Annotated in this window: 54 protein-coding genes and 1 pseudogene (2 of these 55 only partly in view); 31 read left to right on the plus strand and 24 right to left on the minus strand. The window is 60.1% G+C overall.

The window, feature by feature from the left end; all coding sequences use genetic code 11:
* The 3 genes in view from mpl to L8H52_RS10045 are tightly spaced (each overlapping or abutting the next) and all read left to right on the plus strand, a layout consistent with a single transcriptional unit that may run on beyond the window.
* Positions 1-856: the 3' portion of a UDP-N-acetylmuramate:L-alanyl-gamma-D-glutamyl-meso-diaminopimelate ligase gene (gene mpl / locus L8H52_RS10035; protein WP_007909560.1), read on the plus strand. The gene continues 494 nt to the left of window position 1, outside the view; the window shows 856 of its 1350 coding nt (coding positions 495-1350); the start codon falls outside the window, past its left edge; it ends in the stop codon at positions 854-856.
* Positions 853-1500, plus strand: a complete 648-nt coding sequence (gene ubiX, locus L8H52_RS10040; protein ID WP_007909567.1) for a flavin prenyltransferase UbiX — start codon at positions 853-855, stop codon at positions 1498-1500. The genes mpl and ubiX overlap by 4 nt, the downstream gene beginning before the upstream one ends.
* Entirely contained in the window at positions 1493-1777 is a 285-nt protein-coding gene (locus tag L8H52_RS10045; protein ID WP_242206920.1) for a YceK/YidQ family lipoprotein, read from the plus strand. Before ubiX ends, L8H52_RS10045 begins: the two co-directional genes overlap by 8 nt.
* Before the next feature lie 106 nt (positions 1778-1883).
* On the opposite strand, the gene L8H52_RS10050 is transcribed toward L8H52_RS10045, so the two are convergent.
* The 3 genes from L8H52_RS10050 to L8H52_RS10060 all read right to left on the minus strand — a co-directional run bounded on the left by L8H52_RS10050 (position 1884) and on the right by L8H52_RS10060 (position 4838).
* The gene (locus L8H52_RS10050) at positions 1884-2525 is read right to left on the minus strand and encodes an oxidoreductase (RefSeq protein ID WP_242206921.1); all 642 of its coding nucleotides are present in this window, start codon (positions 2523-2525) and stop codon (positions 1884-1886) included.
* A 27-nt stretch (positions 2526-2552) separates the two neighbouring features.
* Positions 2553-4280 (minus strand): C13 family peptidase, encoded by a 1728-nt coding sequence (locus L8H52_RS10055; protein WP_242206922.1) that lies wholly within the window; start codon positions 4278-4280, stop codon positions 2553-2555.
* A 102-nt stretch (positions 4281-4382) separates the two neighbouring features.
* Positions 4383-4838, minus strand: coding sequence for a MaoC family dehydratase (locus L8H52_RS10060; RefSeq protein ID WP_034153755.1), 456 nt, complete (start codon positions 4836-4838; stop codon positions 4383-4385).
* 194 nt (positions 4839-5032) lie between these two features.
* Between L8H52_RS10060 and L8H52_RS10065 the strand changes: the two genes are divergently transcribed.
* The 5 genes from L8H52_RS10065 to L8H52_RS10085 all read left to right on the plus strand — a co-directional run bounded on the left by L8H52_RS10065 (position 5033) and on the right by L8H52_RS10085 (position 7703).
* Positions 5033-5395 carry a CidA/LrgA family protein gene (locus tag L8H52_RS10065; protein WP_194934912.1) on the plus strand — a complete coding sequence of 121 codons (363 nt, stop codon included), beginning with the start codon at positions 5033-5035 and terminating at the stop codon, positions 5393-5395.
* Positions 5395-6111, plus strand: a complete 717-nt coding sequence (locus tag L8H52_RS10070; RefSeq protein ID WP_053124192.1) for an LrgB family protein — start codon at positions 5395-5397, stop codon at positions 6109-6111. Before L8H52_RS10065 ends, L8H52_RS10070 begins: the two co-directional genes overlap by 1 nt.
* A gap of 10 nt (positions 6112-6121) precedes the next feature.
* Positions 6122-6712 (plus strand): LON peptidase substrate-binding domain-containing protein, encoded by a 591-nt coding sequence (locus L8H52_RS10075; protein WP_242206923.1) that lies wholly within the window; start codon positions 6122-6124, stop codon positions 6710-6712.
* A 114-nt stretch (positions 6713-6826) separates the two neighbouring features.
* The gene (locus L8H52_RS10080) at positions 6827-7057 is read left to right on the plus strand and encodes a hypothetical protein (protein ID WP_242206924.1); all 231 of its coding nucleotides are present in this window, start codon (positions 6827-6829) and stop codon (positions 7055-7057) included.
* A 70-nt stretch (positions 7058-7127) separates the two neighbouring features.
* Positions 7128-7703 carry a hypothetical protein gene (locus L8H52_RS10085; protein WP_242206925.1) on the plus strand — a complete coding sequence of 192 codons (576 nt, stop codon included), beginning with the start codon at positions 7128-7130 and terminating at the stop codon, positions 7701-7703.
* A 56-nt stretch (positions 7704-7759) separates the two neighbouring features.
* Here L8H52_RS10085 and L8H52_RS10090 read toward each other — a convergent pair whose 3' ends face one another.
* Positions 7760-9598, minus strand: coding sequence for a hypothetical protein (locus tag L8H52_RS10090; RefSeq protein WP_242206926.1), 1839 nt, complete (start codon positions 9596-9598; stop codon positions 7760-7762).
* A gap of 2 nt (positions 9599-9600) precedes the next feature.
* On the opposite strand from L8H52_RS10090, the gene L8H52_RS10095 reads away from it, so the two are divergent.
* Positions 9601-9744, plus strand: a complete 144-nt coding sequence (locus L8H52_RS10095; protein WP_242206927.1) for a hypothetical protein — start codon at positions 9601-9603, stop codon at positions 9742-9744.
* An 87-nt stretch (positions 9745-9831) separates the two neighbouring features.
* On the opposite strand, the gene L8H52_RS10100 is transcribed toward L8H52_RS10095, so the two are convergent.
* From L8H52_RS10100 to L8H52_RS10115, 4 genes are all read right to left on the minus strand, one after another.
* Positions 9832-13314 carry a calcium-binding protein gene (locus L8H52_RS10100; RefSeq protein ID WP_242206928.1) on the minus strand — a complete coding sequence of 1161 codons (3483 nt, stop codon included), beginning with the start codon at positions 13312-13314 and terminating at the stop codon, positions 9832-9834.
* 88 nt (positions 13315-13402) lie between these two features.
* On the minus strand, positions 13403-15187 hold the full coding sequence (locus L8H52_RS10105) for a hypothetical protein (RefSeq protein WP_242206929.1): 1785 nt from the start codon (positions 15185-15187) through the stop codon (positions 13403-13405).
* Positions 15188-15738: 551 nt separating this feature from the next.
* Complete coding sequence (locus L8H52_RS10110) at positions 15739-17055, minus strand: bifunctional DedA family/phosphatase PAP2 family protein (protein WP_242206930.1); 1317 nt, start codon at positions 17053-17055, stop codon at positions 15739-15741.
* A 72-nt stretch (positions 17056-17127) separates the two neighbouring features.
* Positions 17128-17823 carry a DNA-3-methyladenine glycosylase gene (locus L8H52_RS10115; RefSeq protein WP_242206931.1) on the minus strand — a complete coding sequence of 232 codons (696 nt, stop codon included), beginning with the start codon at positions 17821-17823 and terminating at the stop codon, positions 17128-17130.
* Positions 17824-18000: 177 nt separating this feature from the next.
* Here L8H52_RS10115 and L8H52_RS10120 point away from each other — a divergent pair, with 177 nt between their 5' ends.
* The 13 genes from L8H52_RS10120 to L8H52_RS10180 all read left to right on the plus strand — a co-directional run bounded on the left by L8H52_RS10120 (position 18001) and on the right by L8H52_RS10180 (position 30586).
* Positions 18001-19272 carry a glutamate-5-semialdehyde dehydrogenase gene (locus L8H52_RS10120; protein WP_242206932.1) on the plus strand — a complete coding sequence of 424 codons (1272 nt, stop codon included), beginning with the start codon at positions 18001-18003 and terminating at the stop codon, positions 19270-19272.
* A 1-nt stretch (position 19273) separates the two neighbouring features.
* The gene (gene nadD / locus L8H52_RS10125; protein WP_185036712.1) at positions 19274-19963 is read left to right on the plus strand and encodes a nicotinate-nucleotide adenylyltransferase; all 690 of its coding nucleotides are present in this window, start codon (positions 19274-19276) and stop codon (positions 19961-19963) included.
* A gap of 72 nt (positions 19964-20035) precedes the next feature.
* Positions 20036-20530 carry a ribosome silencing factor gene (rsfS, locus tag L8H52_RS10130; protein WP_042561254.1) on the plus strand — a complete coding sequence of 165 codons (495 nt, stop codon included), beginning with the start codon at positions 20036-20038 and terminating at the stop codon, positions 20528-20530.
* Between the two features lie 9 nt (positions 20531-20539).
* Positions 20540-21007, plus strand: coding sequence for a 23S rRNA (pseudouridine(1915)-N(3))-methyltransferase RlmH (rlmH, locus tag L8H52_RS10135; protein WP_003185785.1), 468 nt, complete (start codon positions 20540-20542; stop codon positions 21005-21007).
* Positions 21008-21017: 10 nt separating this feature from the next.
* Entirely contained in the window at positions 21018-22913 is a 1896-nt protein-coding gene (gene mrdA, locus L8H52_RS10140) for a penicillin-binding protein 2 (RefSeq protein ID WP_242206933.1), read from the plus strand.
* Between the two features lie 31 nt (positions 22914-22944).
* On the plus strand, positions 22945-24048 hold the full coding sequence (gene rodA / locus L8H52_RS10145) for a rod shape-determining protein RodA (protein ID WP_242207058.1): 1104 nt from the start codon (positions 22945-22947) through the stop codon (positions 24046-24048).
* Between the two features lie 17 nt (positions 24049-24065).
* Positions 24066-25076, plus strand: coding sequence for a lytic murein transglycosylase B (mltB, locus tag L8H52_RS10150; RefSeq protein ID WP_093434581.1), 1011 nt, complete (start codon positions 24066-24068; stop codon positions 25074-25076).
* On the plus strand, positions 25076-26086 hold the full coding sequence (locus L8H52_RS10155) for a septal ring lytic transglycosylase RlpA family protein (RefSeq protein WP_242206934.1): 1011 nt from the start codon (positions 25076-25078) through the stop codon (positions 26084-26086). Before mltB ends, L8H52_RS10155 begins: the two co-directional genes overlap by 1 nt.
* 187 nt (positions 26087-26273) lie before the next feature.
* Positions 26274-27431 carry a D-alanyl-D-alanine carboxypeptidase family protein gene (locus L8H52_RS10160; protein ID WP_016986121.1) on the plus strand — a complete coding sequence of 386 codons (1158 nt, stop codon included), beginning with the start codon at positions 26274-26276 and terminating at the stop codon, positions 27429-27431.
* 85 nt (positions 27432-27516) lie between these two features.
* On the plus strand, positions 27517-27792 hold the full coding sequence (locus tag L8H52_RS10165; RefSeq protein ID WP_242206935.1) for a DUF493 domain-containing protein: 276 nt from the start codon (positions 27517-27519) through the stop codon (positions 27790-27792).
* A complete protein-coding gene (lipB, locus tag L8H52_RS10170) occupies positions 27792-28439 on the plus strand; it encodes a lipoyl(octanoyl) transferase LipB (RefSeq protein WP_008087909.1) in 648 nt (215 codons plus the stop codon). The genes L8H52_RS10165 and lipB overlap by 1 nt, the downstream gene beginning before the upstream one ends.
* A 25-nt stretch (positions 28440-28464) precedes the next feature.
* The gene (lipA, locus tag L8H52_RS10175; protein WP_161986515.1) at positions 28465-29463 is read left to right on the plus strand and encodes a lipoyl synthase; all 999 of its coding nucleotides are present in this window, start codon (positions 28465-28467) and stop codon (positions 29461-29463) included.
* 172 nt (positions 29464-29635) lie between these two features.
* Positions 29636-30586, plus strand: a complete 951-nt coding sequence (locus L8H52_RS10180) for an LD-carboxypeptidase (RefSeq protein ID WP_242206936.1) — start codon at positions 29636-29638, stop codon at positions 30584-30586.
* Between the two features lie 126 nt (positions 30587-30712).
* On the opposite strand, the gene L8H52_RS10185 is transcribed toward L8H52_RS10180, so the two are convergent.
* From L8H52_RS10185 to leuS, 5 genes are all read right to left on the minus strand, one after another.
* Complete coding sequence (locus tag L8H52_RS10185) at positions 30713-32035, minus strand: lytic murein transglycosylase (RefSeq protein WP_242206937.1); 1323 nt, start codon at positions 32033-32035, stop codon at positions 30713-30715.
* 61 nt (positions 32036-32096) lie between these two features.
* Positions 32097-32261 (minus strand): alternative ribosome rescue factor ArfA, encoded by a 165-nt coding sequence (gene arfA, locus L8H52_RS10190; protein WP_016986126.1) that lies wholly within the window; start codon positions 32259-32261, stop codon positions 32097-32099.
* 183 nt (positions 32262-32444) lie between these two features.
* Positions 32445-33482, minus strand: coding sequence for a DNA polymerase III subunit delta (gene holA, locus L8H52_RS10195; RefSeq protein WP_242206938.1), 1038 nt, complete (start codon positions 33480-33482; stop codon positions 32445-32447).
* Between the two features lie 39 nt (positions 33483-33521).
* Entirely contained in the window at positions 33522-34127 is a 606-nt protein-coding gene (lptE, locus tag L8H52_RS10200) for an LPS assembly lipoprotein LptE (protein WP_242206939.1), read from the minus strand.
* A gap of 87 nt (positions 34128-34214) precedes the next feature.
* On the minus strand, positions 34215-36821 hold the full coding sequence (gene leuS, locus L8H52_RS10205) for a leucine--tRNA ligase (RefSeq protein ID WP_242206940.1): 2607 nt from the start codon (positions 36819-36821) through the stop codon (positions 34215-34217).
* A 255-nt stretch (positions 36822-37076) separates the two neighbouring features.
* Between leuS and L8H52_RS10210 the strand changes: the two genes are divergently transcribed.
* Positions 37077-37400 (plus strand): hypothetical protein, encoded by a 324-nt coding sequence (locus L8H52_RS10210; protein ID WP_038361885.1) that lies wholly within the window; start codon positions 37077-37079, stop codon positions 37398-37400.
* 104 nt (positions 37401-37504) lie between these two features.
* Positions 37505-38272: a YdcF family protein gene (locus L8H52_RS10215; protein ID WP_242206941.1), complete on the plus strand. Its 768-nt coding sequence runs from the start codon at positions 37505-37507 to the stop codon at positions 38270-38272.
* A 122-nt stretch (positions 38273-38394) separates the two neighbouring features.
* On the opposite strand, the gene lnt is transcribed toward L8H52_RS10215, so the two are convergent.
* From lnt to miaB, 5 genes are all read right to left on the minus strand, one after another.
* A complete protein-coding gene (gene lnt, locus L8H52_RS10220; protein ID WP_242206942.1) occupies positions 38395-39918 on the minus strand; it encodes an apolipoprotein N-acyltransferase in 1524 nt (507 codons plus the stop codon).
* Between the two features lie 17 nt (positions 39919-39935).
* A complete protein-coding gene (locus tag L8H52_RS10225) occupies positions 39936-40775 on the minus strand; it encodes an HlyC/CorC family transporter (RefSeq protein WP_007909641.1) in 840 nt (279 codons plus the stop codon).
* A gap of 5 nt (positions 40776-40780) precedes the next feature.
* A complete protein-coding gene (gene ybeY / locus L8H52_RS10230; RefSeq protein ID WP_242206943.1) occupies positions 40781-41275 on the minus strand; it encodes an rRNA maturation RNase YbeY in 495 nt (164 codons plus the stop codon).
* Positions 41268-42266 (minus strand): PhoH family protein, encoded by a 999-nt coding sequence (locus tag L8H52_RS10235; RefSeq protein ID WP_242206944.1) that lies wholly within the window; start codon positions 42264-42266, stop codon positions 41268-41270. The genes ybeY and L8H52_RS10235 overlap by 8 nt, the downstream gene beginning before the upstream one ends.
* Positions 42267-42482: 216 nt before the next feature.
* Positions 42483-43811, minus strand: a complete 1329-nt coding sequence (gene miaB, locus L8H52_RS10240) for a tRNA (N6-isopentenyl adenosine(37)-C2)-methylthiotransferase MiaB (protein ID WP_242206945.1) — start codon at positions 43809-43811, stop codon at positions 42483-42485.
* Between the two features lie 133 nt (positions 43812-43944).
* Between miaB and L8H52_RS10245 the strand changes: the two genes are divergently transcribed.
* On the plus strand, positions 43945-44274 hold the full coding sequence (locus L8H52_RS10245; RefSeq protein ID WP_077045543.1) for a DUF1820 family protein: 330 nt from the start codon (positions 43945-43947) through the stop codon (positions 44272-44274).
* A 111-nt stretch (positions 44275-44385) separates the two neighbouring features.
* Here L8H52_RS10245 and L8H52_RS10250 read toward each other — a convergent pair whose 3' ends face one another.
* From L8H52_RS10250 to L8H52_RS10265, 4 genes are all read right to left on the minus strand, one after another.
* On the minus strand, positions 44386-44940 hold the full coding sequence (locus L8H52_RS10250; protein WP_003228518.1) for a tetratricopeptide repeat protein: 555 nt from the start codon (positions 44938-44940) through the stop codon (positions 44386-44388).
* A 225-nt stretch (positions 44941-45165) separates the two neighbouring features.
* Positions 45166-46449, minus strand: a complete 1284-nt coding sequence (hemL, locus tag L8H52_RS10255; RefSeq protein WP_242206946.1) for a glutamate-1-semialdehyde 2,1-aminomutase — start codon at positions 46447-46449, stop codon at positions 45166-45168.
* Between the two features lie 17 nt (positions 46450-46466).
* Positions 46467-47090: a thiamine phosphate synthase gene (gene thiE / locus L8H52_RS10260; protein WP_242206947.1), complete on the minus strand. Its 624-nt coding sequence runs from the start codon at positions 47088-47090 to the stop codon at positions 46467-46469.
* 18 nt (positions 47091-47108) lie between these two features.
* On the minus strand, positions 47109-47906 hold the full coding sequence (locus L8H52_RS10265; RefSeq protein WP_242206948.1) for a hydroxymethylpyrimidine/phosphomethylpyrimidine kinase: 798 nt from the start codon (positions 47904-47906) through the stop codon (positions 47109-47111).
* 303 nt (positions 47907-48209) lie between these two features.
* Between L8H52_RS10265 and L8H52_RS10270 the strand changes: the two genes are divergently transcribed.
* The 5 genes and pseudogenes from L8H52_RS10270 to L8H52_RS10290 all read left to right on the plus strand — a co-directional run bounded on the left by L8H52_RS10270 (position 48210) and on the right by L8H52_RS10290 (position 54702).
* Positions 48210-50564, plus strand: coding sequence for a hybrid sensor histidine kinase/response regulator (locus tag L8H52_RS10270; RefSeq protein WP_242206949.1), 2355 nt, complete (start codon positions 48210-48212; stop codon positions 50562-50564).
* Between the two features lie 97 nt (positions 50565-50661).
* A complete protein-coding gene (locus L8H52_RS10275) occupies positions 50662-52311 on the plus strand; it encodes an acyl-CoA dehydrogenase family protein (RefSeq protein ID WP_242206950.1) in 1650 nt (549 codons plus the stop codon).
* Between the two features lie 18 nt (positions 52312-52329).
* Positions 52330-52422 (plus strand): annotated as a pseudogene (locus L8H52_RS10280) (metal ABC transporter ATP-binding protein); the annotation flags it as partial.
* A gap of 71 nt (positions 52423-52493) precedes the next feature.
* Positions 52494-53993 carry an AMP nucleosidase gene (gene amn, locus L8H52_RS10285; RefSeq protein ID WP_242206951.1) on the plus strand — a complete coding sequence of 500 codons (1500 nt, stop codon included), beginning with the start codon at positions 52494-52496 and terminating at the stop codon, positions 53991-53993.
* Positions 53994-54066: 73 nt separating this feature from the next.
* Positions 54067-54702 carry a pseudouridine synthase gene (locus L8H52_RS10290; RefSeq protein ID WP_242206952.1) on the plus strand — a complete coding sequence of 212 codons (636 nt, stop codon included), beginning with the start codon at positions 54067-54069 and terminating at the stop codon, positions 54700-54702.
* Here the strand turns inward: L8H52_RS10290 and L8H52_RS10295 are convergent.
* Positions 54697-54906, minus strand: a complete 210-nt coding sequence (locus L8H52_RS10295) for a DUF2788 domain-containing protein (protein ID WP_007909655.1) — start codon at positions 54904-54906, stop codon at positions 54697-54699. The two genes, L8H52_RS10290 and L8H52_RS10295, sit on opposite strands and share 6 nt — an antisense overlap.
* 297 nt (positions 54907-55203) lie before the next feature.
* Complete coding sequence (locus tag L8H52_RS10300; protein ID WP_008081091.1) at positions 55204-55683, minus strand: Lrp/AsnC family transcriptional regulator; 480 nt, start codon at positions 55681-55683, stop codon at positions 55204-55206.
* A gap of 451 nt (positions 55684-56134) precedes the next feature.
* Between L8H52_RS10300 and L8H52_RS10305 the strand changes: the two genes are divergently transcribed.
* On the plus strand, positions 56135-56833 hold the 5' portion of the coding sequence (locus L8H52_RS10305) for a DUF6515 family protein (RefSeq protein ID WP_242206953.1). Its footprint extends 375 nt past the window's final position; the window shows 699 of its 1074 coding nt (coding positions 1-699); the start codon lies at positions 56135-56137; its stop codon lies off the right edge, out of view.

Here is a 56833-nt window from a genome sequence, read left to right on the forward strand (position 1 = left end):
GTTTTTCGACAAGCGCTCCAAGTTTGTCCATTACCGCCCACGCACCGCGATCCTCAATAACCTTGAGTTCGATCACGCGGACATCTTCCCGGATCTGCCAGCGATCGAGCGGCAATTCCACCATTTGGTGCGCACCATCCCGAGTGAAGGCCTGGTTATCCATCCGACCACCGAGCCAGCCTTGCAACGTGTGATCGAAATGGGTTGCTGGACCCCGGTGCAAACCACCGGTGCTGGCGGCCAGTGGCAGGTCAAACTGTTGAGCGAAGATGGTTCGGCATTCGAAGTGATGTTCGAAGGCGTGTCGCAGGGCACCGTCGAATGGGAGCTGACCGGTCAGCACAACGTCGCTAATGCTCTGGCGGCACTGGCTGCAGCGCGTCACGTTGGCGTCGTGCCATCGATGGGCATCGCCGGGTTGAGCGCGTTCAAGAACGTCAAACGCCGCATGGAAAAAGTTGCCGAAGTACGCGGCATCACCATTTATGACGACTTCGCCCACCATCCAACAGCAATCGCCACCACCCTCGATGGATTGCGTAAACGCATCGGCGACGCACCGCTGATCGCGATCATCGAGCCACGCTCCAACTCGATGAAGCTCGGCGCGCACCGTGACGGTTTGCCGGACAGCGTGGTCGATGCCGATCAGGTTATCTGGTACGCCCCGGCCAACCTCGGCTGGGATCTGGCCGGCACCGCTGCGTTGTGCACCGTGCCGTCGATTGTCAGCGATTCGCTGGAAGGCATCATCGAACGCGTGAAAAGCCAGGCCCAGCCCGGCACTCACGTAGTGATCATGAGCAACGGCGGCTTCGGCGGCCTGCACGGCAAACTCGCCGAGGCGCTGCAATGAACACTCGTTTTGAGAGCAATGGCCCGGAACGCATCACGCTGGCTATGACCGGCGCGTCCGGCGCGCAGTACGGTTTGCGCCTGCTCGATTGTCTGGTGCGGGAGGATCGCGAAGTGCACTTCCTGATCTCCAAGGCTGCGCAATTGGTCATGGCCACCGAGACGGATGTCACGCTGCCGCCGAAGCCGCAGATGATGCAGGCGTTTCTCACCGAGTACACCGGGGCCGCCGCCGGGCAGATCCGCGTATACGGCAAGGAAGACTGGATGTCGCCGGTGGCTTCGGGCTCCGGCGCACCGGCGGCGATGGTCGTGGTGCCGTGCTCTACCGGAACGCTGTCGGCCATTGCCACCGGCGCCTGCAACAACCTGATCGAACGCGCCGCCGATGTCACGTTGAAGGAGCGTCGCCAATTGATTCTGGTGCCGCGCGAAGCGCCGTATTCGAGCATTCATCTGGAGCACATGCTCAAGCTGTCGAACATGGGCGTGACCATTCTGCCGGCCTCGCCGGGTTTCTATCATCAGCCGCAGACCATCGATGATTTGATCGATTTCGTCGTGGCGCGGATTCTCAATCTGCTGGGCATTCCCCAGGACATGCTGCCGCGTTGGGGTGAGCATCATCTGAGCAGTGATGAGTAAGCTGCTGGTGCTCGGGCTGGTGTTGTTGCTCGCAGGGTGCGCCACGGCACGCACTTTGGATGCAGCGAAACCGGGCGCACCGGTGGTGTACTCCGGGACGCGGCTGGATTTGTATGCGATGAATGGTGGATGTTGCGCGATGGATCGGTTCGGGGCTGAGGCGCCGAGCTATCCGGGCGTTGACCTGCCGGCGAGTGCGTTGCTCGATACGCTGTTGTTGCCGTTGTCTTTGCTCTCTGTGATTGGCGTGAGTTTTCAGGCGACTGGCGGATTATAGGGGAGCGCTGCGCACTCCATCGCGAGCAGGCTCGCTCCCACAGGGGGACGCGGTGCAAATGTGGGAGCGAGCCTGCTCGCGAAAGCTTCCTTCCAGACGCAATAGATTATTTGCCCAGCTTGCGCAAATCATCCGATTCGATCACCCGCACGCCATCCTGCTCTTCCAGGGCCAACCGCCACATCGCCCGCGCCAATTGGCAGGCCTCGATGCCACGGTACTTGCCCGGAATCAGCTTCGACAACGGCCCGGCCAATTGCTCGGCCAGTCGCGGTTCAGTCCGTTCACCCAACAACAGCGAAGGCCGGCAAATGGTCAGTTGCGGCCAATCCTGCGCACGCAGTGCCTGCTCCATTTCACCTTTGACCCGGTTATAGAAAACCGACGACTTCGGATCTGCGCCAATCGCACTGATCACAATCAGATGCCGCGCGCCCATCTCCCGCGCGCGTTTGGCAAACGCTACGACCATGTCCAGATCCACCGCGCGAAACGCCGCTTCCGAGCCGGCCTGCTTGATCGTGGTGCCGAGGCAGCAATAGGCGATATCGACGCGGCCACTGAGCTGCGGCAGAAACGTCTGCGGATCACCGACCGGGTTTTCCAGGTGCGGATGCTCCGCCAGTGGCCGACGCGACGGGGCGAGCACGCGAGAAATCGTTGGCTCGTTGAGCAAACGGTCGAGTAGATGTTCACCGGTCAAACCGGTGGCTCCGGCAAGCAATACGTGCTGAGGCGTCAAGTACATAGTGTCTCTCCCTTGATACTGTTCAGCTTAGTTGCTCTTTGTCGCTCCGTCGTTCAACGCAGCACTTTGCAATGCTTTTCTGGCTTGCTGTTTGCGCAGCAGTTGCCAGTGTGACAGCACGGTTTTCGGCGCCCAGATCTGCGGCTCCGACGCCTCGAAATTGTCCGCCAGTTCACGCTCGGCGACGGTGGCCTTGGCCAGTTTGAAGGCTTGCTCCAGGTCATCGGTCTGGTTCAAAGCCTGGGCGAACAGTGCATCGCCGAAGTAGGTGAAGTTGGCTTCTTCCGAGCAGCCGAAGGACACCCGGTCGGCGCGCGAGGCGGTCATGATCAGCGTGCGTTCGTCTTTCAGCGCCGGGATGAAACCGCCGGAGTAGCACGATGAAATCACGATGATCTTGTCGCGATTCTTCAGCGGCGCGAGCACGGCGGCGAGTTCGTCGGCGGGCAGGTCGGCCAGTTCCATGCGCGGCTGGTCGAGCACCAGTTCGTGCTCGGCAGTGCCGTGGCTGGTCAGGTAGATGAACAGCAAGTCTTCCGGGCCGCTGCGCTCGGCCAGTGTTTGTGCGGCGCGGCGCAAATTCTCGCGGGTGGCCATCGGCCGGTCGCCGAGGTGGTCGCGATGGTTGACCAGACGGATCTGGCCATAAGCACCGAAGCGCGTGCTGAGCATGTTGGCGACGTAGTCGGATTCGCGCAGGAACACGCTCTGCTTGCCATCACCGCCGAGGGTCAGGGTGTACAGCTCGACCGCCGGAGTCGACGCGGGGATGGCGGCCAAGGCGTCTTCAAGCAGGCGGCCCTGAGCGAGCAAACCGAGTTCGAGGGTGTCGGGCAGCAATTTGCCATCGGCGTCGCGCACGCGCTGGCCGTTGATCCAGGTGCCGCTCATGACGCTGCCATCGGTCAGCACCAGGGTGCCGCGTCCGGAGTAGCTGTCGTTGTCGAAGCCGCCGATGTAGAAGCTGCCGTCAGACAAATTCAACCGACCCTGACCGCTGAAGCGCCAGTCACTGAATACGCCGATGTAATGGCTGCCGTCGGCGCCGATCAGTTCGCCCTTGCCGGTCAGCGCGCCTTCCTTGAACTGGCCGAGCCAGACGTCACCATCGGCGTTTTCGTAGCGACCCTTGCCGTGCAACTGATTGTTCTTGAATCCGCCGACGTAGATGTCACCGTCAGCACTATTGAAGGTGCCGTTGCCTTCCAGCTGACCGTTAACGAAATGGCCGCTGAACGAATTGCCGCTGGCGTCGCCGCGCTGGCCTTCGCCGTTGGGTTTGCCGTGGGCGAACTGGCCTTGATAGGAGCTGCCGTCGTCCATTTCCAGACGACCGAGCCCGGAATATTGATCGGCCTTGAACTCGCCACGATAGGTCATGGCGTTTTCTTTCAGGGTGCCTTCGCCTTCGCGGCGACCCTGCTTGAAGCTGCCGGTGTAACTGCTGGCGTTGGTGGTCAGGCTGCCCTGTCCATCGAACAGTCCTAGCTGGAACTGGCCGCGATAGACCTCGCCATTGCTGCCGTGCCATTCGCCCTGACCATGCCACTGACCTTTGTCGAACTGCCCGGCATACCAACTGCCGTTGGGGTAGTCGACACGGCCCTGACCTTGCAGCAAGCCATCGACCAGTTCACCGCGATAGCGCCCGCCGTCAGGCAGGCGCGCATCTGGCGGCAGCAGCGATTCGCCGTCGCCGCACGCGGTGAGCATCAGGGTCAAGGCAAGGGGTGCAAGACGAGCAAGTGAGCGCATAGCGGGATCCGGGCAATTAGGCGACCGAGTATGCCGCAGCTATGCGTGGCATATATAGAGACGTGACGCGAAACAGCGTGCGCTGCTTCGCATCCGGAACGTTTACACGAAGCAGAGCGACAGTGGCTCGGCGATATAGGCCGGTTTGTCCGAGCCTTCTATCTCCAGCGTTGCGGTGGCTTTGAGCAGCCACTGGCCAGGCTTTTTCTCGGTCACTTCGCCCAGATCGACCTTGAGCCGGACTTTCGAGTTGACCTTGACTGGCTGGATGAAACGCACGCTGTCCAGGCCGTAGTTGACCACCATCTTCACGCCTTGCGGCAGCACGAGGATGTCTTCCATCAATTTCGGGATCAGCGAGAGCGACAGGAAACCGTGGGCAATGGTGCTGCCGAAGGGCGTTTGCGCGGCTTTGACCGGGTCGACGTGAATGAACTGATAATCACCGGTGGCTTCGGCGAACAGGTTGATGCGTTCCTGATCGATGGTGAGCCATTCGGAACGTCCGAGTTCCTTGCCGACATAATCTTTGAGCTCTGCAACTGGAACATAGGGCATTGAGACTCTCCTTGGGTTCATCGGTTTTATAGTTTTTCAGGTGGGGGGATTTGACCTCCCTGCGAACCACTGTAGATCATCATGGCGATTTGCTCCGGTCAACCGACCATGCTTTTGGCGAATGCCGATCCATAGCGCAGGCGTGCTTATAATGCGGGCGACTTGCACGGTGGAAAGTAAGACGGAGATGTCGGATGTTGCTACGTGGCCTGACCCTGCTGGTGCTGTTTCAACTGCTTGGCACAGCGCTCAATCATTTACTGTTGCCGGTGCTGCCGGGGCCGATCATCGGTCTGTTGCTGTTGCTCGTCTTCCTGATCGTTCGCGGTGAAGTCGGCGAGCCGCTGAACCTCGCGGCGGGCAGTCTGCTGCGCTACCTGCCGTTGCTGCTGGTGCCGCCAGCGGTGGGCGTAATGGTTTATGCGAGCGACATTGCCGCGGATTTCTGGGCGATCGTCGGCGCGCTGGTGCTGTCGTTGATCCTGTCGATGGCCTTCGCCGGGGTGCTGATGCAGCGCCTGGTCAAGCGTCACGCGCCTGCGTCGGAGGAGTCCTGATGCTTTTCGACTGGCAGGGCGCCTGGGCTTCGGTGATTCATCATCCGCTGTTCGGTATCGGCATCACCCTCGGTGCCTATCAACTGGTACTGGCGGCGTTCGAGAAAACCCGCTGGATCTTTCTGCAACCGGTGCTGGTCTCCATGCTGTTGGTGATCGGTGTGCTGGTCGGCTGCGGGCTGACTTACGCCGAGTACCGCAAGAGCACCGAGATCCTCAGCATTCTGCTCGGCCCGGCCACCGTCGCGCTGGCGGTGCCGCTGTATCTCAATCTGCGGCGTATTCGGCAATTGTTCTGGCCGATTTTTACTACGCTGGTGATAGGCGGGGTGGTGGCAACGGGCATGGGTGTGTTGCTGGGCTGGTGGTTCGGTGCCGAACATATGATCCTGATGACCATGGCGCCGAAGTCGGTGACCTCGCCGATTGCCATGCTGGTGGCTGAGCAGATCGGTGGTGTCGCGGCGCTGGCGGCAGTGTTCGTGCTGATCACCGGGGTGATCGGCGCGATCTTCGGCCCGGCGCTGCTCACCCGCCTCGGCGTGCACAGCCCCGAGGCGCGTGGCATGGCGCTGGGCATGACCGCACACGCGGTCGGCACCTCGGTGGCGTTGCAGGAAAGTGATGAGTGCGGCGCTTTTGCGGCGCTGGCGATGAGTCTGATGGGCGTGGCCACGGCAGTGTTCCTGCCGTTGGCGGTGTCGATGGTGGTGTAAGGAAATGTCTATGAGTCTGCCGCTTTTTCCGCTGAACACAGTGCTGTTTCCCGGCTGCAACCTCGATTTGCAGATCTTCGAGGCGCGCTATCTCGACATGATCGGCCGCTGCATGAAACAGGGCGGCGGTTTCGGCGTGGTGTGCATTCTCGATGGCCATGAAGTCGGCGTCGCGCCAGAAGGATTTGCTCTGGTCGGCTGCGAAGCACGCATCACTGATTTTCAGCAGCAGGACAACGGCTTGTTGGGGATTCGCGTGCAGGGTGGCCGTCGCTTCAGTGTGCTGCGCACCGAGGTGCAGCGCGATCAGTTGATTCTGGCTGATGTCGAGTGGCTGGATGATGAACCTGAGCAACCGCTGCAGGATGAGGACGCCGATCTGGTGGCGCTGCTCAAGGCCTTGGCCGAGCATCCGATGGTCGAAGCGCTGAACATGGGCACCGATGCGCTCGGTCAGCAATCGTTGGCCAATCAATTGGCCTATCTGTTGCCGTTCGCCGAGGAAGACAAGATCGATCTGTTGCAACTCGACGATCCCCAGCAGCGACTGGATGCGATTCAGGCGCTGCTCGATGAGTTGCAGGGCGAGTTGTTTGCGTAGTTGCACTTCGAATCAACTGTTCGTATTTGCCAGTATTGTCTCGCTTATGGCTTTGCCTTAATTTCAAGTTGCCCGCAGGACGCGGGCGACTTTTATAAAAACAAGGACGAAGTCATGACTGTATATGAAGATGAATGGGCGTTTTGGGACGATATTGCCGGCAAATACATTATGAAACATGCCGGAACTGATCATAACGTTAACAATGTTGTTGAAGCCGCATCGAATTATGCGGATCGCATGGTGATTGCCCGACGTAAGCGAAAATCCGAAAAAGTCCCGGTAGGCGATATTCCGCGGATGTCCGCGACAGCCAAAGCCGTAATGGCTGAAGCCGCCGTTTGATTCTTTCCTTTTTTCAGTATTTGCCTGCCGTTGGTGTTACCGAGGGCAGGACGTCTACAGGTGGCGCCCCATGTCCATAGCAAAAATAAACAGCAAAGCATTCACCGCGCATCTTTATCTCGATGGCCGGCCGGTGGTGCTTAATCAACAACGCCTGCAACAGGCGCTTCACGACCTGCGGATTACCAAGGGTGAGCAACTGGATGCCGAAGTCGGACTGGCCGATTCGCGCGTCGCAAGTTTCATCACGCTGGCGAACCATGAGGACGACAAACCGCTGCTGCTGAAATTCGTCCCGCAGGGCGAACATTATGCAATCAGCCTTGTGCATCCGGGCGTGTTCGACGGTGCGCGGTTATTCATCGAAGACAAGACGCATAATCTGTTGGCCAGTACCAGTGCTCCGCTGCAGGACTTTTCAATCAATACGTTCGCCGTGCCGAAAGCTTCGCTTGGCCACTTCGAAGCCGGTCCGGCTTATCTTGAATTGAGCCGCGAAACAGATGACAAAAAATCCTCAAGCAAGCCGTTATACCGGAGCGTGAGCAGTGGCATGAGCACATTTCTGGACGTAGACCCCAACCCGACGGGGCACAACGCGTTCAATAGCATCCCGGCGATCTTCGTGATCAAGGTGGTCGGGTAGCTGCAAGTTACCGTTTAAAAACGCGCCATTCATGACTGGATGAATGGCGCTGTATCTCAGGCCCGATCATGCTCGGGGACCGGCCAGACGACGTCGTCGGCAAAGGTCTTGTCGCCTTTTGGCAAATCCAGAATCACACCGCCCGAGCTGGCGATTTCATCGATCAGGCGATCGTAGGCGTTAGCGCCAAAGTAGCCGGCCGCTCGGCTGTCGGTGCCCGCCCAGGTGGCCTGTTCGATTGTTGCGACACGACCGCCGGCCTGCTCCAGCACGTCCTTGACCCGCGCAGCTTTGCTCAGGTCAGAACGCACCAGCCAGAGCCGTTCGGCACTGATGCCGCGTGTCGGTGTGGAAATGTGCCCCTCCAGGGCGTCGAAGATAAATTTGCCTTGGCCGGGGTTGAATGCCTTGTTTTCCGCCCCGGGCACGACTTCCAGCCCACGCGTATCGATGGCGTAGATAAAAGTGCTGGTTTGCTTGCGACGGGTGGATGCATAGCCCGTCGAGTCATCGAACACGAACGAAGTGTCAGAGTCGGCCTCGTCGCCGGTGCGTTTGCCGTCCGACACGGAACTCTCTGCGGAGTCCGAAGACTCACCGGCGGGCCCCTTGGAGCGCTGCGGATTCACTCCAGGAAAGCGGTTGGCCTGAGTGTTGTAATGCAACTCGTGATAGAAACCGCCCCCGGCCGCCGCGTAGGCACTGGCGTCGTGCAACCCGAATGTTGCACTCAAGGCCCGCTTGTTCGTGGTCCCGGTGGGATTGCCTTTGCGATACATCATCCGGCCATCCCTGGCCAGCTCGAACGGTAAACGGGTTTCACCTCTGAACAGCGCCGGAATGTCGGTGCGGTAGAGCATGTTGTGGCGCGTGCGCAGGTAACCGAGATGGGCAGCGTAGTCGGCTAGAAAACCATCGCTGTATCGCGTCGCTGGCCATTGATGATTGAACTCCAGGCCTTGGCTGCGCAGGTCGTGCAGGTAGTTTTCGAGTTCTTCGGCGATCAGTTTGAAGCGCTGTTCATCGCTGGCGTCGAGCGTCAGGCGCTTGTGCTGCTGCGCCCATTCCGGCATCCGGCCGTCACTGGCTTCACCGCGTAAACGGCTCAACTGCGCCTTGCTCAGGTTATAGCTGCGCAGCAGCTGCGCGCGCTGAGCGGAATCCAGTTGTGGATGCGACCATTTCAACGAGTCGGCGACAAAGGTGTAGTCCTCGACGTTCTGCGCCCGTGGCGCCCAGTCCGGCGCTGTTCCAGAGCGTTGCGCGGCTGTGCGAAACGCGGGAATCTGCGCGTCTTCGACGATATACAGCTGCCGGATATCCTGATCCGACCACTGCGCAAGCGGCGCATCCGCGTTTGCCCGCGCAGGATCGATTGCAATCCAGCGCTGCTCGCCATCCTTGAAGGCATAGCCGAGAACAGCTCCGTCGCTGTTCGATCCAGCGGCGTGAAACGAGTAGTAGCCCTGCGCATTTGGCGTTGAGGAAAACGCATGATCGTCGGCGTTAAGGAACGTCAGGTGTCGATCCAGAGCCCAGAGATTGTCTTGCGTGGTGCGATAAATCGGTGGGCCAGGCGCCGTACGCCGGAACGAGATCACCCGGTACGCCTTGACTTCGGCATCATAGCGAACGCAAACGTGTTGCCGGCCTTCGACGTCAGGAAGCTGAACATCGACCCAATCCCTGCCGAGGTAGTGCCTGACCCCGGATGCATTCGGCGCTGGCAGATCGCCGAAATACGGATGGGCAAAATCCTCCAGCGACGTCATCGAAAAAGAGTCGCGTTCTGTAGACGTCGTCGGCAGAACACTGACTTCGATGGACGCTGTCTGCTGGCGCGAAGCGTCCGGCTCATCCAGGCGCAGTCGTTTGGAGGCAGAAGGCGAATCCACGGATGATTGACCCGCAACGCTTTCCGGTCTGGCGAGTATCGGGCTATCTGCCGGCTGCCGTGTTGCAGATTGTGGTGGACTGGGGGTCGGCGATTTGGGGCGAGGCCCCGGTTTTTGGCGCATGCGATGAACTCCTTGAAGCATGACTCAGCCTGTCCATTGGCTGAGTGAAACGAGCGCCGGTGCAGCAGTCAGAACCACATCGGCGCGCATTGGATGTTGGGTAGACGCGATCAGGTGTTCTGGTTTGTCGTGATCAGCAGATCCTCAGCCTTGATTTGGCTCTGCGGATCGCTGTCGACGCTCCATTGCTTTTTCGCCGAGCGGTAAACCACCTTGCCGGTTGTTCCCTTGGCGCTGATGTGGGTGACATGAACGTTGGCGGCCAGCTCGTTGCGCTGTCGATGCGCTTCGATGTCTGCCAGGAGTGCTTCGACACTGGCATAACTGCGGGCGTCGATGACGTACAACTGGAAGACTTCGAACAGCAGCGACACTTCATAGATATTGCCCGCAGACGTCACGACGCTGACTGACTCCACGGGTGAATCTGCGTTGATAGTGGGCAACTCGATCATCGCGCTGCCGATGCGCAAGCGGTTGGCGTTCAGTTGAATATCGTCGCGCCTGACCGTTTCCTTCAGGGCACTGGTGAAAATGTTCCAGATGGAAGCGTCGGCGGTGTTGGCTGCGGCACCCGGCGTCGACAGACGCACGATCGAGTTGCTGGCAAGGTAGATGTCGTAGCTCGAACTTTGCCCGTCGAGCACGTAGATGCCTGTATGTGGCCCTGGCGGAATTACCACTTTGCTGGGCTGCGCTGGCAGCAAGAGCTTTTCGCTAGGCACAGGGCGGGTAAACAGATAATTCCCTTTACGCCGCTTCAGGCAACTGCGCGTGCTTTTGCTGCGGGGACCGGGATTGCGCACATCGTCTTCGTAATCCAGATCCGGCACTTGCAAGCGGTACGACACTTCATCCTGCAGGATCAACACGACGTCCTGTGCAAGCAGCGGTGTCGTCACTTTCAGGCTGTTTCTGCCGCTGTAACCGGTGGCCGCGGCGATGGGCTGAATCACCCCTTTGAACGTCACGGTTTTTTCCGGCAAATGCAGAGACAGGTCGATGTCGCTGTAGATCAGATGAGTATTGCCAGAAACGCCCCTGCGCGCTTCGACCTGATAACTGACGACCACGTCGTTGATTTCAGCGTTTTTGAAGTCCAGGTGAACCGTCCGCGAGGTCTGCGCCACATGACGCTTGGCGACGAACTCGACGTTGCCCGCCATGCGCGACAAATAATGCCGTTTGCGCCCCAGATCATTGATCTCCACCGTACCGCCATTGACGATTTCCGCAGCGGGGGCCGGTTTGCCGACGACGCTCACGGCGACATCGACAGACTCGATCGAGGCCTCGCCCGGTTTCGCCGGCAGCAGCACCAGCAATTCGTATTCGTCCTGAGTCTTGAACACCAGTTTGTCGTTTTTCAACTGGCGTTGGCCATCGACCCGTTGGTAGACATTTTCGACCGTGAGGACGTGCTCGGGGTCGCTGCCATCCTTGCCGCGCAGGGAGTGGACCACCAGTGCGGTGTCGTTGATTTCCCAGCGCTGGATGATATCTCGCGGCCAGCCAAATTCGATCAGGCTGGCGTGTTCGCCGTCTTCGACAATCGTCGTGCGTGCGCAGGTATCGGCAATGTAATAGCGATCCATCCCGCTACCGCCATCGACCCGGCAATCGATACCGCCGATGGCTATGGTGTCGTCACCGCCGCCAGCGTTGACCCGGTCGTAACCATTCGCGGCGATACGGTTGGCTTCATCGCTGCCAGTCACGCGGCTGGTGCCTTTGCGCAACGTCGACACGTTTTCGATCGATGTCAGTTGGGTGACGTGGAGGGCATCGACATCGGGATCAAGGCCGCGCAGGCTGACCTTGCCGCTTTGCAGGTTGATGTCATGGCCGATATTGCGCGTGTCGCTGCGTGGACGACTGCCCTCGAACGCCAGGGTGTCGGAACCGGCACCGCCATCCAGCACGCTCAGATGCGCCGGTTTGCTTGCCCGGTCGAGTTCCGCCTCGGTGACCTCTTGATAGAACGCGTCGCTTTTGGCGCCGCCCGTCAGCGCTTTGTGATCCGCTCGATAGGTGAAAATATTCGGCTGGTTTTCCACCCCGACCACCCGGTCATTGCCATCGCCGAGGCGCCAGAACACTCCTTTGCCATCGCCGGCACTGCCGGAGACCTTGCCCTCGAGGTCTGCCGGCAGACCTTTGCCGGCATCGATCACGTCGTCGCCTTCCACGACCGCTGCATAACTATCGACTTTGAATGGCTGTTCACCCGCGCTTTCATCCCATTGGTAGCGCCAGATTTCCACGGGTTTGAGTTCTACCCGGAACGCACCGTTGACGACGTGTTCGAGAGAGTGCTTGTACGCGCCGTCGAGCATCTGGCGGGCGGACAGCTCCAGTTGTTCCTTGTGGTCGCGATAACCCTTGGACAGCTTGAAGCGATCCATCACGTCCTTGTCCATCTCCTGACGGGTGAAGGCGAACCAGCCGGAGCGCAGACGCTCGTGGAACGTCAGTTCGATGTAGTCGTCGATGTCATCGACCACGCGCGCGGCCTGGTAAATCAACGAGGTGGCGATCAGCAGCCCGGCGGCGGCCAGGCCAAGAGGACCGGCAACGCTGCCGAAACCGGCCAGAGCCGCCACGCCCAGCGCCAGACTGATGGCCGCGCCGGCGACACTCAGGCCGCCGCTGACGTAGTGGTCCTGGGCTTCTTTGCCGCTGGTGGCTGCTGCGGCATTGAATGATGTCACCGCATCATTGATGTCGAACGGCAAGGTGATGATGCTGGCAAACATGCCGGCGCCACGGCTGAGGTATTTGCCGAAAGACGTCCGCGGAAAGTACCGGAAGACCTTGCCACTCTGGTTGAGCATGGCCTGGCCGCCTTTGCTGAAACCCTGTTCCAGAATCAACGAGCCCAGCTCGGCGGCGATCGAGCCACCCTGGATCCAGGCTTCGCGGGTCTCGCCGTTCCTGATGGCATCGAGCATGGCCCGGTAGCCGCTGTAAAGACCGAAGGCCTGCATGCCGACACCGGCGCCGCTCATCAAATAGCTTTTGCCTCGGTTGACCCAGCCTGGTGAGTTTTCAAATGTGTCGACTTTCTGGATGTCCAGCTTCTGCGCGGCGTGACACAAACGATTGAGGCGTTCCATCAGACTGCCCGCCTCAAGGCCGGCGGTGCCGACGAAGAGTTTTCCGGCACTGAACGAGCGCTGGCTGGAGATTTCAAAGAACAGCAGGCCGGGGCCGTCGATGTCGGCGGTATCAATGGCCTTCAATCGTGCGTGGGCCTTTTTCGCATCGAAGTTGAGACCGTCCAGAAATGCCTGATCGACCTTTTGCATGCCGGCATTCGCCGGGCTGATGGGCTGACCATGGACTGTCGCGCCGAAGGCCTGCAGTTCGACGCGAGTGGTCGTGACTTCGCCAATGCGTAACGGGCCAAAATGATTGTCGAGGGATTCAAGGGTGCGCATAAAGGGGGCATCCGGATCCGTCTGGGTGGCGATGCTTTTACGCGCGACAGGACTCGGCTGGCGTCCATGGGGATTGGCCGAGGCTTCGATCTGCTGCATTCCCAAGGCCCGGGCCTCAAGGGCTGCGATGCTGGGTACTATGAGTGTTGACACGTATTAGTCCTTTAATGAATTGCGCTATGAACCGGCATCCGAGCCGGAGAGTTTCTGTAAGACAAGTTGCGCTGATAGCTGCCGGCACTTACGGCCAGGTGATGTCGTAGGCGAATTCGTTACTGTTGCCCGAGAGTCTGATGATCGGTTTACCTGCCGTCTCGACGCGGTCGATCAAGCGGTCATATTCGAAGGCGTTCCTGTGCCCGGCATGGGTAGCTGCCTCGATGCGCTCGGCGCTGTCGCCGGCCTGAGCCTTGATGTCGTCGATTTTGGCGGCTTTGGTTCGCGAGGAATTGAGCAGCCAGATGCGCTCTGCCGCCAATCCACTGCCTGTAACTGAAATCAGCCCTTCGAAGTCGTCGGAGGGAAACCATGTCGGGGGTGTATCGCGGGCCGCGGAGTTGAACAGCATGTTCTCTTCATGCGGGACCACCTCCAGGCGGCGGGTGTCGAGCACATACAAAAACATTTCCTTTTGATTGATGCGGGTGCTGCGGTAATGCTGATCGTGATCCCAGGCGATTGGACTGGCAGGTTCCGACCATTCGGACGATGTCGTGCTTTGCGTATCACTGCTGTCACTGTCCGAAGAAGAGGATTCATCGGCCCCGCGCCCTGGGTATTTGTGGGTCTGGCTGTTGTAGCGCAAGTACTCAGGGTCAGGGCTTCTTGCATACATCTCACCTTCGTTGAGGCTGAACGTAGCGCTTATCGGTTTGTGTGTAGTCGCCCCCGGCTCGTGGTGGTAGCGCGGTAGCAGGGTGCCATCATTGGCCAGCTCGAACGGCGTGCGCTCATCGCCGCGGAACAGGGCCGGGATGTCAGTGCGGTACAGGCAATTATTCTTGTTGCGCAGGTAGCCGAGCTTCGTCAGCAACGCTTCTCGTAGTTCCGGGGTCAGGCTGCTTTCGGGGGCATACCAGGCGTGTCGCGCATCGCGCTTGAGGTTGAGTTCGCTGACGGCGTCGCGACTCAATTGTTCGAGGCGTTGAGGATTGTCGGCGTCCTCGGTCAAGCGCTTGTGCGCCTCGGCCCATTCCGGCATTGCCAGGGTGTTCTTGAGTTCCTGGCGCAAGCGCGTCAGTTGACTGGGTAACAGGTTGTAGGCCTGCAGGAAGGTTTCGCTTTGCTGGCTACTCATGGTCGGTTGCAGCCAGCGCAGGGCGTCGTTCAGCAAGTCACTGTGCGGGTTGTCGGTCTCTCGGGCGGCGACCCAGTCTGGCGGCTTGCCGCTGGCAGCGGCTTCACTGCGGAACCTGACGATATCCTGACCATCGATGCCGTACAGCGTCCAGATTTCGCGGTCAGTCCAGTGTTTCAGTTGTGCAGGTTCTGCGCCAAACCCTGACGCCGGCGGCACAACCCGCACGGCGTTGCCGAATTTGTCCATGAAAGCAAACTGGACGTCGGTCGGCTTCGAACTCAGGAACGGCATGAACTCGTAATAGCCTTGAGCATCCGGCGAACGCCAAGTGGGTCGATAGCGGCCTTGATCAATGTACGTGGGCGAGTTCGTCGGGCGCGGTTGCTTGGTGGCAAGAGGTTCGACGCTGGGCATTGCGCTGCGCTTCTGCGCAGATGTTTCGGGTGTCAGTCGTTCAGCACTGACGGGCGGGATCTCGCTGATCTGCTCGCTCAGACGCCAGGTCGCGCGACCTTGGTTTTTAAAAAGCCTGGGGCCAGAGGGGTAGCGCTCGGTCAGTAGTTTGCTGCGCCAGATGCCGGAATCGTCGGTGCCGACGTGGGTCGTCTGGAGCCCGCCGTCAGATTCGACGTCGACGAATCGACGGCCGACAATCCAGCGAAAGCCGTCTTCGTCTGCCGGCTGCATGCCGTGCAGAAAATCCTGTTTCAACCAGTAGGGATTCACCGCGCCATCGTGGCGGGATGGCCCAGAGTTTTGTGTGGGCAGGGCACTGATCGTAATGGCGGGTGAGAGGACCGGGTCAGTCGCTTCCGGTACCTCTACGTTGCGCGGCGGGCCGCCGGGGTCGGCCAAACCGGGCAGTCGCCATGCCGCAGGGACCCCTGGAGATGGCGCAGGTGTCTGCGGGTCGGGTTGTCGATGGGTCGATGTTGGTTTGCGCGGTATCTTCGGACTCATGAATGACTCGAATCAATAGATAACCAAAACACGCGCCGTTGTTAAAGTTGCGTTGGTTCAAGTGTTTTGATGATCGAAAGTTATTGAATGGGCTGAGTCAATCTAATGGTTTTTCCACGCGGTGGAGCGCTTTATATCGGTGCTGGGCGGGCAATTATGTAACCCGATTTTATGCCGGGTTTATATGTAAGAAAGTTGATAGTTGGTTGTCCGAATACTTTCTCATGGCAAGCAAGTTTGAATAGGGCAAGGGCGCGGCTCTCGTCGGAATTTTCCGAAAAGAGCCGCGCAAGGAAATAACGCTTGTGAAGTTTCAATCAATAAGCGTAACGCAACAGCGTATGCGGAAGATGCCGCAGTACGAAGAAAGCGAACATTGCCAGCATCGCCGGCAGGATCAGCCACCAGACTTTGAAGGGCATGGCATTGAGCGATGTCGAACGCTGGCTCAGCCACAGGCTCGCCGCACACACGCAACTGGCGAGCATGGCGCCAGCGAGGACGTCGGTTGGCCAGTGCGCGCCGAGATAAACCCGCGACAGGGCGATGGCCAGTGCGGGTATGCAGCCGATCAGCAGCCAGGTCAGGCGCATACGTGGCGGTTGCCCGCGACCGGCCAGCACAGCGAGGCTCAGAAACAGCGCGAACGACCCCGAGGCATGACCACTTGGCATGCTGTAGGTGGTCAGCGGGTCGGTCAGGACTTCCGGGCGTACGCGGGCGAAGAAGTATTTGGTTGCGGTGTTGGCCAGTGCGGTGACCAACAGCGTAGCCCCGGTAAAAACCGCGTGACGCCATTGCCGGCAGATCAGCAGCAGGACCACGAGCAATGCGCTGAACATAAGCATGTTGCGGAACTCGCCGATCAGCGTCAGCGTGACCGCAATTTCATCCAGCATTGGCTGGCGATGTTCCTGCACCAGTGTCATCACGCCCTGATCGAGTGCGGTCAGGTACGGATAGCCGACGAACAGGCCAATCAGAATCAGCAGGCTCATGCTGCTGATCCAGATTGTTGCGCGGCGGTGGCGGCGCAGGCTGCTGTTCACGCTCAGACCAACCATTGCGGCGATGCTGCCGGCGACAATGCCGGCTTGCAGCCAGAACCCTTCAGGCAAGGGCAGGCGGAAGGCCGCGCCGGTGGCCCAGCCCGGCAGCAGATAGGCCAGACTCCAGCCAGCGGCGGCCAGCAGGCTGACCGCGGCGAAACGCGGGAAGGGCATGTCGCACATGCCGGCGACCATGGGCAGCATCGGCCGTAGCGGTCCGATGAAGCGGCCGACCAACAGGCTGGCAATGCCGTAGCGCTGGAAATACGACTCGGCGCCGGCCATCCATTCCGGATGATGGCGCAGCCCTGGCAGACGCCGAATGTTCTGATGGAAATGCCGGCCGAGCAAATACGACACAGCATCGCCGAGAATCCCGCCGAGAAAACCCAGCAGCAGGGTTTCGCTCAGTGACAGTGCGCCGCTGCCGGCCAGAACGGCGACGGCAAACAGCAGCACGGTGCCCGGCACGATCAGACCGGCAATCGCCAGACATTCCACAAAGGCAACAATGAATACCGCCGCAGCCAGCCACTGTGGGTTGGCCGCCAGCCACCCGGTCACGCTATCGAGCCATGGGCCCATACAGAAAAACTCCAAACCATTGATGATCCCTATGTAGGAGCAGCCTTCGGCAGCTCCTAAACAGGTTTGTGTTTACAGCAAGAAATAATCCCGGCCTTCGACCTGACCGCGTCGTAGCGGGTTCCGCGTGCACCATTGCGCGTAGGCAGAGTCGACAAAGCGGTACATCAGGTGTTCATCGCGGCCATGGGGAATGCCCAGGCGTGTGGTTTGGATAATGTGCGCCGGCGCCGGCCCGGTGTCCTCTACCAACAGGACTTCATGATCGAAACGTTTGGCGTCCCATACCGGCACCTTTAGCCCCAGCGCTTTGCACAGCAGGGTTTGCCCGGCGCAGAGCTTTTGCGAAGGACGCGCACGTCCCTGAGCATCGGGATTGTTCAACAGCATCTGCGCCAGACTCGCTGGCCCGCTGACTTCATCGACCCACGGATAAGCGGATTTGATCAATACCGCATTGCCCGGCCCTTGCGCGCTGAAATTCAACGAGTCACCGCCACGGGCGTAATACATATAGATGTGGCCGCCATCCAGAAACAAAGCCTTACGCTTTTCTGTGTAACCCAACGAAGCGTGGCTGCCCTTTTCGGCGCAGTAATAGGCTTCGGTTTCGATGATTCGCGCGCTGAGCCACAAGTCGCCGACGCGATGGCGGATGACTTTGCCGAGCAGATCCTGCGCCAGCACTTGCGCATCTCGGTCGAAAAAGGCGTCCGGCAGCCCCAGCGGCAGGCGTTCGGCGCGGTGGCGAACGGTCAGGTTGGACATGGCAGGTAACGTTTATCCAGGCTCAGGAGGTCGTGATGATAACAACGCCCGGCTTAATTGGGCCTGAACGCCGGCGAATCAGCGTTCATTTCGACCATCCGCCCGTCACCGCTGTTAGTCCCGGTACGCGACAGCTATAATCTGCCGCTTTCCTCTTTGCCAAGACCCCAGCAGACCATGACTGAGTCCGTTCTTGACTACATGACCCGATTGGGTCGCGCCGCCCGCGAAGCCTCCCGGGTCATCGGCCGTGCCAGCACCGCGCAGAAAAACCACGCCTTGCAGGCTGCAGCCAATGCCCTGGACGCTGCGCGTGCCGAGCTTGCCGCAGCCAATGAACAGGATCTGGCCGCCGGTCGCGCCAATGGTCTGGAACCCGCTTTGCTGGAACGTCTGGAACTGACCCCGGCGCGCATCGACGGCATGATCGTCGGTTTGCGTCAGGTTGCTGCACTGCCGGATCCGGTCGGTGCAATCCGTGACATGAGCTTCCGTCCATCGGGGATTCAGGTCGGCAAGATGCGTGTGCCGCTGGGCGTGATCGGGATCATCTACGAATCCCGCCCGAACGTGACCATCGATGCCGCCAGTCTGTGCCTGAAGTCCGGCAACGCGACCATCCTGCGCGGCGGTTCCGAAGCGATTCATTCCAATCGGGCGATTGCCGCGTGCATCCAGCGTGGTCTGGCCGAGGCTGAGTTGCCCGCCGCTGTGGTGCAAGTGGTCGAAACCACCGACCGCGCCGCCGTTGGCGCGATGATCACCATGCCCGAGTACGTCGACGTGATCGTGCCGCGCGGTGGCCGTGGCCTGATCGAACGCATCAGTCGCGATGCCCGCGTGCCGGTGATCAAGCATCTGGACGGCATCTGCCACGTTTACGTCAGTGCCCACGCTGATTTGCCGAAAGCCCAGCGCATTGCCTTCAATGCCAAGACTTATCGTTATGGCATTTGCGGCGCGATGGAGACGTTGCTGGTCGATCAAACGGTTGCCAAGGATTTCCTGCCGTCGATGGCCGCCCAGTTCCGCGAAAAAGGTGTTGAACTGCGTGGCTGCGAGCGCACTCGGGCGATTATCGACGCCGTTGCCGCTAGCGAAGACGACTGGAACACTGAGTATCTGGCACCGATCCTGTCGATTCGCGTGGTCGACGGTCTGGATCAGGCCATCGAACACATCAACCATTACGGCTCCCATCACACCGACTCGATCGTCAGCGAAAACCTCGCTGACACTCGGCGCTTTGTGGCGGAAGTCGACTCGGCGTCGGTGATGATCAACACCCCGACGTGCTTCGCCGATGGATTTGAATACGGATTGGGTGCCGAGATCGGCATTTCTACTGATAAGCTGCACGCCCGCGGCCCGGTGGGGCTCGAAGGACTGACCTGCGAGAAGTACATCGTGGTCGGTGATGGCCAGTTGCGCGGCCAGGCGACGGTCTGACTTGACCGACCTCGACCTGACAGCGCCGCAAACCGGCAGCGAGTCGCGCCCCCGACGCATCGGCGTATTGGGCGGGACGTTCGACCCGGTGCACATCGGCCATTTGCGCGGTGGCCTGGAAGTCGCCGAAGCGCTGGCGCTCGACGAGTTGCGCCTGATGCCGAATGCGCGGCCGCCACATCGCGGTACGCCGCAGGTGTCGGCGCAGGATCGGTTGGCAATGGTCGAGTGTGCGGTGGCGGGCATGCCGCCGCTGGTGGTGGACGCCCGCGAATTGCAGCGGGACAAGCCGTCCTGGACCATTGATACCCTGGAGTCTATGCGCGCTGAAATGCCCGCCGAGACCCAGGTTTTTCTGCTTTTGGGCTGGGACGCATTTTGCGGCCTGCCCACTTGGCACCGCTGGGAAGAGTTGCTCCAGCATTGCCACATCCTGGTGCTACAGCGCCCGGACGCCGACAGCGAACCGCCGGATGCCTTGCGCAACCTGCTGGCAGCGCGTTCGGTGAGCGACCCGCTGGCCCTGAAAGGGCCGAGCGGACAGATTGCATTCGTCTGGCAGACACCGCTCGCGGTTTCCGCCACCCAGATCCGTCAACTGCTGGCCAGCGGTAAGTCGGTACGTTTCCTGGTGCCCGACGCGGTCCTGGCCTACATCGATGCGCACGGTCTGTATCGTGCGTCGAACTGAGCAAGGCGTGCTTCACTGATACGAATCCACGTATCGCCAAGCCGCCGAATATATGAGCAAAACGAGTTTTATATGACTGACAAAGACCTACCGAAAGTAAAACGCAAAGGCACATTCAAAAGCGCGCCGCTGCCGGAAGTGGCCAATACCAACGAGCCGCTGAAGGGCGACGAACTGGTCAAGCTTGCTGTTGCCGCTCTGGAAGACGTCAAGGCGCAAGACATCCAGATCATCGATGTTCGCGACAAGCAGAGCATCACGGACTACATGATCATCGCCACCGGTACGTCCAACCGCCAGATCAACGCGATGCTCGACAAGGTTCGCGAAGAAGTCAAAAAGCAGGGCGCCAAGCCGCTGGGCGAAGAAGGCAAGGGCGACAGCGACTGGGTGCTCCTCGACCTGGACCTGGTGATCGTGCACATGATGACTGCCTCGGCACGTCAGTTCTACGACCTGGAACGCCTGTGGGCCGGTGCCGAGCAGAGCCGTGCGGCCGATGCCAAACACCATAGCCCGGAAAACACCCACGAGCACTTCACCAAGCTCAACAAAGACCAGCTGTAAGGGATTGCTGTGCGACTGCGCCTGATCGCCGTCGGTTCACGCATGCCCAAGTGGGTGGAAGAAGGCTGGCATGAATATGCCAAGCGTCTTCCGTCCGAGCTGGCGCTGGAACTGGTGGAAATACCGCTCAATACCCGTGGCAAGAATGCCGACGTGGCCCGATTCATCCGCCAGGAAGGCGAAGCCATGCTGGCCAAGGTCGGGCCGAACGAGCGGATCGTCACGCTGGAAGTCCACGGCAAACCCTGGAGCACCGAGCAGTTGGCGGTCGAACTCGACCGCTGGCGGCTGGATTCGCGCACGGTCAATTTCATGGTCGGTGGCCCGGAAGGGCTGGCGCCGGAAGTCTGTGCCCGTGCCGATCAGCGCTGGTCGTTGTCGCCGCTGACGTTGCCGCACCCGCTGGTGCGGATCCTGATCGGCGAACAGTTGTATCGTGCCTGGACCGTGCTGTCCGGTCACCCTTACCACAAGTAATCCAGCCCTCATGTCTCAGCCGATCCGCATCAAGGACCACGAAAAGGACGCACGCCTGGTGCGTAGCCGCGTCGTGTTCGGGGCCATTGCGGTCATGCTGTTGATCTGCGTACTGATTGCGCGCCTGTATTACTTGCAGGTGATCCAGTACGAGTACCACTCGACACTGTCGGAGAACAACCGCGTCCACGTGCAGCCGATTCCGCCGACGCGCGGACTGATTTTCGACCGTAATGGCGTGGTGGTGGCGGACAACCGTCCGAGCTTCAGCCTGAGCATGACCCGCGAGCGTTCCGGCGACTGGCAGCAAGTGCTCGACGTCATTGTCGAAGTGCTGGAACTGACGCCCGAGGACCGGGTGATCTTCGAGAAGCGCATGCGTCAGGGGCGCCGGCCATTCGAGCCGGTACCGATCCTGTTCGAGCTGAGCGAAGAGCAGATTGCCCGGATCGCGGTGAACCAGTTCCGTCTGCCTGGTGTTGAAGTGGTTGCGCAGCTGGTTCGTCACTACCCGCAGGGCGCGCATTTTGCGCACTCGGTTGGGTATATGGGGCGGATCAACGAGAAAGAGCTGAAGAGCCTCGATCCGGTCAACTACAGCGGCACCCATCACATCGGCAAAACCGGCATCGAGCGTTTCTACGAGCCGGAATTGCACGGTCAGGTTGGTTACGAAGAAGTCGAGACCAACGCCCGTGGCCGCGTGCTGCGTGTGCTCAAGCGCACCGATCCGATTCCGGGCAAGGACATCGTCCTCAGTCTGGACATCAAATTGCAGGAAGCGGCCGAGGCAGCATTGGGCGGGCGTCGCGGTGCGGTGGTGGCGCTCGATCCGAAGACTGGCGAAGTGCTGGCCATGGTCAGCCAGCCGAGTTTCGACCCGAACCTGTTCGTCACTGGCATCAGCTTCAAGGCTTATGCCGAGCTGCGTGATTCCATTGATCGACCGCTGTTCAATCGTGTGCTGCGCGGTCTGTACCCGCCGGGTTCGACGATCAAACCGGCGGTGGCGATTGCCGGTCTCGATTCCGGTGTGGTGACAGCGTCGAGCCGGGTGTTCGACCCCGGCTACTACATGCTGCCCAACTACGATCACAAATACCGTAACTGGAACCGCACCGGTGACGGCTTCGTCGATCTTGATACGGCGATCATGCGTTCCAACGACACCTACTTCTATGACCTGGCCCACAAGCTCGGCATTGATCGGTTGTCGGCTTATATGAACAAGTTCGGCATCGGCCAGAAGGTCTCGCTGGACATGTTCGAAGAATCCCCCGGCCTGATGCCGTCCCGCGAGTGGAAGCGGGCGACGCGCAAGCAAGCATGGTTCCCGGGTGAAACACTGATCCTCGGGATCGGTCAGGGCTACATGCAATCGACCCCGCTGCAGCTGGCTCAGGCCACGGCGCTGGTCGCCAACAAAGGCATCTGGAATCGTCCGCACCTGGCCAAATCCCTCGAAGGGGTGAAGCCGGTGGACGAAAATCCGATGCCGGACATTGTCCTGCGTGATCCGTCCGACTGGACCAAGGTCAACCACGGCATGCAGCAGGTGATGCACGGCGCGCGAGGTACTGCGCGCAAAGCAGCGATCGGCGCGCAATACCGGATTGCCGGCAAGTCGGGTACCGCTCAGGTGGTGGCGATCAAGCAGGGTGAGAAGTACGACCGTTCCAAGGTTCAGGAGCGCCACCGCGACCACGCCTTGTTCGTCGGTTTTGCCCCGGCCGATGACCCGAAAATTGTTGTATCGGTGATGGTCGAGAACGGTGAGTCCGGCTCCGGTGTTGCGGCGCCGGTGGTGCGGCAGGTCATGGATGCCTGGCTGCTCGATCAGGACGGACGCTTGAAGGCCGAATACGCCAGCCCAATCAGTGCGGAGGCTACGGCCCGTGATGAATAACTTTGATCGCATGCTCTCCAGTGAGGATGTGATGCGTCGCCGCGCGACGCTGCTGCAAAGACTGCATATCGATGGCCCGTTGTTGATCCTGCTGCTGATTCTCGCTGCCGGCAGCCTGTTCGTGCTGTACTCGGCGAGCGGCAAGAGCTGGGATCTGCTGGCCAAGCAAGCCACCTCGTTCGGCATCGGTCTGGTGTCGATGATCATCATCGCCCAGTTCGAACCGCGCTTCATGGCGCGTTGGGTGCCACTTGGCTATGTGATCGGCGTGGTGCTGCTGTTGGTGGTGGACATCATGGGTCATAACGCCATGGGCGCCACGCGCTGGATCAATATCCCCGGGGTGATCCGCTTCCAGCCCTCGGAGTTCATGAAAATCCTGATGCCGGCGACCATTGCCTGGTATTTGTCCAAGCGTACGCTGCCGCCGCAACTCAAGCATGTCGGCATCAGCCTGATGCTGATCGGTGTGCCGTTCGCGCTGATCGTGCGTCAGCCCGATCTCGGCACTTCGCTGCTGATTCTGGCGGGCGGCGCGTTCGTGCTGTTCATGGGCGGGCTGCGCTGGCGCTGGATTCTCAGTGTATTGGCGGCGGCGATCCCGGTGTCGGTGGCGATGTGGTTCTTCATCATGCACGACTACCAGAAGCAGCGAATCCTGACCTTCCTCGACCCGGAAAGCGATCCGCTGGGCACCGGCTGGAACATTATTCAGTCGAAAGCCGCGATCGGTTCCGGCGGCGTGTTCGGCAAGGGCTGGCTGCTGGGCACCCAATCGCACCTGGACTTCCTGCCGGAAAGCCACACTGACTTCATCATTGCCGTGCTCGGTGAAGAGTTCGGCCTGGTGGGCATTTGCGCCTTGTTGCTGATCTATCTGCTGCTGATTGGCCGGGGGCTGGTGATCACCGCCCAGGCGCAAACGCTGTTCGGCAAATTGCTCGCCGGTTCGTTGACCATGACGTTTTTTGTTTACGTTTTCGTCAACATCGGTATGGTCAGTGGCCTGCTGCCAGTTGTAGGGGTGCCGTTGCCGTTCATTAGCTACGGAGGAACTTCGCTGGTGACGCTGCTGTCAGCGTTTGGGGTTTTGATGTCGATCCATACCCATCGCAAGTGGATCGCACAGGTTTGAATAAGGTGAAGAGTTCAATGCAAGTAATGCGTGGCTGGGCGACTCGATGCGCGCCGCTGGTTGGCCTGATGGGCCTGCTGGGCAGCGTGCAGGAAGCGCTGGCCGGCGAATACGAAGGCTCGCCGCAGGTGGCCGAGTTCGTCGGTGAAATGACCCGCGACTACGGTTTCGCCGGTGAGCAATTGATGGCGGTGTTCCGCGAGGCTCAGCGCAAACAGGCGATTCTCGACGCCATTTCCAGACCTGCCGAGCGGGTCAAACAGTGGAAAGAATACCGCCCGATGTTCATCACCGACGCGCGTATCGCCCGTGGTGTGGATTTCTGGCGTCAGCACGAGGCGACCCTGGCCCGTGCCGAACAGGAATACGGCGTACCGGCACAAGTCATCGTGTCGATCATCGGCGTTGAAACCTTTTTCGGACGTAATACCGGCAATTACCGGGTAATCGATGCCTTGTCGACGCTCGGTTTCGACTATCCTCCCCGTGCCGAATTTTTCCGCAAGGAACTGCGTGAGTTCCTGCTGCTGGCCCGTGAAGAACAGGTCGATCCATTGACCCTCAAAGGCTCTTACGCCGGGGCCATGGGCCTGCCGCAGTTCATGCCGAGCAGCTTTCGCGCCTATGCGGTGGATTTCGACGGTGACGGCCACATCAATATCTGGAACAACCCGGATGATGCGATCGGCAGCGTAGCGAGCTATTTCAAGCGTCACGGCTGGGTCGCCGGTGAGCCGGTGGTCAGCCGTGCCGATGTGCGTGGCGAGCAGGTCGACGAAGGCCTGACCACCGGTATCGAGCCGACGAAAACGGTCGGAGAGTTGCGAGCGCTGGGCTGGTCAAGTCATGATGCGCTGCGCGATGATATGCCGGTTACTGCATTTCGCCTCGAAGGCGACAACGGCCCTGAATACTGGATGGGCCTGAAGAATTTCTACGCGATCACGCGTTATAACCGCAGCGTGATGTACGCCATGGCCGTACATCAACTGTCTGAACAGCTGGTACAAGCACGGGGCGTCAAGTAATGCAGGCATTGCCTAACAGTAAACCCCTGAAGCTGGTGGCATTCGCTGCGTTGGCAGTGCTGGTCGCCAGTTGTTCGACCAGCCGTTCGCCAACGCCGAAAACCTCGAATACTGCTGTGCGCGCGCAACCGGGCCTGGACATCAACCGTGCGCACAAAGACGGCGCGCCGTGGTGGGACGTCGACGTGTCGCGCATCCCCGATGCGACGCCGACCCTGCACACCGGCCCGTACAAGGCCAACCCGTACACCGTACTGGGCAAAACCTACTTCCCGCTGCAGGAATCCAAGACCTACGTCGCTTCCGGCACGGCGTCCTGGTACGGCACCAAGTTTCATGGCCAGAACACTGCCAACGGCGAGGTCTATGACCTGTATGGCATGAGCGCCGCCCACAAGACATTACCGCTGCCAAGTTACGTTCGGGTGACCAACCTGGACAACAACCGCACAGTAATCCTGCGGGTCAACGACCGTGGGCCGTTCTATTCCGATCGCATCATCGACTTGTCCTACGCCGCCGCGAAAAAACTCGGTTACGCCGAAACCGGCACCGCACGGGTCAAGGTCGAAGGCATCGATCCGCAGCAATACTGGGCCGCCAAGGGCCGTCCGGCACCATTGATGCTCAACGAGCCGCAGGTCGCGCAGAACAGCGCTCCGGTGATCACGGCCTCGGCCGGCACCGTCGAGCAATGGACGCCGCCACCGCAACAACACGCCTCTGACACCGTCCCCGTGCCGATGAGTGCAAAAAAAAACGCTTCTGCAACAGCAACTGGCCAGTATCTGCAGGTGGGCGCGTTCGCCAACCCGGACGCTGCAGAGCTGCTGAGGTCGAAGCTCAGCGGGATGGTGAGCGCTCCGGTGTTCATCAGCTCGATCGTGCGCAATCAGCAGACTCTGCATCGGGTACGCCTGGGGCCGATCGGTTCGCCGGGTGAAATTGCCCAGGTGCAGAACAGCGTGCGCCTGGCCAACCTTGGTTCGCCAAGTGTGGTCACCGAGTAACACGTAGAACTTGATTGACGGTTCACTTGCGGTATTGGGGGGTGAACCAGGTTGTTGGCTCGTCGAAGAACAAAAGCCCGGCAAGGGTGACTGGAGTGAGCAACTGAACACGCGATGGCTCGTTAGAAAGTCATCTGATTAAATTTTGTCCGCAAGGACAGTTTCCATTAGCGATTTCGAGAGACGGATGAACATCACCACCTTTGCCAAACGCCTGTGTCTGCTAGTCCCGCTGCTCCTCTCGCCAGCCGCCTTCGCGGCCGAGATGATGCCGTCGCCACCGCAACTGGCCGCCAAAGCCTACGTACTCATGGATGCCGCCAGCGGTAACGTGCTGGTAGAGAACAACGGTGACCAGCGTCTGCCACCGGCCAGTCTGACCAAGCTGATGACCGCGTACATCGCGACCCTGGAAATCCGTCGCGGCCAGATCGGTGAAAACGATCCGGTGACCGTCAGCGAAAACGCCTGGCGCACCGGCGGTTCGCGGATGTTCATCAAAGTCGGCTCGCAGGTGACTGTCAGCGATTTGCTGCACGGCATCATCATCCAGTCCGGCAACGACGCCAGCGTGGCGCTGTCCGAGCACATCGCCGGTAGCGAAGATGCGTTCGCCGATCTGATGAACAAGACTGTCACCGATCTGGGCATGACCAATACCCACTTCATGAACCCGACCGGTCTGCCAAATCCTGAGCACTACTCGTCGGCTCACGACATGGCGATTCTGGCCCGCGCAATCATCCACGAAGACCCGGCTCACTACGCGATCTACTCGCAGAAAGAGTTCTTCTGGAACGGCATCAAGCAGCCTAACCGCAACCTGCTGCTGTGGCGCGACAAGACCGTTGACGGTCTGAAAACCGGTCACACCGACGAAGCCGGCTACTGCATGGTGTCCTCGGCTGTACGTGATGGCCAGCGCCTGATTGCTGTGGTGTTCGGCACCAACAGCGAAGTGGCCCGTGCTGCTGAAACCCAGAAGCTGCTGACTTACGGCTTCCGTTTCTTCGAAACCCAGACCTTCTACCAGAAGGGCACCGAACTGGCTCAGGCCCCGGTGTGGAAAGGCACCACCAATCAAGTCAAGGCCGGCCTGGCTGAAGACCTGACCATGACCCTGCCAAAAGGCCAACTGAAGAAGCTTGCTGCGAGCATGACCATGAACCCGCAACTGACCGCGCCAATCGCCAAGGGCGACGTGATCGGTAAAGTCGAAGTCAAACTGGAAGACAAGGTCGTGCACAGCGCGGACCTGATCGCTCTGGATGGCGTCGAGGAGGGTGGTATCTTCCGCCGCATGTGGGATAGCATCCGTCTATTCTTCTACGGCTTGTTCAACTGATTTGTGTTGACCTGCATGGCCCCGCCCCGATCCGGTGCGGGGCCATGCGCGTTATCACGGCTTGCGCTCAAGAGGCCGTTACGCCATGACCGATACCGAAGTAAAGGCGCCAAAGATCGAATTCCCGCAGACTGATTATCCGATTAAGGTGATCAGCGATACGGGTGTTGGCAACAAGGACAAGATCATCGAGATCGTCCTGAAGCACGCCACCATCAATGATGAGCGCATCGACGAGCGTCAAAGCAGCAACGGCAAATACACCACCATCCAGTTGCACATCGTCGCGACCGATCAGGATCAGCTGTACAACATCAACAGCGATCTGCGGGCAACCGGTTTCGTGCACATGGTGTTGTGATGCCGGGCACGCTGGGCTTTCGTGAGCTCGGCCAGATGGCTTACGAGCCGGTCTGGCATGCCATGCAACGTTTTACCAACGAACGCGGCAGCGATGCCGCCGACGAAATCTGGCTCGTCGAACACCCACCGGTGTTCACTCAGGGCCAGGCCGGCAAGGCCGAACACTTGCTGCTGCCGGGCGATATCCCGGTGGTGCAGGTCGATCGCGGCGGCCAGGTGACTTATCATGGTCCGGGCCAGTTAGTGGCCTACCTGTTGCTGGATGTACGCAAGCTGGGTTTCGGCGTGCGTGATCTGGTCAGTCGCATGGAGCTTTGCCTGATCGAACTGCTGGCCAGCTACGGCGTAACCGCAGCGGCCAAGCCAGATGCTCCCGGCGTGTACGTCGACGGAGCGAAAATCGCTTCTCTGGGTTTGCGGATTCGCCACGGTTGTTCCTTTCATGGCCTGGCCCTGAACGTGGATATGAACCTGGAACCGTTTCGACGGATTAATCCCTGCGGCTATGCCGGGCTGGCGATGACCCAGCTGAGCGATCACGCAGGATCGATTGAATTTGCCGAGGTAAGTGCCCGGCTGCGTGCGCAGCTCGTCAAACACCTCGACTATGCTGAGCAGACGACCCTGACGGGCGGAATCGACTGATATGACTACTGATGCAGTGCAAACCATGATCCCGACGCTCGACGTGACCGAGCGCCCGGCCCCGCGTCCCAAGGTAGAAGCCGGCGTCAAGCTGCGCGGCGCCGAGAAGGTTGCACGCATCCCGGTAAAGATCATTCCGACCACCGAACTGCCGAAGAAACCTGACTGGATTCGTGTGCGCATCCCGGTTTCGCCGGAAGTTGACCGGATCAAGAGCCTGCTGCGCAAACACAAGCTGCACAGCGTTTGCGAAGAAGCGTCCTGCCCGAACCTCGGTGAGTGCTTCTCCGGCGGCACCGCGACTTTCATGATCATGGGTGACATCTGCACCCGTCGCTGCCCGTTCTGCGACGTCGGCCACGGTCGTCCAAAGCCACTGGACGTCAACGAGCCGGAAAGCCTGGCCATCGCCATCGCCGACCTCAAGCTCAAGTACGTGGTGATCACCTCGGTTGACCGCGACGACCTGCGTGACGGCGGTGCCCAGCACTTTGCCGACTGCATCCGCGAAATCCGCAAATTGTCGCCGAACGTGCAGCTCGAGACCCTGGTCCCGGACTACCGTGGCCGTATGGATGTCGCGCTGGAAATCACCGCAGCCGAGCCGCCGGATGTGTTCAACCACAACCTGGAAACCGTGCCGCGCCTGTACAAGGCTGCGCGTCCGGGTTCGGATTACCAGTGGTCGCTGACCCTGCTGCAACGTTTCAAGCAGATGATGCCGCACATTCCGACCAAGTCCGGTCTGATGCTGGGTCTGGGCGAGACCGACGAAGAAGTCATTGAAGTCATGAAGCGCATGCGCGAACACGACATCGACATGCTGACCCTCGGTCAGTACCTGCAACCGTCGCGCAGCCACTTGCCGGTACAGCGTTTCGTGCACCCGGACACCTTCGCCTGGTTTGCCGAAGAAGGTTACAAGATGGGCTTCAAGAACGTCGCTTCCGGCCCGTTGGTACGTTCTTCGTACCATGCCGACGAGCAGGCGAAGCTGGTCAAGGCTGAGCTGCTGGGTTCCTGATCCGGCGCTGAATCAAAAAATGCCCGCCGAGGTTTTAACGCCCGGCGGGCATTTTTTTGCCCGTCTTACATTCGCTGCTGATTTTTCCTGCAACCTGCGGCGTGGCCGACCCTCTTCTGTTTGCCCCCGTTCCTGACTACTGTGTGTGCATGACTTACAGGGAGATCCAAGGATGACCGTTCGACCGACCCACACACTTTGTCCGCACAGAGCCGTGCCCGCGCTGCCCTCAGAAGGGCTGATCGGTGTCATTGCTCCTGCGGGTCCCGGAACCCTGGACACCGATAAAGCGGTGCAATGGATGCGCGCGCGTGGCTATGGGCTGAAGGTGTTTCCAGGTGTCTATGAAAAGGATGGCTATCTGGCCGGCAGTGATGATGTGCGCCTGCGAGACCTGCACGCGGCGTTCGCTGACCCCGAGGTCGACGCGATCATTTGCCTGCGTGGCGGCTACGGCACGCCGCGCCTGCTCGACCGGATCGACTACGACCTGCTCAGCCGCAACGCCAAGCCATTCGTCGGCTACAGCGATATCACCGCGCTACACCTGGCCATCAGCCGTTATGCCGGATTCGTGACCTTCCACGGGCCGCTACTCAATGCTGATCTGCTGGGCGACAAGGAGCCGCCAACCGTCACTTCGTTCTTTGCCATGCTGCGCGGGCAATTGAAGGCGGGAAGTGTGCTGAGCCATCCGGTGGCTTATCCGTTGACCACGGTCGAACCCGGTATCGCCCACGGTCGCTTGCTTGGCGGCAATCTGGCGATGATTGCATCGACGTTGGGTACGCCATACGAGATTGATGTCGAAGGGGTGATTCTGCTGATCGAAGACGTCAACGAGCCGCTATATCGTATTGACCGGTTGCTGACCCAGATGCGTCTGGCCGGCAAGCTGGCGAGGTTGCGCGGGGTGTTGGTCGGGGATATTGCAGGCGTGGATATCGAAGCGCTGAACCGCTTGCTCAAGCAGACCTTCGAGCCTTTACGAATTCCGGTTTTGTCTGGCTGGCGTAGCGGGCATTGTGATCCGAACCTGACATTGCCGATGGGCGCGTTGGTGCGGCTGGATGCCGGGAAGAAGGAATTGATGCTGGAGCAGGATGTGGTGATCAAGGCTTAAAGATTTATTGCCTGATAGTCAGTCTTCGCGAGCAAGCTCGCTCCCACATTTGATCTGTGGCGTTCACAGAACCAATGTGGGAGCGAGCCTGCTCGCGAAAGCGGTATACGCCATACGACAGTCTTTCTACTGAGTACGCAGGCTTTCCAGCAACTTGTGCGTCGGATACCCGTCCGCCGGCCAGCCAAATGACTGCTGGGCACTGCGAATCGCCTTACGGGTATTGGCGCCGATAATCCCGTCCGCGGTGCCAGCGTCGTAATTGCGCGCACTCAGCAGCGTCTGCAATTCCATGCGCTCGGTACGGCTCAGCGGCAGGTCATCTTTCGGCCAACTGCCGTTGATCAAACCGCCGCCGTTGAAACGCTCCGATAAAAGGCTAACCGCCAATGCATAGGACGACGAGTTGTTGTACTTGAGGATCGCCCGGAAGTTGTCGAGGATCAGGAACGCCGGGCCACGATAGCCCGCCGGAAGCAGCAGGGCGGCGGACAGCTGATCAGTGCCCGCAGGTGCCTGGCCGCCGTTCGGCAGAATCACGCCCAACTGACGCCATTCGGCAACGCTCTTGCGAATCGCGCCATCAGCCAGGGTGTAGTTGAAGCTGCTCGGCAGTTGTACTTCGAAGCCCCACGGCTGGCCGCGTTGCCAGCCAGAGCTTTGCAGGTAATGTGCGGTGGAGGCCAGCGCGTCCGCTGGGCTGCCCCAGATATCACGGCGGCCATCGCCGTCAAAGTCCACAGCGTGGGTGTTGTAGGTAGTCGGAATGAACTGGGTCTGGCCCATCGCACCCGCCCAGGAGCCGAGCATCTTCTCCGGTGTGATATCGCCCTGTTGCAGGATCTGCAGGGCGGCGATCAGCTGAGCGTGGGCAAAGCCCGGGCGGCGGCCTTCGTAGGCGAGGGTGGCCAGGGAGTTGATCACCGACTTGCTGCCCTGAAACTGGCCGAAGTTGCTTTCCATACCCCACACCGACACCAGCGCCTGGCGGTCGACGCCATATCGCTGTTCGATGCTTTGCAGGATGTCGGCGTACTGACTGATCAGCGCCTGACCTTTTCGGACGCGCAGCGGCGAGAGGGCGCCATCGAGGTATTCCCACACTGGCCGGGAGAACTCCGGTTGACTGCGGTCGGCCCGAATCACGCTGGCGTCGAAGCTGACATTGGCGAACGCGCGATCGAACAGATCCGCACGAATTCCGGCGGCCAGGGCATCCTTGCGGAAACCGGCCTGCCATTCAGCGAAGGTTTGAGTCGGTTGCAGATCGAGAGGGTCGGCGGACGGCACTACCGGCGGGATAATCGCTGGGGCCGTGGCGACAGGGGCAGCTTGAAGGGGTTGCGCATCGGCGGCGGTGGGTTTTTCCGCGCAGGCGACAAGCAGAATGAAGCTGGAGGCAGCGATCAATTGGCGAACAGGCCAACGACGGGAAAGACTAAAGGGCATGCACGGTTCCAGGGGATACGAATCAGGTGCAGACCTTAACATGACCGAGGGGTACTGCGCTTCAGGCAGCCAGAAAGTAAGAAGCCTCCCAGCTGTCAGACTGGAAGGCTTCGCGGCGGTAGCTGCCTTTACCCTTGGTTGGTCGTTCCTGACGACTGCGGAACAGCGGCTGGGCGACGATGGATTTGGCCTTGTTGGGGCCATGTTTCGATGGCTTTTTGCTCATGAGGATTCTCTCGAGTGAGTGAGTTTTGCGGGGGAAATAATCTGCCGATGTCGGGCGTCTGTCCAGTCCCTGATAGGTAGGAATATTCTGACATTTTCGCGAGCAAGCTCGCTCCCACATTTGGAATGCATTTCAATGTGGGAGCGAGCTTGCTCGCGAATGGCCGTTATGCGGTAGAACAGATTATTCGGCGGGGAGTGTCAGACGCTGGCCAGACATCAATAATGCCAAGCGGCTCAGGCTCATCCATGGCGAGCCGGCTGCCTGACCTTTGATCTGCGCATCGATACGCTGAGCTTCGAGCAACAACTGCGCCCAGCGTTGCGCCGAGTAGCGTTGCAGGGCTTTGCTCATTAACGGTTTGCGCTTGTCCCAGACCGGCGGTCTGGCCTGACTGAAACACTTGTCCAGCGGCGTGCCCTGGCTGTACTGCAACGAGATGTTGGCCAGCAGACGCAACTCCCGCGCCAGCGCCCAGAGAATCACCGGTGGCTCGACACCCTCGCCACGCAAGCCTTCCAGCATGCGCAAGGCATGGGCCGGCTCGCCGTTGAGCACGGCGTCGGTCAAGCCGAACACGTCAAAACGCGCACTGTCGGCCACAGCGGCCTGCACGGTTTCAACAGAGATCTGGCCACCTTCGGCCATCAGCTTGAGCTTCTCGATTTCCTGCGCGGCAGCGAGCAGGTTGCCCTCGACACGCGCAGCAATCAATTCGACGGCGTCCTGAGTCGCCGATAGCCCGGCCTGAGAGAGACGCTGACGAATCCAGCTCGGCAATTGATTGGCGTCCACCGGCCAGATCTGAATGAACTGGGTTTGCTGGCCTTCAACCAGCGCCTTGCCCCACTTGGTTTTCTGCGCACTGCCATCGAGCTTGGGCAGGCTGACCAGAAGCACCGTGTCTTCAGCGGGGCGCGAGCAGTATTCGATAAGTGCCGCGGCACCTTTGTCACCGGGCTTGCCCGAAGGCAGACGCAGTTCCAGCAGGCGTTTTTCCGAGAACAACGACATGCTGGCACCGGCCTGCAACAACGTACCCCAATCGAAATTGGCGTCGGCGGCAAAGACCTGGCGTTCGTCAAAACCTTGCTGGCGCGCAGCACCGCGGATGGCGTCGGCGGCTTCCTGGCACAGCAGCGGGTCATCGCCACTGATGATGTAGACCGGGCCGAGAGCGCCTTGCAGGTGTTTGCCGAGTTGGGCGGGAGCGAGCTTCATAAGAAATGCCGAACGGGGCGCCTGAGCGCCCCGAACGTCTTACTGCTGCGGTATTTCGAGCGGCGACTGACGCGGGGTTTCCGCTTCAGCCTTTTGCGCCGCTTGCAGCGCATCGGCTTCTGCCTTGGCGCGGTCATTGGCGGCTTGCTGCAGTTGTTGCAGCTGGCCCGGCGTCAGTTGCTGCAGGCGCAGCATCATGCGCTGAACCAGTTCGCGAGTGGTTTCGCGACGGGCATCGTTGGCTTCCTGATCGGAGCCCACGAGGTTGTTGCCGTCGTGGATAAACACTTTCTGAACTTCAAGTTTGTCGCTGAGCAGTTGCAGGTTCTTGTCGCCACGGATCTCATAGTTCAGAACAGTGTTGACCTGATACTCGCCCGTACGACCGGCACCGGCGTAGCTGAGGATGCGCTGGCTCTCCTGCTGGTCAGCCAGGTACAGCTTGTACGGAGCACCGCTGTAAACCTTGACGCCGCTCGACTCCAGCACCTGACGCAGTTGCGTGACCGTCTCGCCGTAGGCGTTACGGGCGCTCAGGTCGAGTTCCTTGATCGACAGTTCGTTGGTGCCGGTACCGCGCAGCTGGAAACCGCAGGCGCTCAACAGAACGGCGAGGCCCATCACCAGCAGATTGCGTTTGATCATTGTGTTGCTCCCCTTGAAACCACGTGGGCCGACTGTACGGCCCGAAAGGTTTTACTTGGCGTCAGGCGAACCTGACGCCCGATCCAATTAGCTGGCGACGATATTGACCAGTTTCCCGGGCACTACGATCACTTTACGAATAGTCAGACCATCGACGAAACGCAGTACGTTTTCGTTGGCACGGGCTGCCGCTTCAACTTCTTCACGCGTTGCGCTGGCTGGCATGTCGATCTGACCGCGCAGCTTGCCGTTGACCTGGATCACCAGGGTCAGGCTGTCCTGTACCAGCGCGCTTTCGTCGACTGCCGGCCAGCCAGCGTCGATGACTGCGTCGGCGTGACCCAGCTTGTTCCACAGCTCGTGGCTGATGTGCGGCGTGATTGGCGCCAGCAGCAAAGTCACGGCTTCCAGACCTTCGTGAATCAGTGCGCGATCCTGTGCGGTGCCTTGTGCGGCTTTTTCCAGCACGTTCATCAGCGTCATCACCTGAGCGATGGCGGTGTTGAATTTGTGGTTCTGGCCGACGTCGTGGCTGGCTTGCTTGATGGCCACGTGGATCGAGCGGCGAACGGCTTTCTGCTCGTCGTTGAGACCGGCGATATCCAGTTTGCCCGGCAAGCCCTGACTGACATGGGCTTGCGCCAGACGCCAGACGCGCTTGAGGAAACGGTGCGAACCTTCAACGCCGGAGTCGGACCATTCGGCGCTCATGTCTGGCGGCGAGGCGAACATCATGAACAGGCGGCAGGTATCGGCGCCGAACTGATCGATCATCGACTGTGGGTCGACACCGTTGTTCTTCGACTTGGCCATCTTCTCGGTGCCGCCGATTTCCACCGGCAGACCGTCGGACTTCAGTTTGGCGCTGATGACCTTGGCTTTGCTGTCGCGCTCGAGTTCTACGTCCGCCGGGTTGAACCAGGTGTAGGCACCATTGGCTTCGCGACGGTAGTAGGTTTCGGCGATCACCATGCCTTGGGTCAGCAGGTTCTTGAACGGCTCGTTGGAGCTGACCAGACCTTCGTCACGCATCAGCTTGTGGAAGAAGCGTGCATAGAGCAGGTGCAGAATGGCGTGTTCGATACCACCGATGTACTGATCGACCGGCAGCCAGTGGTCAGCGGCGGATTTTTCCACCAGACCGCCTTCAAAGTGCGGCGAGGCGTAACGCGCGTAGTACCACGAGGACTCGACGAAAGTGTCCATGGTGTCGGTTTCACGCTTGGCAGGCTGGCCGCATTTCGGGCAGCTGCACTCGTAGAATTCAGGCATGCGTGCCAGCGGCGAACCGGCGCCGTCCGGCACCACGTCTTCCGGCAGGACCACAGGCAGTTGATCTTCCGGCACCGGCACGTCACCGCAAGCATCACAGTGGATGATCGGGATCGGGCAGCCCCAGTAGCGCTGGCGGCTGATGCCCCAGTCGCGCAGACGGAACTGGGTACGCGAGGCGCCCAGTTCTTTCTTGATCAGGGCCACTTCCATGGCGTCGAACGCGCCAGCGAAGTCGAGGCCATCGAATTCGCCGGAGTTGATCAGCGTGCCGTGCTCGCCATAGGCGTCTTGCCACGGGGCCGGGTTGCTGTCGCCAGAGCTGGTACGCACTACCGATTTCACCGGCAGGTTGTACTTGTGAGCGAATTCGAAATCGCGCTCGTCGTGCGCCGGTACAGCCATGACTGCGCCGTCGCCGTAGTGCATCAGCACGTAGTTGGCGACCCAGACCGGGAGTTTTTCACCGGTCAGCGGGTGCTCGACGAACAGGCCGGTTGGCAGGCCTTTCTTCTCTTGCGTGGCAACGTCGGCTTCGGCAACGCTGCCGCCCTTGCATTCAGCGATGAACGCTTGCAGCTCGGTGTTGTTTTTTGCCGCCAGAGTGGCCAGTGGATGCTCGGCAGCCACGGCGACATAGGTCGCGCCCATCAGGGTGTCCGGACGGGTGGTGAAGACTTTCAGGGTGCCGGCTTCGCCGATGGAATCGACGTTGTACGGGAACTGCACTTCCATGCCGCGGGATTTGCCGATCCAGTTGCGTTGCATGGTCTTGACCTGTTCAGGCCAGCCAGTCAGTTCGTCGAGGCTCTCCAGCAACTCATCCGCATAAGCGGTGATCTTGAAGTAGTACATCGGGATTTCGCGCTTTTCGATCAGCGCGCCGGAACGCCAGCCGCGACCGTCGATCACCTGTTCGTTAGCGAGAACGGTCTGATCGATCGGGTCCCAGTTCACGGTGCCGTTTTTACGGTAGATCACACCTTTTTCGAACAGGCGAGTGAACAGCCATTGTTCCCAGCGGTAGTAATCCGGCTTGCAGGTAGTGACTTCGCGCGACCAGTCGACCGCCAGGCCCAGGCTGCGCAGCTGGGTTTTCATGTAGGCGATGTTTTCGTAGGTCCACTTGGCCGGCGCGACGTTGTTTTTCATCGCGGCGTTTTCCGCCGGCATGCCGAAGGCGTCCCAACCCATCGGTTGCAGAACGTTCTTGCCGAGCATGCGCTGGTAGCGGGAGATCACGTCGCCGATGGTGTAGTTGCGCACATGCCCCATGTGTAGCTTGCCGCTGGGGTAAGGGAACATCGACAGGCAGTAGTAGGTTTCCTTGCCTGGCTGTTCACTGACTTCAAAGGACTTTTGCTCGTCCCAGAACGACTGGGCGGCGGCTTCGATTTCACGGGGCTGATATTGTTCGTGCATGGCTACTTTTGTACTGGATAGGGGTGGCCTAATCCTCTTCAACGCAGGTTCCGGGATTGGCCCGGACGAGCTGGAAGTGGAATTACAGGAAGCGCCGTAGCATACATGACCGCGCTTGGCCTAGGGAAACCCTGATTACAGCTACATGCGCCGTAACACATGCGCCGGGGGCCGTTGGTCGCGGCGTGCAGCCGGTTTGTACAGCGAAGCTAAGCTCTAACTGGGGAGTGAGTCTTATCTTCAATGAGGTGAGGGATGGTGGAGCAACGGCAAAAAAACGTGACTAAACCCGAGTTGTACGAGAGGTTGATCGATCGTCTGGGTATGGCCCTGGACGCTGTAAAAACCGCTGACCGGCTGCGCGACGAGCGCCCCCTGGAACTGGAATTGCGTGGCTTGAGCCCCGCTGAGTTCAAACTGGTCAAGGCCTATCTGGATCGTAGTGAACGTGAATCGCACGGATGCCTGTCACAAGCAGTGAAGCAGCTCGATGCAGCACATTCGGCCAAGGTCATCTGGCTCAAGGACAAGGCGCCCGGCAGAGACACCGTCAAGGTTCGCTCTTTGCAGGCCAAGTAAGCGCATGGCAGGTCAAGAACCGGATCTTTTTCTACAGGATCCCACCTATTGGTTGTAACGCTTTATTAACACTCTTAGGCTTCGGGCATCTCTGGAGATGCTCGATGCCCTTTCGTTATTTCATCAAACAACTTTTATTACCCCCCGGCATTCTCTTGCTGCTGTTGCTGGCTGCGTGGTGGTTGCGCCGCTCGCGGCCGCGCCTGGCTGGCGTGTGCTTTGCGCTTGGCTTTGGCGGATTGTGGCTGATGAGCCTGCCGGTGGTGGTGCAGTGGGGCGCCAAAGCGCTGGAGCGCGAACCGCCATTGGCCCGTGAGGAGTGGGCAACGCTGGCACAACGTGCCGATGCCATTGTGGTGTTGGGCTCCGGGCGGGAGCGTGGTGATCTGGCGTGGGGCGAGGATCAGCCGACCGGCGTGGGGCTTGAGCGTCAGCGGTATGCGGCTCGACTGGCGAAGGCATCCGGTTTGCCGATTTTGACCACTGGTGGCCTGCATTACGGTACGCCGCCGACCGAGGCGAAGTTGATGGCGGATTCGTTGCGCGATGACTTCGGTGTGACCGTGCGTTGGCAGGAAGGTGAAAGCCGTACCACGTGGGAAAACGCCAAATTCACCGCCGACATACTGTTGCCACAAGGGATCAAGCGCGTGGTTGTCGTCACTCAGGCCTGGCACATGCCGCGCTCGGTGTGGAGTTTTCAACAGGCGGGATTTGAAGTGGTGCCGGCGCCGGTCGGGTTTCTGGGGACCGATAACGCAAGACCGTTTGGTGGCTGGTTGCCGGAGTTCAAATCGATCTGGCAGAGCGGGCAGTTGCTGAATGAAGCGGTGGGGCAGGTGGGGTATTCGTTGTTTTACCGCGGTGATTGATCGTTCCCACGCTCTGCGTGGGAATGCATCCCGTGGCGCTCTGCGCCACATCCGAAGCGGAACGCGGAGCGTCCCCGGCGGCATTCCCACGCGGAGCGTGGGAACGATCATTGTCGGAGGCTTTAAAGGGTTTTCGACATCCGGCTCGCCATCAGCGCCCAGCCAAACAGCAGCAAGCACAGGATGATCAACGGCCACGAACGCCATTGCAGGTAAGGCGTCAGGTTGTGCATCGGCACCACTTCGCCGTACAAAATGCCCTGTTCAAATTGCGGAATCTGCTCGGTGATCTGCCCGAACGGGTTGATCAGTCCGGTCACGCCGTTGTTGGTTGCGCGGATCATCCAGCGACCCGCCTCCAGTGCGCGCATCTGCGCCATCTGCAAATGTTGCAGCGGACCGATCGAGGTGCCGAACCAGGTGTCATTGCTGATCGTCAGCAGCAGATCGCTGCGCGCCGACAGGCTGGCGGCGAATTCCGGATAGACCACCTCGTAGCAGATGAACGGCGCAATCTGATAACCCTTGGCCTGCAACAGTGCCTGATCCGCCGGGCCACGGGCGAAGTCCGACATCGGCAGGTCGAAGAAGGCGATCAGCCCGCGCAACACATCCTGCAACGGTACGTACTCGCCGAATGGCACCAGTTTCTGCTTCAGGTAGGTGCCATCGCCTTCGCCCACTACGGTGATGCCGTTGAAGAAGCGTTTTTCGTGACGAACGGTTTGGCGAATCGGCACACCAGTGATCAGCGCCGATTTACGTTCGGCAGCGAAGGTGCCCATCATGCTCAGGTAACCTTCGGCAGACTCCTTGAGTACCGGCACGGCGGTTTCCGGCCAGATCAGCAGATCGACCGGTTTCGAGCGGAAACTCAAGTCGCGGTACAGCGCCAGTTGGGCGTTGAGTTCGGCCGGATCCCATTTCATGCTTTGCGCGACGTTGCCCTGAATCGCGGCAACCGTCAGAGGTGCGCCGGACGGGCTGGTCCAGGCGTGGCCTTTAAGCGCGATACCGGCAATCCAAGGGCCGACCAGCAACACCAGACCCGCAGCGACAAAACCTTTGCGGCCGGTTTGCAGCAGGCGGGAAGCGTTGTAGATCAGTGCTGCAGTCAGTGCCAGTACGAACGATACCAGCCACATGCCACCGACCGGCGCAAGCCCGGCCAATGGACCGTCGAGCTGGCTGTAACCGGAATACAGCCACGGGAAACCGGTGAGGAACCAGCCACGAAACGCTTCCTGGCCGACCCATAACGCAGCAAACGCCAAGGCATCCGCCACCGGCGCTTCGTTACGGCGCAACCAGCGTGCCCATAGCCACGCCGGCAGCGCAAAGAACCAGGCAATCGCCGCCGTAAACAGCAGCATCAGGAACCCGGCCAGCAACACCGAAGCACCGCCGAAGTGGTGAATGCTGTAATAGATCCAGCTGGTGCCGGCCCCGAACAGGCCGAAACCGAAGCACCAGCCACGGCCCAATGCCTGACGCGGGCTCAGCTCGCGCAAACCGGCATAGAACAGACCGACCGCCAGCAAAGCCAGCGGCCAGATGTTGAAAGGTGCCAGAGCGAAGGTGGTGATTGCACCGGCCGCCACGGCCAGCAGGTTACCGGGCCAGCCGGGGCGGGTTGTCCAGCGCATTTCAGTCCTTAGATGTATTACCGAGCGATTGGCGTGAGTCGCAGCAAATGAATCCGACGGCTGTCGGCGTTCAGGATGCGGAAACGATAGGCGCCGATTTCAGTGATTTCGTTGCGTTTTGGCAAGTGCCCGAACGCGCTCATCACCAGACCGCCGACGGTGTCGAACTCGTCATCGGAGAATTCGCTGTCGAAGAACTCGTTGAAGTTCTCGATCGGCGTCAGGGCCTTGATCAGGAAGTCGCCACTGGGCAGCGGCTTGATGTAACTGTCTTCTTCGACGTCGTGCTCGTCTTCGATGTCGCCGACGATCTGCTCCAGCACGTCTTCAATCGTTACCAGACCGGCCACACCGCCGTACTCGTCGATGACGATGGCCATGTGGTTGTGGTTGGCGCGGAATTCACGCAGCAACACGTTCAGACGCTTGGACTCCGGCACGAACGTGGCCGGGCGCAGCAGATCCTTGATGTTGAAGCTGTCGCCGTTTTCCTTGAGGATCAGCGGCAGCAGATCCTTGGCCAGCAGCACGCCCATCACATCGTCATGGCTTTCGCCGATGACCGGATAGCGCGAGTGGGCCGAGTCGACCACGGCCGGGAGGAATTCACGCGGTGTCTGGGTCGCCTTGATGCTGATCATCTGCGAGCGCGGCACCATGATGTCGCGTACTTGCAGGTCAGCCACCTGAATGGCGCCTTCGACGATGGCCAGCGCTTCGCTGTCCAGCAGTTTGTTCTGATGTGCATCACGCAGCAGCTCGAGGAGCTCCTGACGGTTCTTCGGCTCGTGGGCAAAAGCCTGGGTCAGTTTACCCAGCCATGACTTCTGCCCGTTGCTCGATCGATCTTCGCTCATAGCGATTACTCTGAATCCTTTGTTGTAACGATAGGGGATGTTTCGGTTTCGTCGTCCGCGTACGGATCGGGATAGCCCAATTCAGCAAGCAACTCGCGTTCCAGTGCTTCCATTTCTTCGGCTTCTTCATCATCTATATGGTCGTAACCGAGCAGATGCAAGCAGCCGTGAATGACCAGATGTGCCCAATGGGCGTTTAGTTCCTTGCCTTGTTCGGCGGCTTCACGCTCAACCACCGCCACGCAGATCACCAGATCGCCGAGCAGCGGGATATCGAGAAACTCGTCAGGCACTTCAGCCGGGAATGACAGGACGTTGGTCGCGTAATCCTTGTGGCGCCAGGTGTGGTTGAGCTCGCGACCTTCTTCTTCGTCGACCAGACGAATGGTCATTTCCGAGTCGGCGGTGCGCTGGCGCAGGGCCAGTTCGCACCACAGGCGGAAGTCGGCCTCGTTCGGCGCGTTCGCGTCAGTCGCGATTTGCATGTCTAGCTCAAGCATTTCGCGAGGTGTCCTTGGGCGCTTCGTCACGGTTTTCGAAGCGCTCGTAGGCTTCGACGATCCGCTGGACCAAAGGATGGCGCACGACGTCTTTGGGCTGGAAGTGCGTGAAGCTGATGCCCGGCACGTCTTTGAGCACTTCGATCACATGGTGCAGACCCGATTTGGTGCCTTTCGGCAGGTCGACCTGGGTGATGTCGCCGGTGATGACTGCTGTAGAGCCGAAGCCGATGCGGGTGAGGAACATCTTCATCTGTTCGACGGTGGTGTTCTGGCTTTCGTCGAGAATGATGAAGCTGTTGTTCAGCGTGCGGCCGCGCATATAGGCCAGCGGGGCAACTTCGATCACTTGACGTTCGATCAGCTTGGCCACGTATTCGAAGCCGAGCATCTCGTAGAGCGCGTCATAGAGCGGGCGCAAGTACGGGTCGATCTTCTGCGACAGGTCGCCGGGCAGGAAGCCGAGTTTTTCACCCGCCTCAACAGCCGGACGCACCAGCAGAATGCGGCGGATTTGCTCGCGCTCCAGGGCATCGACGGCGCACGCCACGGCCAGATAGGTCTTGCCGGTACCGGCCGGACCGATGCCGAAGTTGATGTCGTTGCCGAGAACTTCCTTCACGTAGCGCAACTGATTCAAGCCGCGCGGGCGAATCATGCCTTTCTTGGTGCGCAGGGCGACGGAGGCTTCGGCGGGGGCGTGATTGTCCAGCTCGACGACGGACGATTCCTGCAGGAACAGGTGCACCGTATCTGGCGACAGCTCTGAACCTTTGGTTTCCCGGTACAGGCGACGAATCAGATTTTCCGCAGACGTGGTGTGCTTGGGATCGCCGATCAGCTCGAACTGGTTTCCGCGGTTGCGGATCTCGATGGTCAGGCGCTGTTCGATCAAGCGCAAATGCTCGTCGAATTGCCCGCACAGATTGGCGAAGCGGCGAGCCTCAAAGGGCTCTAGGATAAAACGATGTGGTTCTATGGGTGCGTTCAAGGTCGTATTTAGCCGCCCTGGGGCAATTAAGATGAAATCAAGGATAACGCCAGAGGCGTGGGTGCGAAAGCTCTTATATGAGGTCGCCCGTTTCATGCCTCTGACGCTGTACCTGTGGGAGCGAGCCTGCTCGCGAAAGCGTTTTGCCGAACACATCTATGTTGAATGTGCCGCCGCCTTCGCGAGCAGGCTCGCTCCCACAGGGGGAATGCAGTGTTACTGGATCAGCGAGCCGCGCAGCGAGTGCGGTTGTGCCGCGTCGATGTGTACGTCGGCGAACTGCCCGATCAGGGTTGGATTGTCGCAGCGGAAGTTGACGATACGATTATTCTCGGTGCGCCCTTGCAGCTCGCCCGGGTCTTTTTTCGAGTAATCGGTGACCAGAATGCGCTGGATCGAGCCGACCATTTGTCGGCTGATCTCAAAGCCTTGCTGATTCAGACGGTGCTGCAGCGCGTTCAAGCGTTCTTTCTTCAGCTCTTCCGGGGTGTCGTCGGCCAGATCGGCAGCCGGGGTGCCCGGGCGCTGGCTGTAAACGAAGGAGTAGGAGAAGTCGAAACCGACGTCGGCAATCAGCTTCATGGTCTGTTCGAAATCTTTCTCGGTCTCGCCGGGGAAACCGACGATGAAGTCCGAACTGATGCAGATCCCCGGCACCGCCGCGCGCAGTTTGCGCAGCTTGGATTTGTATTCCAGCGCGGTGTGGTTGCGCTTCATCGCCGCGAGAATCCGGTCGGAACCCGATTGCACCGGCAAGTGCAGATGCTTGACCAGTTCCGGCACGTCGGCGTGGGCCTGGATCAGGCTGTCGGAAAACTCCAGCGGGTGCGACGTGGTGTAACGGATGCGGTCGATGCCGTCGATGGCGGCGACAACGCGGATCAAATCGGCGAGATCAGCCAGTCGACCGTCGTGAGTGGTGCCGCGATAGCCATTGACGTTCTGCCCCAGCAACGTCACTTCACGCACGCCGTTTTCGGCGAGGTGGATGACTTCGGCGATCACGTCGTCGAACGGCCGGCTGACTTCTTCGCCACGGGTGTAAGGCACCACGCAGAACGTGCAGTACTTACTGCAACCTTCCATCACCGACACATAGGCGCTCGGACCATCGATGCGCGGTTCGGGCAGATGGTCGAATTTTTCGATTTCCGGGAATGAGACGTCGACTTGCGGCAGCTTGGTGATACGCGCAGCGTCGATCATTTCCGGCAGGCGGTGCAGGGTCTGCGGGCCGAACACGACGTCGACGTACGGCGCGCGATCGCGAATCGCCGCGCCTTCCTGGCTGGCCACGCAACCGCCGACGGCGATCACCATGTCCGGGTTGGCCAGTTTCAGTTCGCGCCAGCGGCCGAGCTGCGAATACACGCGATCCTGGGCGCGCTCGCGGATCGAGCAGGTGTTGAGCAGAATCACGTCGGCGTCTTCCGCACGCGCGGTGACTTCCAGGGCCTGATGTTCGCCCAGCAGATCGACCATGCGCGAGCTGTCGTACTCGTTCATCTGGCAACCGTGGGTTTCGATGTAAAGCTTCTTGGCCATGGAGTAGGGTCGTCACGTGATTCAAAGAACCCGGCATTATAGGGAACAAGCCCTCAGGTTCCTACCGCTGCGCGTCCGGTGGCTATGCTATAGTTTGCGCCCTCATTTTTATCCCCGATGTTATCCCCCCGCCATGACCAAACGCGAAGCTCCAATCTATAAGGTGATTTTCCTCAACCAGGGCCAGGTGTTCGAAATGTACGCCAAGCAGATCTATCAAAGTGATCTGTGGGGTTTTCTGGAAGTGGAAGAGTTCGTCTTTGGCGAGCGCACGCAAGTGGTCGTCGATCCGAGCGAAGAAAAGCTCAAGGCGCAGTTCGAAGGTGTGGTGCGCAGCTTTGTGCCGATGCATTCGATTGTGCGCATCGACGAAGTGGAACGTCTGGGCACCCCGAAAATCAGCGAAGCCCGTGGCGCGGTCGGCAATGTGATGCCGTTTCCGGTGCCGATGCCTGAGAAGTAAGCCTTAAAACCGAGTCGCCTCATTCGCGAGCAGGCTCGCTCCCACAGGGAAATGCATTCCAATGTGGGAGCGAGCTTGCTCGCGAAGGGGCCGGAAAGGTCGGCGCAAAAATCAGGGAAGGGGCGAGAACGGCGTACGCCCATCGGCGCTCTGCAGTTCCATCAGGTATTTACGGAAAATTTGCCCGAGCACTTGCGTGGCAGTCTCGAGATCTTCGCGGGACATCTTTTCGGAGACTTCGTCGGCGGTGTCCAGCGCATCTTCAGCGCCGTTGACCGCAGCCATCTTCAATACGATGTACGCCTGAATATTGTTGGCTTGCACGCCTTCACCGTGGAAGAACATGGTGCCAAGTTTGAATTGCGCCTGAGCGTGGCCTTGCAACGAGGCTTTTTCGAAATAGCTCAAGGCTTGATTGAGGTCGCGCGGCGCATTCTTGCCGTCGTAATAGAACTCACCCAACTCGTATTGCGCTTGCGCATCCCCTTCGTCCGCCGCTTTCTGGCAGGCGGCCAGTGCCTGCGTGACGTCTTGCGGCTGAGTATTGAGGGTGCAACGACCCATCGCCGGGATCAACAACGAGTTGCCGCCTGCTTGTGCATGCGCGAGCAGGGGCTGAAGGAGCAACAGGCAGCCCAAGGCAAGGGTGCGGCCGGTGCGGTTCATGGGAATCGACTTACCTCTGAAGGGCACGCGGACCCATCGAGGGATCCAATAAGCGCGCATTATGAAATAAGCAGGGCCAACCTTACAAAGTCTTTACTCGTTTTTCTGCTGCGCGGGGAATATATCGCCCACTTTATGGGAGATTTTTGGCAGGAGCGTTGGAAAAACGGCTTGGATGTAGGTAAACGCTGACGCTGGCGATAGCCAACGTCAGCGGTGTAGCGATTACTTCAGTGCAGCGAAGGCGCGTTCGGCAGCGTCCAGTGTCAGTTTCAGCTCGGTTTCGCCATGAGCGATCGAGGTGAAACCGGCTTCGAAGGCGCTCGGTGCCAGATACACGCCACCTTCCAGCATCAGGTGGAAGAAGCGCCCGAACAGCGCAGCGTCGCTGGCCATCACGTCTTCAAAGGTGACGATGTCGTCGGCGCCGCTGAAGTACAGGCCGAACATGCCGCCGGCCTGGGTGGTCACGAACGGAATGCCAGCGGCATCGGCGCGCTGTTGCAGACCGTCGAGCAGGCGCGTGGTGTAGTCGGTCAGCTCGGCGTGGAAACCCGGACGGCTGATCAGACGCAGTGTGGTCAGGCCGGCGGCCATGGCCAACGGGTTACCCGACAGCGTGCCAGCCTGATACACCGGGCCCAGCGGCGCGATGCGCTGCATGATTTCGCGCTTGCCGCCGAAGCAGCCGACCGGCATGCCGCCGCCGATGATCTTGCCGAAGGTGGTCAGGTCAGGATTGACCCCGTAGTACGCCTGAGCACCGCCGAGGGCGACGCGGAAACCGGTCATCACCTCGTCGAAAATCAGCACCACGCCATGTTTGTCGCACAGCGAACGCAGGCCTTCGAGGAAGCCCGGTGCTGGTGGTACGCAGTTCATGTTGCCGGCCACCGGTTCAACGATGATGCACGCCACTTCTTCGCCCACTTCAGCGAGCATCTTTTCCACAGCGTCGATGTCGTTGAACGGCAGGGTCAGGGTGTGTTTGGCGAATGCCGCCGGCACGCCGGCCGAGCTCGGTACGCCTTGGGTCAGTGCGCCGGAACCGGCCTTGACCAGCAGGCTGTCGGAGTGACCGTGATAGCAGCCTTCGAACTTGATGATGCTGTCGCGGCCGGTGTAACCACGGGCCAGACGGATCGCGCTCATGGTCGCTTCGGTGCCGGAGCTGACCATGCGCACCATGTCCATCGACGGCACCAGCGAGCAGACCAGATCGGCCATCTCGGTTTCCATCGCGGTCGGCGCGCCGTACGACAAGCCGTGTTGCAGTTGATTGCGCACGGCGTCGAGCACGTCCGGGTGGCTGTGGCCGAGGATCATCGGGCCCCACGAACCAACGTAATCGACATAACGCTTGTCGTCCTCGTCGGTGACGTAAGCACCTTCAGCGTGCTTGAAGAACAGCGGCGTGCCGCCAACGCTCTTGAACGCGCGCACTGGCGAGTTCACGCCACCGGGAATGTGTTTCTGGGCGTTGGCGAACAGGGTTTCGGAACGAGACATGATCGGGCTCTCAATCTTCAGGATTTGAACAATTCATTGAACGCGCGGGCGCGGCGGGTCACTTCGGCGGTGCTCTCGGCACCAAACAGACCGTGGACCACCGCGAGCAGGTCGACCCCGTGGGCCACCAGCGGCGCGGCGTTGTCGAGGGTGATGCCGCCAATCGCGCAGATCGGCAGGTGCAGCGTGCGTTTGGCTTCGTCGAGCAGATCGAGGCTGCAGGTCGGCGCGCCGGGTTTGGTGTTGGAATTGAAGAAGCGGCCGAAGGCGACGTAACTCGCGCCTTCTTTGGCGGCTTGTTCGGCCAGCGCGATTTGCGCGTGGCAGGTCGAACCGATAATCGCTTTCGAACCAAGCAGCGCGCGGGTCGGCGACAGCGGGCCGTCGGTCTGACCGAGGTGCACGCCGACGTTGAGGCGCGCCGCCAGTTCGGCGTCATCGTTGATGATCAGTTGCGTTTTGTAGCGCTCGCACAGATCGCGCAACGCTTCGGCCTCGCGCAAACGGCGGGCCTCATCGTTGCTCTTGTCGCGGTATTGCAGCAGGGTGACGCCGCCTTCCAGCGCCGCCTCCACGTAAGACAGAAACTTGCCGGCCAGCAGCTCGCTGTCGGTAATGGCATACAGGCCACGTAGTTTCATCGGGCAAACCTCACGACGTTACGAGCAGAAATCCAGCGGCAGGCGACGTGGAACGAACTGGCCTTTGCCCAGTTGTTCGGCATCGCGAAGGGTACGCCAGGTGTAATCCAGTGCGCTGTGCACGGCGCTGGCGAGATGTTCGCCCTGCGCCAGACGACCGGCCAAAGCGCTGGCCAGTGTGCAACCGGAACCGTGATAGCTGCCCGGCAGGCGCTGACAGATAAAGGTTTCGCGCAGGCCGTCACGGCTGTACACGCGGTTGTGGATTTCAGTTTCGTCGCCATGGCCGCCGGTGATCAGCAGGTTTTTGACGAACGGCAGGAGTTTTTCAGCGCATTCGTCGGCGGTGCCTTCAGGCAGTTCGGCGAGGATGCGGGCTTCAGGAAGGTTGGGGGTGGCAATGATCGACAGCGGCAGCAGACGCTCGCGCATCGCATAGCCGACCTCGTCCTTGCCCAGGCGTCCGCCGCCACCGGCGCGCAACACCGGGTCGCAGACCACCGGCAAGTGCGGGTGCGCGGAAAGCAGTTCGACAACGGTGTCGACCATTTCCAGCGAACCGAGCATGCCCAGTTTCACTGCAGCGACTTCGGAGTCGTTGAGCACGGCATTGGCCTGGGCCAGTACCCACTCACGGTCGAGGACGCGGAAGTCAGTGACATTGACGGTGTCTTGCACGGTCAGGGCGGTGACGGCCGGAGCCGCATGGCAACCCTGCGCGAGCAGGGCTTCGATATCTGCCTGCAAGCCGGCGCCACCACTTGGGTCGTGGCCGGAGAGACAGAGGACAACGGGGCGGGAGCTGTAGATATTCATGGTGCGCGAGCTTACCACCAAAGCTGATTTTCGGGTTCAGTGCCGTTATGCCTGGCCGATAACCTGGCAAGAGAATCCGACCGGGCTGTCACAACCTGACCAACTCAACAGCTCTAGCTCGGTACTTTGCTCTGGAACGCCCGTCCTAGAGCCTTTGTAGGAAAAATTTCAATGGTGCTCAATGGCCATCAACGGCTATGCTAGTCTGGATCCAAACCAATAACAGGTAATACCGGTTTTACGTCTACTCAAAGGGAATGGGGGGCTTCCTGACACAACCGGACGAGCCACGCTGGGGCTTCAATGCGCTATTTGCTGATGTTGCTGTTCTGCTTGCCCCTCCTGGCGAGCGCCGTCGAATTCGACGAATTTACCCAGAGCCTGCCTCTGGGCCGGTCGCTGCAAGTGTTCGAAGACCCGAGCGGTCAGGCGAGCATTGCCGATGTTCGTGCGCAGGCTGCCGCCGGCCATTTCAAACCCCACGATAAAGCCACGCTCAATGCCGGTTACTCGCGCTCGGCGTTCTGGCTGAAGATCGATCTGCATTACCGCCCGAGCAATCCCGCCGCCCAGCGCACCTGGCTGCTGGAACTGGCGTATCCACCGCTCGATCATCTCGACCTCTATATGCCTGACGCCAGTGGCGACTACCGCCTCGTCCGCCAGACCGGTGATGCCTGGCCGTTCGCCAGCCGCGAGATTCGCCAGAACAACTATTTGTTCGACCTGCCATTCAAACCGGATCAACAGCAAACCGTGTATTTGCGACTGGCCAGTGAGGGCTCGATCCAGGCACCGGTGACGTTGTGGTCGAGTACGGCATACCTTGAAGACCAACCGGTGCGCCTGTATGTGCTCGGGATCATTTATGGCGTGTTGCTGGGGATGCTGGTCTACAACCTGTTCATTTACCTCAGCGTGCGCGACACCAGCTACCTCTATTACATCTTCTATATTGCCTCGTTCGGCCTCTATCAACTGTCGGTGAACGGTGCAGCGGTCGAATACTTCTGGCCGGACAACCCATGGTGGGCCAACGCTGCGACGCCATTCTTCATTGGCTGCGCCGGCCTGTTCGGCAGCCAGTTCGCCCGAAGTTTCCTGCAGACCAAAAACCACAGCCGTGGGCTTGATCGTGTACTGATCGGATTGATCGCGTTCAGTGCGTTAGTCATTGGGCTTTCGTTGATGACCAGTTACGCCCTGGCCCTGCGCCTGGCGACGACGCTGGCGCTGACCTTCACCGTGGTGATTTTCGCCGCCGGGATTCTGGCCTGGTGGCGCGGCCTGCGCGTGGCACGCTATTTCATCATCGCCTGGTCGGCGTTTCTGCTCGGTGGCATCGTCAACACGCTGATGGTGCTGGGCCTGCTGCCGAACGTGTTTCTGACCATGTACGCCAGCCAGATCGGTTCGGCCATCGAAGTGGCGCTGCTGTCGCTGGCGCTGGCCGACCGCATCAACGCCATGCGCGAGCAACAGGCGCAGACCCTGTACGACGCCGGGCAGAAACTCGAAGTGCTCAACCAGCAACTGGCTCACAGCAACAAGCTCAAAGATGAGTTTTTGGCGACCCTGACCCACGAACTGCGCACGCCGATGAACGGTGTTATCGGTTCGCTGGAGTTGATGCAAACCGTCGAGCTGGATCCGGAACTTGAGCAGTACCAGCAGACCGCTGCCGGCTCCGCGCGGGACATGATGCGAATGGTCAACGGCATCCTCACCCTCACCGAATTGCAGGCCGGCAAGCTCAAGGCAGCGCCGGGCAGTTTCAGCCTGCGCGCAGTGGTCGAGGCGTTGCGGGTGCAGTTCGACGGCAATGCGTCGAGCAAGTCGCTGGACTTCAAGGTCGAGGTACTGCCGACCCTGCCGGATCGTCTGCACGGCGATAGCGCCAAACTCGCGCAATGCCTGGAGTGCCTGCTGGATAACGCGATCAAGTTCACCCGTGTCGGCGGACTGGCGCTGCGAGTCACCGGCAAGCCGTCGACGGGCAATCGTCTGGCGCTGTCGTTTGCGGTGATCGACACCGGTATCGGTTTCACTGATCTGGGCGAAGCGACGATGTACCAGCGTTTCTTCCAGCTCGACGGTTCGATGACCCGCGAATATGGCGGTCTGGGCGTCGGCCTGGCGATTTGCCGACAGTTGGTCGAGTTGCTCGGTGGCAAGCTTACGCACCGCTCGGAACCTGGAAGCGGCAGTCGCTTCCAGCTGGATGTCGAGTTCGAACTGCCAGTGGTTGAACCAGCGTCGATCCCGGCGCCTTCGCGCAATTTTGTGCGCGCACCGCAGGACTGCACGGTGTTGCTGGTGGACGACAACAGCGTCAACCAACTGGTGATGCGCGGCATGTTGCTCAAACTCGGTTTTCGCGTGCGTAGCGCCGACAACGGCGCGGCGGCTCTGGATTGCCTGCAGCGTGCAACCTTCGACGCCGTGTTGATCGATTGCCAGCTACCCGCTCACGATGGCGCATCGTTGTGCTGCCAGATTCATGCGTTGCCGGGATGCACGAATTTGCCGGTGTTCATGTTGGCGTTGAGCGCTGACCGGGAGCTTTGCGCCACCGGGGCGCCGGTCGATTACTTGAACAAACCGGTGAAATTCGAAGATTTGCAGTCCGCGCTGGAGCGCCGGGTTCTGTGCTGCTGATAGGGTAAAAGCGCCGCAAATTCGGCTGGTATGACACTTTGACCCGTCGCGGTGCGGTGCTTAACTGAGTTCCTTGGTTGCCCAAAGGAGCCCCGTCATGAACCTGCATCAGTTCGCCGAAACCCACGAAGTCACCAACCAGCCGCCGTCGCTGGACGGTACCAACCTGTACCGCATCGACCTGCCGTTGCAGGAGTGGTCGCGGCGCTTTGGGGCCGGTTGGGCCGAGTCGCGGATCGATGCTTACGGCGCGCTTGCTGGCGGGCCGCTGATGGAAGCGGGGTTCCTCGCCAACCAGAACAAACCGGTATTTGCCAGCCACGACCGCTACGGTCATCGCATCGATCTGGTGGAATTTCATCCGGCCTATCATGAGTTGATGCGCACGGCGATCGAGCACGGTCTGACGTCGATGCCGTGGACCCATCCGCAGGACGGTGCCCACGTCGCCCGCGCTTCGATGAGTTATCTGCACAGCCAGGCCGAAGCGGGCAGCGGCTGCCCGTTGACCATGACCTTCGCCAGTGTGCCAGCCCTGCGTTTGCAGCCGAATCTGGCCGAGCAGTGGTTACCGAAAGTTCTCGCTACCGAATACGACCCGCGCAACGTCGGCATGGCGCACAAGGCTGGTGTGACCATCGGCATGGCCATGACCGAAAAACAGGGCGGCACCGACGTGCGTGCCAACACCACCAAGGCCTATCCGGTTGGCGCCAGCGGCCCGGGTCAGGCTTATGAGCTGGTCGGGCACAAGTGGTTCTGCTCGGCGCCGATGTGCGATGCATTCCTGACGCTGGCGCAGACCGCCAAGGGTTTGAGCTGTTTCCTGCTGCCACGCCATCGCCCGGACGACACGCGCAATCAGTTCTACATCCAGCGCCTGAAAAACAAACTCGGCAACCAGTCCAACGCCTCCAGCGAAGTGGAGTTCCGTGGCGCGCTGGCGTGGATGGTCGGTGAGGAAGGGCGCGGCGTGCCGACAATTATCGAGATGGTCGCCATGACTCGGTTCGATTGCATGGTCGGTTCCAGCGCTTTGATGCGCCAGGCGCTGACCCAGGCCAGTCATCACTGCGCGCACCGCAAGGTCGGCGGCAAACTGCTCAGCGAACAGCCCTTGATGCAGAACGTCCTGGCCGATCTGGCCCTGGAAAGCGAAGCCGCACTGGCGCTGAGCTTGCGCATGGGCAAGGCACTGGATCATCTGGACGATCGCCACGAAGCGCAATTCGCGCGGCTGGTGACAGCGGTGGGCAAGTATTGGATCTGCAAACGCGCGCCGGGGATGATCAACGAAGCGGCGGAGTGCATGGGCGGCGCCGGGTACGTCGAAGAGAGCATCCTGCCGCGTCTGTACCGCGAGGCGCCGGTGAACTCGACGTGGGAAGGCTCGGGGAATGTGCAGTGCCTGGATGTGCTGCGGGCGTTGTCGAAAGAGCCGGGTGTGCTGGACGTGTTGTTCAGCGAGCTCGGTGATGGCCACGGTGATAAGCGTCTGGCTGCGCATATTCAGCAGTTGCAGGCGCAGTTCAAGGATACGAGTGACATTCAGTATCGGGCGCGGCAATTGACCGAAGATATTGCGCTCGGTTTACAGGCCAAGCTTCTGTTGGAGGCCGGAAACTCAACGGTCAGCGATGCCTTCATCGCCAGCCGCCTGAGCGGTGGCGGCCGGGTTTACGGCGCCTTGCCGCGTGGGCTAGACGTCGAAGCCATCGTCGCCCGCTCAACCCCACAAGGTTTCTAATCAAGCAAAAATCCCCTTGTGGGAGCGAGCCTGCTCGCGAAAGCGGTGTATCAGTCGACATCTTTATTAAATGACCCACCGCATTCGCGAGCAGGCTCGCTCCCACAGGGGAGCTTCATTGATTTAAAGATTTGGGTACACCCACAACGCCACTGTTCCCGTGACGCCGCGATGCAGGCAAGATGAAGCTCTGCAAGTCAGAACACAGGAAGCTGATCGTGACCGAAGCGTTTATTGTCGTTCAAACCGCCGAACAAGCCGTGGATCGTCTGGCCGAGCTGCATGAGCGGGCCACCAGTGCGCTGAACTCGGCGCTCAAGCGTTACCTCAAGGATCGCGTCGAGCCCGACGCTGCACAGCGTGCTCTGTTTCGTTATCCCGAACTGCGTCTGACCTACCATTGCCAGGGCGAAGTCCCGCAAACCACCCGCGCTTACGCCAAGGTACAACTGCCGGGGACCTACAGCGTCACCGTCACCCACCCGGCGGCGTTTCGCAAATACCTGCTCGAACAACTGACGCCATTGATGCACGACTTCACCGTGACTGTGGAAGTCGGCGCCAGCCAGCAAAACATTCCGTATCCGTACGTGGTCGAGCAGGGCGATGAACTCGCCGGCTCCGGCGTCACCGCTGCCGTGCTGGCGCGGGTGTTCCCGAGTACCGACCTGTCCGCCGCCACCGATGGCATTGCCGACGGTCTCTACGATTGGGAAAACACCGACCCGCTGCCGCTGGCCTTGTTCGATGCAGCGCGCGTGGATTTCTCCCTGCGTCGTCTGGTGCACTACACCGGCAGCGACTGGCGCCATGTGCAGCCATGGATTCTGCTGACCAACTATCACCGCTACGTCGACCAGTTCATCGTCCATGGTCTGGAGCAGTTGCGCAGCGATCCGCGTTTCGTGCGCATGGTCTTGCCCGGCAACGTGATCATCGAAAAGAGCATGGATCACGGCGAAGCCTCGGCTATCGCTGCCGGTGTGGTCTGGCACCGTTACCAGATGCCGGCCTATCACCTGATCGCCAACGATGGCCATGGTGTCACGCTGGTCAACATCGGCGTCGGCCCGTCCAACGCCAAGAACATCACCGACCACCTCGCCGTACTGCGTCCGCATTGCTGGCTGATGATCGGTCACTGCGGCGGCCTGCGTCAGTCGCAGACCATTGGCGACTACGTGCTGGCCCACGCTTACATGCGTCGCGACGGCATTCTTGACCGCGTGGTGCCGCCGAACATTCCGATCCCGGCACTGGCCGAAGTGCAGATGGCGTTGCAACAGGCAGCGGCGAATATCACTGGTGAGAAGGGCGACGATCTGAAAAAACGCCTGCGCACCGGCACCGTGCTGACTTACGACGACCGTAACTGGGAGCTGCGCTGGGCTCAGGAGCGTCCGTTGATCAACCTGTCCCGCGCCGTCGCGGTGGACATGGAGAGTGGCACGATAGCCGCGCAGGGTTATCGCCTGCGGGTGCCGTACGGCACGTTGCTGTGTGTTTCGGACAAACCGCTGCATAGTGAAATCAAACTGCCGGGTTCGGCCAACGCGTTTTACGAGCGCGCGGTCAGCCAGCACTTGAAGATCGGCATCGAAGCGGTCGATCTGCTGCGCACCGAACTCAACTCGCTGCACTCGCGCAAACTGCGCAGCTTCGACGAACCGCCGTTCCGTTAACGGTTAGTCGTGGTCATTTGGCGGTCGGGGCACTAGCATTAGCAGCCCTGATCGCTAAATGTTTTCTCTCCCTATGTCCCGTCCCCCGCGTCCACCTTCCCGCCGCCCTGGTGCGAAGCCTCAGCCTTCTTCGCCGCGCCGTGTTGCCAAGGCTCCCCCGGCCGAGCCGAAACTGATCCTGTTCAACAAACCGTTCGATGTGCTGACGCAGTTCAGCGATGGCGAAGGGCGGGCGACGCTCAAGGATTTTATCGATGTGCCCGGGATTTACCCGGCCGGACGCCTTGATCGCGACAGCGAAGGGTTGCTGCTGCTGACCAACGACGGACAGTTGCAGGCGCGCATCGCCGATCCGAAACACAAACTGGCGAAGACCTATTGGGTGCAGGTCGAAGGCGTGCCGACGGCCGAGCAATTGCAGCGTTTGCGCGATGGCGTCGAACTCAACGACGGCATGACTTTACCCGCCGAAGCGCGGCAACTGGATGAGCCTGAGCTGTGGCCGCGCACTCCGCCGGTGCGTTTTCGCGCGACCATACCGACTTCATGGCTGGAACTGGTGATTCGCGAAGGGCGCAACCGTCAGGTACGCCGCATGACCGCGGCGGTGGGTTTGCCGACGTTGCGGCTGGTGCGGGTGAAGATTGGTGACTGGTCGATCGAAGGGCTTGATCAGGGCCAGTGGAAGGAAGTGCCGGCGCGCTTATAGAGCGCCGGATTCGATCAGGCCGATCACCACACTCTTGATGATGAACGCGGCCACGCCCAGGCCCAGCACGAAGAACAGAATGAACGAGCCAAAGCGCCCGGCCTTGGACTTCTTCGCCAGATCCCAGACGATGAAACCCATGAAAATGATCAGGATGCTGACCAGGCCGGTCATCATCCACTCTTCTAATAGTGCTGGATCCATTGGGTTTCTCCGACGCGCGCGCGGCTAAAAGGGCGCGGCGAGTATACGCCAAGGTGTGCGGGGTGGCATTGATCTGGGTCTGATCCGAAGCCCTTGCCCTCACCCTAACCCTCCCGAAACGTCGGACCGCCCAGAGGGAGAGGGGACTGACCGAGGTGTCTGGCGTCATACATCGACCTGAAAGATCGAGTCGATTATGGATACACAGCAGAACGTTCAGGTCGGTGTACTTCTTCAGCATCTCTCGGTCGGCCCCCTCTCCCTCCGGGAGAGGGCTGGGGTGAGGGTAGCTTTTGATCAGTTGCGCAGATGGGTGAGGGGCAATTCGGTGCTGTTGAGCACTTGGTTCAATACAAAACTCGACCGCACACTGGTCACCCCTTCAATCCGGGTCAGGTGCCCCAGCAACAGTTTCTGATAGTGATCCATATCCGGCACCACCACCTTCAACTGGTAATCCGCATCCACGCCCGTCACCAGACTGCACTCCAACACCTGCGGCAACGTGCGAATCGCCGCCTCAAAATTCTCGAAACGCTCCGGCGTGTGCCGGTCCATGCCGATCAGCACATACGCCGTCAGGCTCAGTCCGAGCATCTTGCGATCGAGCAATGCCACCTGCCGCGAGATGTAGCCGTCGTCTTCCAGTTGCTTGACCCGACGCGAGCACGGGGAGGGTGACAGACCGATGCGCTCGGCCAACTCCTGGTTGGAGATGCGGGCGTCGCGCTGCAATTCCGCCAAAATGCTCAGGTCGTAACGGTCGAGTTTGCTCATCAATCTGTCCTTGGTTGTAACTATTGCGGAGGATTATCTATCCAGGGTTAAAAATTGCGCAAGTGGTGTTTATTTCAGCAATCTTCGCAATCCTCTGTCGCGGCCTCAGGCCTATTCTTATCACCAGAATCACTGCTCGGTAACACAGTCCACGCGGCCCGCCCTATCCGGCCTGCCGCGGCCGCCACCCCCACCGGGGTTGTGCCGGCCCCCGAGCTGCACACTGTCCAGAAGACGGCGTGAGGTGAGCCGACGTCAAAAGCGTCGAGCCAGGACGAAGTTCTCTAAAGGGAGGCCGACGGGTCTCCCTTTTTTCTTGCCTGCGATTTCATGCTGTCGCGCTCAATAAATAAGTTGCGTGACTGATAACCTGTTGCAGAACCCGGTGTGTGGATTCCCGGTCTTAGCTACAAGTCCTCTTACATTTACAGGCCCCGCAGTGAGAAAAAGCATGAATTCGCGCATCTGGCGTCTGGCCAGTGTTGGTTTGCTGTGTGTGAGTGTCAGTGTGCAAACGCTCGCCGACGAGCCGCAGAATCGTGGGCCGGATGGCGGTGGCCACGGTCAGGATCATCAAGGTAACAATCAGGGCCATGGCGGCAACAATCAGCCGCGTCCGCAGAACAATCCATCGCAGAATCAGCCGCAACAGAATCAGCCGCGCCCGCAGAACAACGAGATCATTCGTGGCGACAACAGCCGCCAGTTCGAGCACAACGGCCAGCCGCACAACAACAATGGCCAGTGGCAAAACCACGACCAGAACCGCCCGGCGTACAACCCCAACCCGGTGCGTCAGCCGCCACCGCCGCCGCAACTTCCAGCCAACAGCCTGCCGATCCAGCCTCGGCCCGACACCGTGCGCCAGACCCAGGAACCGCGTCAGGGCTACTACCGCGACGAGCGTCCGCAAAACGGCTACAACAACCAGCATTGGCAGACCAACAACCGGCCCAATGACAATCGCTGGCCTGGGCGACCGGACGGGCATGGCAACGGTTGGGGCCCAGGCCCGCAATACCGGCCGGGGCATGTGATCGACCGCTTCCCGGATCGCGATTATCGCGTGCCGTATCGTGGCCAGGATTATTTCTTCTCCGGCGGCTACTGGTATCGCCCGCAAGGCCCGCGCTACATCGTCGTGCAGCCG

The sequence above is a fragment of the Pseudomonas sp. CROZ-RG-20F-R04-15 genome (assembly GCF_022662375.1).
In the GTDB taxonomy this organism is placed as follows: domain Bacteria; phylum Pseudomonadota; class Gammaproteobacteria; order Pseudomonadales; family Pseudomonadaceae; genus Aquipseudomonas.

Bases quoted from the DNA above. Each gene is read 5' to 3' on its own strand.
- L8H52_RS10110 (WP_242206930.1), bottom strand. From the start codon at position 17,055: ATGGGCCCATGGCTCGATAGCGTGACCGGGTGGCTGGCGGCCAACCCA.
- L8H52_RS10160 (WP_016986121.1), top strand. From the start codon at position 26,274: ATGAACATCACCACCTTTGCCAAACGCCTGTGTCTGCTAGTCCCGCTG.
- leuS (WP_242206940.1), bottom strand. From the start codon at position 36,821: ATGCACGAACAATATCAGCCCCGTGAAATCGAAGCCGCCGCCCAGTCG.
- arfA (WP_016986126.1), bottom strand. From the start codon at position 32,261: ATGAGCAAAAAGCCATCGAAACATGGCCCCAACAAGGCCAAATCCATC.
- L8H52_RS10115 (WP_242206931.1), bottom strand. From the start codon at position 17,823: ATGTCCAACCTGACCGTTCGCCACCGCGCCGAACGCCTGCCGCTGGGG.
- L8H52_RS10060 (WP_034153755.1), bottom strand. From the start codon at position 4,838: ATGCCCTATGTTCCAGTTGCAGAGCTCAAAGATTATGTCGGCAAGGAA.
- L8H52_RS10265 (WP_242206948.1), bottom strand. From the start codon at position 47,906: ATGAATATCTACAGCTCCCGCCCCGTTGTCCTCTGTCTCTCCGGCCAC.
- lipA (WP_161986515.1), top strand. From the start codon at position 28,465: ATGATCCCGACGCTCGACGTGACCGAGCGCCCGGCCCCGCGTCCCAAG.
- lptE (WP_242206939.1), bottom strand. From the start codon at position 34,127: ATGATCAAACGCAATCTGCTGGTGATGGGCCTCGCCGTTCTGTTGAGC.
- L8H52_RS10210 (WP_038361885.1), top strand. From the start codon at position 37,077: ATGGTGGAGCAACGGCAAAAAAACGTGACTAAACCCGAGTTGTACGAG.
- L8H52_RS10245 (WP_077045543.1), top strand. From the start codon at position 43,945: ATGACCAAACGCGAAGCTCCAATCTATAAGGTGATTTTCCTCAACCAG.
- L8H52_RS10070 (WP_053124192.1), top strand. From the start codon at position 5,395: ATGCTTTTCGACTGGCAGGGCGCCTGGGCTTCGGTGATTCATCATCCG.
- lipB (WP_008087909.1), top strand. From the start codon at position 27,792: ATGCCGGGCACGCTGGGCTTTCGTGAGCTCGGCCAGATGGCTTACGAG.
- L8H52_RS10075 (WP_242206923.1), top strand. From the start codon at position 6,122: ATGAGTCTGCCGCTTTTTCCGCTGAACACAGTGCTGTTTCCCGGCTGC.
- holA (WP_242206938.1), bottom strand. From the start codon at position 33,482: ATGAAGCTCGCTCCCGCCCAACTCGGCAAACACCTGCAAGGCGCTCTC.
- ybeY (WP_242206943.1), bottom strand. From the start codon at position 41,275: ATGCTTGAGCTAGACATGCAAATCGCGACTGACGCGAACGCGCCGAAC.
- rsfS (WP_042561254.1), top strand. From the start codon at position 20,036: ATGACTGACAAAGACCTACCGAAAGTAAAACGCAAAGGCACATTCAAA.
- mltB (WP_093434581.1), top strand. From the start codon at position 24,066: ATGCAAGTAATGCGTGGCTGGGCGACTCGATGCGCGCCGCTGGTTGGC.
- L8H52_RS10095 (WP_242206927.1), top strand. From the start codon at position 9,601: ATGATTGACCCGCAACGCTTTCCGGTCTGGCGAGTATCGGGCTATCTG.
- L8H52_RS10270 (WP_242206949.1), top strand. From the start codon at position 48,210: ATGCGCTATTTGCTGATGTTGCTGTTCTGCTTGCCCCTCCTGGCGAGC.
- L8H52_RS10065 (WP_194934912.1), top strand. From the start codon at position 5,033: ATGTTGCTACGTGGCCTGACCCTGCTGGTGCTGTTTCAACTGCTTGGC.
- L8H52_RS10250 (WP_003228518.1), bottom strand. From the start codon at position 44,940: ATGAACCGCACCGGCCGCACCCTTGCCTTGGGCTGCCTGTTGCTCCTT.
- L8H52_RS10215 (WP_242206941.1), top strand. From the start codon at position 37,505: ATGCCCTTTCGTTATTTCATCAAACAACTTTTATTACCCCCCGGCATT.
- L8H52_RS10290 (WP_242206952.1), top strand. From the start codon at position 54,067: ATGTCCCGTCCCCCGCGTCCACCTTCCCGCCGCCCTGGTGCGAAGCCT.
- L8H52_RS10295 (WP_007909655.1), bottom strand. From the start codon at position 54,906: ATGGATCCAGCACTATTAGAAGAGTGGATGATGACCGGCCTGGTCAGC.
- L8H52_RS10185 (WP_242206937.1), bottom strand. From the start codon at position 32,035: ATGCCCTTTAGTCTTTCCCGTCGTTGGCCTGTTCGCCAATTGATCGCT.
- L8H52_RS10055 (WP_242206922.1), bottom strand. From the start codon at position 4,280: ATGCGCTCACTTGCTCGTCTTGCACCCCTTGCCTTGACCCTGATGCTC.
- amn (WP_242206951.1), top strand. From the start codon at position 52,494: ATGAAGCTCTGCAAGTCAGAACACAGGAAGCTGATCGTGACCGAAGCG.
- L8H52_RS10180 (WP_242206936.1), top strand. From the start codon at position 29,636: ATGACCGTTCGACCGACCCACACACTTTGTCCGCACAGAGCCGTGCCC.
- thiE (WP_242206947.1), bottom strand. From the start codon at position 47,090: ATGAAACTACGTGGCCTGTATGCCATTACCGACAGCGAGCTGCTGGCC.
- L8H52_RS10275 (WP_242206950.1), top strand. From the start codon at position 50,662: ATGAACCTGCATCAGTTCGCCGAAACCCACGAAGTCACCAACCAGCCG.
- L8H52_RS10165 (WP_242206935.1), top strand. From the start codon at position 27,517: ATGACCGATACCGAAGTAAAGGCGCCAAAGATCGAATTCCCGCAGACT.
- miaB (WP_242206945.1), bottom strand. From the start codon at position 43,811: ATGGCCAAGAAGCTTTACATCGAAACCCACGGTTGCCAGATGAACGAG.
- L8H52_RS10120 (WP_242206932.1), top strand. From the start codon at position 18,001: ATGACTGAGTCCGTTCTTGACTACATGACCCGATTGGGTCGCGCCGCC.
- L8H52_RS10050 (WP_242206921.1), bottom strand. From the start codon at position 2,525: ATGTACTTGACGCCTCAGCACGTATTGCTTGCCGGAGCCACCGGTTTG.
- rodA (WP_242207058.1), top strand. From the start codon at position 22,945: ATGCGTCGCCGCGCGACGCTGCTGCAAAGACTGCATATCGATGGCCCG.
- L8H52_RS10085 (WP_242206925.1), top strand. From the start codon at position 7,128: ATGTCCATAGCAAAAATAAACAGCAAAGCATTCACCGCGCATCTTTAT.
- L8H52_RS10080 (WP_242206924.1), top strand. From the start codon at position 6,827: ATGACTGTATATGAAGATGAATGGGCGTTTTGGGACGATATTGCCGGC.
- mrdA (WP_242206933.1), top strand. From the start codon at position 21,018: ATGTCTCAGCCGATCCGCATCAAGGACCACGAAAAGGACGCACGCCTG.
- ubiX (WP_007909567.1), top strand. From the start codon at position 853: ATGAACACTCGTTTTGAGAGCAATGGCCCGGAACGCATCACGCTGGCT.
- L8H52_RS10155 (WP_242206934.1), top strand. From the start codon at position 25,076: ATGCAGGCATTGCCTAACAGTAAACCCCTGAAGCTGGTGGCATTCGCT.
- L8H52_RS10300 (WP_008081091.1), bottom strand. From the start codon at position 55,683: ATGAGCAAACTCGACCGTTACGACCTGAGCATTTTGGCGGAATTGCAG.
- L8H52_RS10225 (WP_007909641.1), bottom strand. From the start codon at position 40,775: ATGAGCGAAGATCGATCGAGCAACGGGCAGAAGTCATGGCTGGGTAAA.
- L8H52_RS10045 (WP_242206920.1), top strand. From the start codon at position 1,493: ATGAGTAAGCTGCTGGTGCTCGGGCTGGTGTTGTTGCTCGCAGGGTGC.
- lnt (WP_242206942.1), bottom strand. From the start codon at position 39,918: ATGCGCTGGACAACCCGCCCCGGCTGGCCCGGTAACCTGCTGGCCGTG.
- hemL (WP_242206946.1), bottom strand. From the start codon at position 46,449: ATGTCTCGTTCCGAAACCCTGTTCGCCAACGCCCAGAAACACATTCCC.